Here is a 57,671-nt window from a genome sequence, read left to right on the forward strand (position 1 = left end):
TCCCCCCTTCACCCCCCTCCTCCTTCAAAGACTTTTGCCCTTACCCAGTCCTTTATCCGGAGCGTTCCAGGTGATGGGGAAACGGAATAGGAAGGGGCAGTGCGGCTGCCGGCACATTTAACCGAACACGGGACCTTTGCTCTTGGGGAAAAACAGGGAAACGCAAAATCCCGACGGTTCGGCGTTCGCGTATTCGAGCCGCCCGCCACATGCTTCCATGCAGTATTTGACGATGGACAGGCCGAGCCCCGAGCCGCCGGGATGCGTCAGGGACGCCTTGCCCCGGTAGAAGGGCTCCAGTAGCAGGGGCAAATCCTGTTCGGGCGCGCCCGGCCCCCTGTCGCGGACCGAAATGCGCACTTCCCCATGCTCCTCGCCCACTTCCACGACGATGGGCCCCGCCTCCCCCGCGTAGATGATGGCGTTGCGCAGCACGTTGCACACCGCCCGGCGCAGGTAGTCCTTGTCCGTCCACAGCCACGCGTCCTTGTCCGCGAAGACGTTGACGTCGGCCTCCGGCGCTTCGCTGCGCACGATGGAGGACAGGAACGGGCACAGGTAGATCCGCTCGTTTTTCGGGGTCCCCAGAGACGCCTTGGCCTGGAGATAGGAAAGAACCTCGTCCGTGAGCATGGACAGCCTGTTGATATCCTGCATGATCCGCTGCACGCGCGCCTTGGGGTTGCCTTCCAGCCGTTCCTCAAGGATGGCGAGGCCGATCTGCGTGCGCGCAAGCGGCGAGTTCAGCTCGTGGGCGATGTGCCGGATGAACTGGCTCTGCCCCGAAATGAGCAGCCCCACCCGCCGCGTCATGGTCATGAACGCATGTCCGAGCCGCCCGATCTCGTCCCGCCGTTCGCCGGAGAACGTCCTGGTGTCGCTCAGCGCTTTGTCGAGGCAGACGAAATTGTCCATCTCCACCCGTTCGGCATAGTGAACCATTTTCAACAAGGGCCGGGAAAGGTGGCGCACGAAGGGCCACCACCACAGGCAGGACACCCCGAGCACGGCGAGGATCACCAAGAGGACGCCCCGGAATTCGAAAAACAGCCCGTAGCCGTAAAAGGAATCCGTCTCCAGCGCCAGAAGCACGTAATGGAGCTGATGGTTCTTGTCCGGGATGTACAGCACGCGGCCGTACCAATACCGCGCCGGGGAATGCGTGCGCACGAAGATGGCGGGCGGGATGGGCGGCAGCCCCGCCTCCATGTTCCGCTGCTGGGTGTCGAAGAAGCCGCCGCGCAGGGAGTCCCAAAGCTGCATGTCGGGATCGGGGCACAGGGTAAAGCTGCTTTTGGGGATGGCCATCGCCGCCTGAATGACTTTCTCGGGGATGCAGTCGTCGTACAGCACGCCCGTCTCAAGGCTGCGCAGGTGGAAACGGAGCGCCTCGCCGCGATCGTACTGCTTCAGCAGCTTTTGCCATGTGAAGACGGAACGGTATTGCAGGTTCACGCTGACGAGGCGGAACGAGTTTTCGATGTTCGAGCTGAAAAAATGGGCGGGGACAAGGCCGTTGCCCAGCAGCACGTACCAGCCGATCCCGAAGCCGAGCGCCGCCAGCAGCACCAGATTGAGCACCAGCCAGAGCGCGATCTTGGAATAGAGGCTGTACGTCATGTTTTTCAGGGCCATGCGTCGCTCTGCTTGATAAACATGTACCCGAGCCCGCGGACCGTTTTCAGGTAGGTGGGGCACCGGGAATTGTCCCCGAGCTTCTTGCGCAGGGACGAGATGTGCACGTCCACGCAGCGGTCGAACTTGTTCCATTCCTTTTCGGCGAACAGGTTGAGCAGATCCTCGCGGGAGAAGATCCGGCCCGCCCCCCGCGCCAGATGGTACAGGAGCTGGAATTCCATGCTGGTCAGGTCCAGCGGCTCGTTGTTCAGCGTGACTTTCAGGGTCTGGGGGTTCATGCACAGCCCGTGCATACAGAGCATACCGTCCTGCCTGTCCGAGCCTTCCGGAAGCCCGGCGTTTTCCATGCGCCGCAGGACAACCCGGATGCGGGCGAGCAGTTCCCGCGCGGAGAAGGTTTTCGGCACATAGTCGTCCGCGCCGAGCTCAAGGGTGACGATGCGGTCCGTCTCCTCGTTGTGGGCGGACAGGATGACGACCGGCGCGCGCGTTTCCGTGCGCAGGTGCCGCAGCACCTCAATCCCCGAAATGTCCGGCAGCAGCATGTCCAGCAGGATGACGTCGTATTCCTGACGTCTGGCGGCCTCGATCCCCGCCGTCCCCGTGTGCACGGAGGAAACGGCGAACGAGTGCACGTCGAGGTAATCCGTCATCAGCTCACAAAATTCGCTGTCGTCATCGATGAGCAGCACCTGATGCCCCTTTCCCGCATAACCATCCATGTCCCCGCTCCTTCCGACGCCCAACCGCCGCCCGCTCTTGCCGGGGCCGTCCCCGGATGTCCCCGCGCCGGGAAGCTTGTGCAATCCGGCGCTTCCTCATGTTATAGAGCGTTCCTCCAACGGCTGTCAATTTTTCCGGACGGTTGCCCGCTCAAAAGGGAACCGGGTACGCGCGGGAACACACTCCTTTCCATCCCGCCGGGAACACGCTCTTTCCTGCGGCGGAGGACGCGCCGCCCCGCTCGGGAACGCGGTGCCTCCCGGCACTCAGCGGCGCACGATCCGCCCCACGTAATGCCCCAGCCGCTTTTCCGAAACGTCGCCCACAAGCTCGCGCTCCACGCTCCCGTCCCGGCGGTACAGGATGGTCGTGGGCACGGGCATTCCCGAGCGGGCTTTGATCAGCTCCGCATCCCCGATCCGGGCCGGATACGGCAGCGGGCTCCGGGCAAGGTAGGCCATAGCCGGTCCGGGGTCCCTGTCCAGCGAAACGGCGAGCATACGCAGCTCGCTCTCGGGGTATACGGCCCGGATCTTTTCCAGCTTTTCCCGGAAATGGCGGCAGGGGACGCACCACGACGCCCAATAGACAAGCACAAGCGGCCTGCCGTCGCCTTCATGGACGATGCGGGCAAGCTCGGATTCGGAAACCGCCGCCAGCGGTTCCCCCGCCCCGGCGGATCGGGGAAGGCAAAACAGCACGGCGAACAGCAGGACGGCCGCGCACAAACGGTTCATAAGCTCCTCATCAGGCATGGTTCCGGCAACACGCGCCGCCGTTCTCGGGGATCGGCGGGTGGACTGGGAGGGCAAAGGGTTCCGCAGCGCCGGAGGATTCCCGGACGGTGCGCCCCGCCAGCACGGTTAGTTTCCCGGTTGAACGGCCCCTCAAAGGAAAATCCGTTTCAGGGAACGCCGGGAACAGGGATTCAATCAACACAAACTCCTTTGAAAAGGGAGGAATGGACTCCGCATTGGCGGGTTTGGGGAGGGAAAAGCTTAGTCTCCAGAAGGGTCCCCCTTCCCCGATGCCTCCCTGCCGTTTCAAAAGAAACGGGCCCTATTCCTTTTCCGGTTCCGCCAGCTTGCGGAACCACAGCGGGTTGTGGTGCCTGATGTGCTCCAGCGGCACGTATCCGGTGAACATGGACCGCAGCGCCGGGGCCTCTCCGGGTGCGAAGGCCGCCATGTAGATGTGCACGGGCAGGAAAACAGCCATCAGCCCGGCGCAGCAGAAATGCGCGAGCAGGCAGATCTGCAGGAGCCCCTCCGTCCCCGGCCTGCCAGAGGCGAACACGAGGATCAGCCCGGTCAGGGCGAGCCCAAGGCTGCACAGAACGGCGATGATCGCCACGAGCTTCTGCCCGGCGTTGTAAAAGCCTTGCGGGGGCAGTTCGGGATCGAGCCCGAGGCGGCGCATGAGCCGTTCCCCGAGCACCAGCCACAAGCCTTTCCTCAGGCACCACACCAGATCGGAACCGATGTGCAGATCGGTGATTTCCTTCAGGAACGGCAGGGCCTCCGCCCGCGCCCGGACGAGCAGGTAGGCGGCATACAGGACGATCCACGCCATGCCCACGACGACGTGCAGCCTGAGCAGCCCCAGCGCGCCGAACGCCCCGGTCCACAAGGAGCTCCACCAGTCCCCCACCGGCTGCATGAGCGGATTCGCCAGCAGGGCGAACCCCGTGAACAGCAGAAGCAGCCAGCAGGCCGCGTTGTACCAATGCATGAAAATGGCGGTGGCCGAATGGCGTCTGATCATGGCCGATCTCCTTTGTCGGACGGCTTGCCGGAATCGGAAGGCCAGAACAACTGTTTGACGAACACGCCGATGACCCCGAACAGGGCCAGGCCGCCGAAGGCCTTGACCACGGAGGACAGCGGCCCGATGGCGGCCAGCGCCGGGGGCACATCCTTCCTGCGCGGCCAGTCCGTGGGCGTCGTGCCGTTCAGATAGGCGAGCGTGGGTTTCGCGTCGAAGTCGGGAGGAACCACATACACGTGCCGGTTGCCCGCGAGCGCCCGTGCCACGGGATCGTCCGGGTTGTCCGCATCCCCGAAGACGCGGCAGCGGACGGGGCACACCTGCACACAGGCCGGAACCTGCCCCGGCGTGGCGCGGCGGCAGTAGTCGCACTTGTCCGCCCTTCCGGTCACCGGATGCTTGTAGCGCGCGCCGTAAGGACAGGCTTCGATGCACCCGCCGCAGCCGATGCAGCGTTCGGGATCGATGCCCACGCTTCCGTCGTCGGCCTTGTAGGTCGCGTGGGTCGGGCACGCCTCCACGCACAGGGGATGGTCGCAGTGCATACACGCGCCGGGCTGATAGGCCGTCCCGAGCAGGGAAAGCTTGTCCGGCGTCTCGCGGACCCAGTTGCGGGAGTGGCCGTACGGCGTGCCGTTACGCTGCTGGCAGGCCAGAACGCAGGCCTTGCAGTTGATACATTTGTTGGCGTCTATCGCCATGATATAACGGGACATCGGATTCTCCACGGGATGCGGCGGTCCCCCCGCCGGTTTTCACGCCGTCATGGACGCCCTCACCCCAGCTTGCGCAGCCGGCAGCCTACGCCGTTGTGCTGGCAGGAAATGCGGTCCCAGTAATTGGGGAGTATGCTGCTGATGTGCTCGCTCCGGTTCTCCGGCAGCGGCGTGGTGGCGTTGCAGTTCGACGGCGTGAAGATGGTTCCGGGCAGGACGTTTTCCGTAATGTCCACCCAGCCCTCGATGCCGCCCACGGACGTCTCCAGCATGACCCGATCCCCCTGCGCCAGTCCGAGCCCCTGCGCCGTCTCGGGGTGCAGGCAGATGAAACGCCCGTTCGAGAACTGTGCGACGGCCTTGGAAAAGTTGGTCAGCGTCTGCTGCCAGTGCCACAGCTGCTTGCCCTGCGTGAGGACCAGCGGAAAGTCGTCGGAGCGGTCCTTGCCCAGCGGGCTGCCCTTGGGATAGTCCCACTGGGGGAAGCGCCCGAAGAGGGTATCCACCGCCTTCATCTTGCCGGACGGCGTGAGCAGTTTCCCTTCCGCGAACACGCTGCCCGTCCGTTCCTTGTCCTCCAATGAATAGAGGGGCCACACCAGGCCGTCGGGGGATTCCCGCAGGCGTTCCAGGGTCATCCCCTTCCATGAAGGGACAAGCGCCGAGAAGCGGCGGTACAGATCCTCCGGGTCCTTGAAGTCCGGGTAGCGCCCGGGATCGAGCTTGCGGCCCACATCGCGGTAGAACTGCCATGACGGGGCGCAGGAGCCGGGGGCCTGCACCATCTTCTCGCGCCAGACCACCTGCTGCTCGTTGCCGTAGCCCGACCCCTGGCTTTCCGGGCCGAAGGTGGCGGGCACGAACAGATCCGCCGCTTCGGTCTCCTCGGTCAGGAAGAACCCGCAGTGCACGACGAACGGCACCTTGTCGATGGCCTTGCGCACGCCCTTGCTGTCGGGATAGCGGCGGTAGCTGGAGTTCAGGAACAGGATGTCCAGCGTCCCCTTTTCCATCGCATTGCGCAGGCGGCGGAAATTCATCTTCGGCGTTTTGGTCTCGCCGAAGAAATGATCGACGAACTCGTCGTCCCCTTCGGGCTTGCCGCTCTGGAAGGTGAGAATGCCCTTCCCTTCCCCGATGAGGTTGTCGCACAGCGCCTGCAGCAGGATGATGGCCCGCAGGCCGATGATCCCGTTGGAGTAGCGGGACAGCGAGCCGCCGAGCCAGACCACGGTGCGCGGGCTCTGGGCCAGCGTCCCGTAAAAGGCCGTGATCGCTTCCGGGCTCAGCCCGGTGGCGGAGGCGACCTTCTCCACGGTAAAGCTCTCGGTTTCGACGGCCAGCTCGTCGAATCCCTCGATCTGGAATCTGGCCCGCTCCTCGTCATACGCGCCCGTCTCCAGCATGTACCGGATCGCGCCGATGGCCAGAACGCCGTCCGTGCCCGGCAGGGGGCGCAGCTGCATGTCGGCAAGCAGGCTCGTCCGGGTCCGGCGCGGATCGAGATAGACGATCTTCACACCCTTTTCGCGGGCCATTTCCAGCCAGCGGCTGTACGGGGGATAGAGATCGCAGACGTTGGCCCCCCACAGGACGATGGTTTTCGTGTTGAGCAGCTCGTCCACCTTGGTGGAGCCGCTGTTCACGCCGATCATCATCCCGAGCATGTTGGAGGCGCTGGACACGCACGATTCGCCCGGAGGCATGGCGTGCACGCTGCCCGCGATGCGCAGGGTCATGAGCGCGGCGATCTCGCTCTCGCGGCAGTCCCACAGGGGCATGGTCATGCCGACGCGGTTGGCGGCGGCCTTGCCGTGTTTTTTGATGACCTCGGCCATGCGTTCCGCGACCATGTCCACGGCCTGCGCGTAGGTGACGCGCTCCCACTCGCCGTTTTCCTTGCGCCGCATGGGTTCGGTGATGCGGTAAGGGCTCCCTATCAGCTCGACGATGGACATCCCCTTGGGGCACATGGCCCCGCCGGTCCAGTAATTGCCCTTTTCCCCGGTGAGGCTCAGCACCTTGCCCCCGGACACCCGCGCCCGGTAAGTGCAGCGTACCTGGCAGAACGGACAGTACCCTTTCATCTCGGTCACGGGGCCGACGTCCGGGACTCCGGAGAAGCCCATGCCCCGCGCGTCGGGTGCCGCGGCGATCGCCGCGCCGCCAGCCAGCAGGGCCGCGCTCAATTTCAGGAAATGGCGTCTGGAATAGCTGTCAGGCATGGGATGCCCCTCTCGGATAAAAGTGTTCGCGTCGCGTGGCCGCATGTTTCCTGCCGGCAACATTATGGGCAGGCCTCCGGGAAGCACCCCCGCGCATCGGGCCATGAAGCGGTTCCCGGAAAACGGCTTGGGGAGGCCCGCACCGGGCGGGACCCGGCCAGCGGCGGATAGGCCGTCCGCACCGCTGGAGGCCGTGGCATTTCCATAACGTGGCTTCTTCCAAATATCTGGGTTGGAAAAGGCTGTGAGCAGGGATTCGACGGCACCGAAAGCGTTTGGGAAGGGAGGGGCCCCGCGCAGGCAGGTCCGGGGAAGGGAAAGAGGGGCACTCGCCCCTTTCTTCAGAAAAGTCCCCCTTCCCCAGCCTCCCTCTATGCCGTCTTACAAATCACACGCCCTAGCAGTTGCAGTCGCTGGCGATGCCCTGAATGGTGGTGTTCCAACGCAGCTTGTCCATCTGATCCTTGGGGAGTTCCAGTTCGTTGAGATCGTCGTAGCTCTGGAACGAACCGAGCTGATCGCGCAGTTCGACGATCTTCTTGGCAACCTCAAGGGAAACCGCGCCGGTCCCGGCCAGCTCCTCGGCGGTGGCGCTGTTCAGCTCAAAACGTTTTTCCACTTCCTGCCGGTTAGGATCGGCGCTGAACGCATTGGAAGGCATAACCGCGCAAAACGAAAAGGCGAACAAGGCCGCGCACACAAAGGACATAAGCTTTTTCATGATGAAACTCCGAAGGATTATGAGTCAATGCAAGATGCCTGTTGAAGGGAAGATAGCGTACGAGTGTAAAGCGCGTATGGGTTTTTTGTAAAAAATTGTGAAGAAATTTTTAGGGAGACGCCTTTTGGGGCGACCAGACGCTCTTAATAGCGAACAGCCGGGCACGCGAAAGGGGAAGCCGGGCCTTATCCCCTGCGGAACTCCAGCCAGCCCTTGAGTATTCCCGATGCGGCGCATCAACCACGCCATCTTCCGGACCGCCATCGCCCGCCTGCGGGATGCCTGTCTCCGGCCCGGGACGAACGCGATGCTCAAGCGGCGGCAAAACGGATCGGCAGGAAAACCGTCCCGTGCGGCGTGCCCGGCTGATGTTACCCGCCGGACACGTTGCAAGGGCCAATCATGGCGCACAGGCACCGAGGGCGGAGATTGTCTTCAGTCAGGGGAGGGGCCGAGAAGCTCCTCGCGGCTCAGTTTTGATTTTTTTATCTTTAAATACAGTGTGCTGCGCAAAATTCCGAGGAGGATTGCGGCCTGCCTCAGGTTCCCGTTGGTTTCGCGGATAGCCTTCCGGATGGTTTCGGTTTCCTGCGCCCACAGCCAGCCGTTTTTCCGGCCGGGACTGGAGACGGCCTCATGCTCAAGCATGGCCGAGGGGAAATCGCACGGCATCAGCTCTTGCCCGCCGCAGACGTTCACGGCGCGCTCGATGGCGTTTTCCAGTTCGCGGACGTTGCCGGGCCACGGGTATCGGTAGAGCAGGTCCCGCGCTTCGGCATTGATGGCCTGCACGCGCTTGCCGAGCGCCGCCGAAAACTTGTGCAGGAAATGGTTCGCCAGAAGTTCCACGTCGCCGCGTCATCGAACTCCACAGCACGGAGGCGTTTGTGCGCGTGCGTGATTCCTCGCGCGCCGCCGTGCTCCACGCGCTGGATCTCGGGGCGCGGGGCATCATCATCCCCGATGTGCAATCGGTGGAAGAAGCGCGCAGGCTGGTGGAATACGCGAAATATCACCCTCTGGGAGCGCGCGGATTCGCTTTTTCGCGGAGTGCGAAATACGGGTTCCTGCCCGAGCTGAAGCAGATAGGCGACTATTTCACCGCCACGAACCAGCGCACGATCCTCATGCCGCAGTGCGAAACAGCCGGAGCGCTGGAACATATTGAGGAGATCGCCGCTCTGGACGGCATCGACGGCATTTTTGTCGGGCCGTATGATCTTTCTGTGGCGCTGGGCGCTCCGGCGCGGTTCGCCACCCCGCGGTTCGCCGAGGCTCTCGACCGGGTGATTGCGGCTTGCCGGGCTTCCGGCAAACTGGCGTTCATCTACGCGAACACCATGCCGGAAGCCCGGGCATACTTCGCACAAGGCTATCAGGGCGCGGCCATAGGCACGGATACGGCCTTTCTGGTCAAGGCCATTCAGGGCATGTTGCAGGGCGTAAAGGGACACTCCAAAAAAACGCAAAGGTGAGGCCACCGCGTTCGGGGAATATATCCATAAAAAGTGGGGCGATCCGCATTGGGAGGACGCCCCGGTTTTTTTACGTGCTGTTGAAAAAGATAAACTCAACCCCAGAGAAAAACAGGATCAGTTCTCCGCCGCCCATGCGAAATGGGGGTTCTGCACGCAGAACTTGCCCCCGCTGATTTCCACGGTACATCCCGTCACGTACCCGGCAAGATCCGAGGTCAGCATCACCAGCACCGGAGCCAGATCCTCCGGCGTGCCGAGCCGGTTCAGAGGGATGGAGCTGGTCATCGTTTCCCGGTGGCCTTCAATGCGCCCCCGGGTCAGCTCCGTTTCGATCATGCCCGGCATGTAGGCGAAAACCCGGATGCCGCGTGCCACCAGTTCCGCCGCCAGCACGCGGGTCAGCGCCTCCACGCCCCACTTGGATACGGCATACGCCCCGTTCCCGGCCACGGGCATCCGGGCCGCGAACGACGAGGCGTTTACGATGACCCCACCTTGCTGCATACGCTCGGCGGCCAGCCGTGACCCCGCGAACACGCCGCGCAGGTTGATCCCCATAAGCCCGTCCCATTCTTCAAGGCTGACGTCCATGAGCGGCTTGTAGATGCCCATTCCGGCGTTGTTGTACCATACGTCCAGCCGTCCGAAATGGGACACCGCCGTGTCCGCGAACCTCTCCAGCGCCTCCATGTCCGCCACGTCCGCCTCTACGCACAGCACCTCGTGCCCGGCCTCGCGGCACTGGCGCCGGAACACCTCCAGTTTGGCCCGGTTCCGGCCGCACACCGCCACCCGGCAGCCTTCTTCCAAGTAACGCAGCGCGCAGCTCCGGCCAATGCCGGAGGCGCCGCCTGTAATCGCAACCACCCGTCCTTGCAGTTTGAGATCCATGCTCGTCCTCCTTGATTGTGGACAACCGCCCCTGAAAAGACATGACCCGCCAAACCGATTTTCTGCACGGGGGATGCGTCCACCCCGCCGCGCATCCGGCATCCGTTCCCCGGCAAAGCAGGCATCCCTGCCCGAAGCTAGCCGTTTGCCCCAGATGCGGCGTTCGCCTTCCACGCCAAGTCTCGGAACGCCTGTCCGCACCAGTGCACGCTATCCGAGCTTTCCCGGACAGAACCGGCCATACCATTCCACTCGTGCACCTCATCCGAAACGTTCAGGATCGGAGGCACCCTGTGCCGAACCTGTCCACCGCCTTTCTTCGTGTTGCCATGTGTCCGGCCATTGGGTATAGTCACTTCCGTGTTCCGTTATAAGAAATTTTGTTCCATAATATGGAACCTCGTAGGCGGAGGATGCCATGCCCTTATTGACTTCGCTGCTCACAGGGATCGAACTGCCTTTTCTGCACCGGGTTACCCGCCACATTCCGGACGACGGGCTCTCCGATATTCCCCGTTCCGTCCGTGACGCTCTGAATGCGTCCGGGGTGGCGGAACGCCTCCTGCCCAACGGGGAAGTCGCCATAGGCGTAGGTTCCCGGGGGATAGCCGGTTTGCCACAGATCGTCCGGGCGACAGTGGACTGGTTCAGGGAGCGCGGGGCGCGGCCTTTTCTTGTCCCGTGCATGGGAAGCCACGGCGGGGCCACAGCCGAAGGACAGCTCCGCGTGCTGGAGCATCTGGGCGTGACCGCCGCATCGGCCGGATGCCCGATCCGGGCGGGGATGGATACGATCGTGATCGGTACGCTGGACAACGGACTCCCCGTCCATATGGATGCGCACGCCACCTCCGCCGACGGGGTGTTCGTCATCAACCGGGTCAAGCCGCATACAGCCTTCACCGGGCCGCACGAAAGCGGGCTCGTCAAAATGCTGGTCATCGGCCTCGGCAAGCGCAACGGTGCGGACTGCTGCCACAGCCTCGGGTTCGGGCGGTTCGCGGAGGTCATGCCGCAAATGGCCCGGCTCCTGCTGGAGCGCAAGCCGTCCCTGCTCGGGGGATTGGCCGTGGTCGAGAACGCGCATGATCGGGTTTGCCTCCTTGAAGCCGTCCTCCCGGAACGACTGCTGGAACGTGACCAAGCCCTGCTTGTTGAAGCTCGTGCCCGGATGGGGTCGCTCCCCGTGGACGATCTGGATGTCCTTCTCGTCGACCGCATGGGCAAGGACATTTCCGGTTCGGGCATGGACCCCAATATTACCGGACGTTCACCAAGTCCCTACAAGACAGGCGGGCTCAAGGCCGCACGGCTCGGCGTCCTGCGACTGACCGAAGCGAGCGGAGGCAATGCCACCGGCATGGGCAACGCCGATGTCGTCACCCAGCGTCTGGTCGATAGCGCGGATTTCGAGTCCACCTACGCCAACGCCATCACCAGCACGAGCCTCAAGGCGGCCGCCATCCCTCTTGTCATGCCCTCGGACGAGGCCGCCGTGCGCGGTCTCATCAAAACGTGCGGCGCGGGGCCGCGCCCCGTCCGTCTGGCCTACATTCAAGACACCCTCTCCCTGAACACGTTCTGGGCGAGCGCCGCCCTCGCGGAGGAACTGTCCGCCCGCCCCGACTGCCGCGTCTCTCCCGAATCCGGCGTGTTCCGATTCGATGCGGAAGGCTCGCTCGTCGCTCCGGGGTGGGGCCCTCCGGCAGCCCTGAATCCCACCGTTCCGCGTGAATCCCGCTCATGACATATCCCACGAAGGGCCTTCGCTCAGGCATCCCCCGGATCGGGCCTTCCTCCCTTTCTGTGACACTCTGGACGGAAAACGGGGCGGTCTGGACTTTTGTGGGCTCTTGGTCTATAAAGAAGACTGTTTTTCTTGCTATTACAAGAAGATACGTATAGTATATAACGTTTTGTATTCTATCGCTTTTTAAACGTTCCGCCTCGGGGCGGGCATCTCCGGCGTTTCCGCGAAAAGACGCCTTTCCGGGCGGCGCCCCGGAATCTAGCGCGCTGGGGCGCGCACCACACCCAAACGGCTCCGGGAGTCTGCTCCGCATGTTCGATAAACAGGTCGGCCACGTACAGGTCCTCACCAAAGCATTTACAATACTCAATATTATCGGCGAAAGCAGGGAACCGTTGACCCTGACTCAGATAGTCAACCTTTCCGGCATGTCCAAGACAACGGTTCACCGCCTGCTGAAAAGTCTGGTCGCCCATCAGTACGTATCCATCGACCGCCATTCCGAATATGTGCTCGGCTCTCAGATCGTCTGCCTCGGGGCCAAGGCCCTGCATACGAGCGTGGCCTCCACGGGCTACAGCATTGCCAGAGCCCTGTACGACGCCACAAAGCTGACCGTGTGCATCTGCACCCTGAGCGGCTTTGAAATCGTCTACCTCCAAAAGATAGCCCCCCGCATCACCATCAAGCAGGACGTCGGCAGCACGCGGCCCGCCTACTGCACGGCGCTCGGCAAATGCCAGCTCGCCTACCTGCCCGAGGAGGAGCTTGACCGGCTCATCGAAACCCACGGCCTGCCACCCATGACGCCCAATACCGTCTGTGACGTGGCCCAGTTCAAGGAAAGCCTGAAAGAGGCCCGCAGACTCGGGTACGCCGTCAACCGGCACGAGGCCAACCCGCAGGTGGACGGCGTGGCCGCCCCCATCTTCGATTTTTCCGGCAAGTGCATCGCCGCCATCAGCATCACAATCATCGTGCCCCTGCACGACAGGGACATCCTTGAATACGCGGAACAGGTCGTCGAGGCCGCCGCCCTCATTTCCAGCCGCATGGGTTACAACGCGGCAGACCAGCAATGGACATAAGATGAAGCAAGGGGGGCTGCCCCCCTCGCTTTCTTAGCCGTGTAAGGCCCTCTCAATGGCCTTGAGGTGCTTGGTCAGCACATTGACGTCCGAGGACACCGCCACGAACGTATAGCCCATTTCCTTGAGCGTCGGGATCAGCGTGGCATCCGGCAGCAGGATGCCGCAGGCCTTGCCTTCGGCGCGGGCGTTGTCGGAAACGAGCTGCAAAACATCCATGAACGCCGGGTCCGCGAACCGTTCGGGCAAGTTCAGGCTGGCGCTCAGATCCATCGGCCCCACGAACAGCACGTCCACACCGTCCACCGCCGCGATGGCCCGGCTGTTGTCCACGGCAAGTTGCGTCTCCATCTGGGCCACGGTCAGCAGGCGCTTGTTGGATTCCGCAAAATAGTCCTTGAAGCCGAACCCGAAATCCGAAGCCCGCGTAGCCCCGGCCACGCCCCGCACGCCTTCCGGAGCGTAGCGCATGAACGACACCGCCTCCCGCGCCTGTTCCTCCGTTTCCACATAGGGCACCATGATGCCCGCCGCCCCGATGTCGAGGCTCCACTTGATCGCCACCCTGTCCAGCCACGGGATACGTACGATGGGTGCGGTGGGGAAACGGCTCAGGGCCTGCATCTGCGCCATGAGCCCGGCGGTGGTGGTCGGGGCGTGCTCGGAATCCAGCAAAGCCCAATCGAACCCGCACAGGCCCGTGATCTCGGCGGCGGCGGGCGAGTTCAGGCTGCACCACGTCCCAGCCACAAAATCCCCTCTCAATACGCGTTCACGGATATCAAACATGATTCGCTCCTCAAGCTTGGCTCCGGCACAGCCGCCGGAAGGGACGCGCCCGGTGAAAAAAGCGCGCAGAAACGGATACGGCCCCAATGGGTCGCTTCACAACCAGCACTATTTGCAAGGAAAAAATCAGGCCATGCCGATCTCGCGGCGGTTCATCACCACGCGGGGCTGGAGTTTTCCGTCAAGACAGTCGAGGACGTTCTGCACGGCCTGCGTAGCCATGCGTATGGCGCATTCCTCGGTCAGCGCCGCGTTGTGGGGGCTCAGGAGAACCTTCTCCTGCCGGAACAGGCGGTGCGCCGTATCCGGCGGCTCCTTGGCGAAAACGTCGAGTCCCGCGCCGCCGAGATGCCCGCTCTCCAGCGCATCGCACAGCACGTCCTCGTCAACGATTCCTCCGCGCGCGCAGTTGAGCACGAAGGCTCCCCGTTTGAGCAGAGCCAACTCGCCCGCACCGATCAAGTCCCGCGTTTCCGGCGTGGACGGCAGATGGAGGCACAGGAAATCGGTTTCCGGCAGGATAGCACGGAAATCCTTCACCATTTCCACCCCTTCCACGGGGCTCCGCTCCATGTACGGGTCAAAAGCCGCAACACGCAGCCCCAGCGCCCGGCACAACGCGCCCACGCGCTGCCCGATGCGCCCAAACCCCATGATCAGCGCCGACTTGCCCGCCACGTCCGACGCCGTCCGCCGATCACGCCAGGCGAAATCCCCGGATCGCGTAGCCCGGTCACCCGCCATCGCATCCTTGGCCAGCGCCAGCAGCATCATGAGCGTGTGTTCGGCCACGGACCCCACGTTGGAGTCGATGGCGATGGCCATAGGGATTTTCCGCGAGGACAAATAGGCCACGTCCACATTGTCCGTCCCCACGCCGTGCCGCGACACGATCCGCAGGCGATCGGCGCGCTCCAGCGTTTCCCGCGGAAGCGGGGTTGTGCGGACCACCACGGCGTCCGCCCCGGCCACGCCGCGGGCGACGTTTTCGGGGGACAAATCCGTCAACACTTCGTAGGTCACCAGATCCGGCCGGGATTCCAGCAGTTTGATCCCCTTCCGGTGAAAGGCGCCGACGCATACCACCTTGAACATGTGCAACTCCCTACTTTGTATGGTGTAATTAGCCCTTTCTGAGGAGCGCGCCCTTTCGCAGGGCGACCGCCAGAGAAAGGACCGTCAGGGCCAAAAACACGAGCGCGATGGGGCTGGAAAGAAATTCCGCGAAGCTCCCCCCCGCCTGAATGCAGGCCAGACGGAGTTCCCGTTCGAACATGGGGCCAAGGATGAGTCCTATGATCAGTGGCATGAGCGGATACCGGAATTTTTTCAGCACATAGCCCAGAACGCCGAAAGCCAGAGCCACCCAGACCGCCATCATGGAATATTCCATGTTGTAGCAGCCGATCAGGCTCATCACCATGACGAGCGGCAGGATGTACTTCTTCTGGAGGCGCAGGGCGACGGGGAACACGTAGGTCCCCACGAACTGCATGAACACGTACATGACCACGCAGGAGAGGATGAACGCCACGAATACGCCGTACACCATGTCCATGTGGCGGCTGAACAGGATGGGGCCCGGATCGAGCCCGTGGATCTGCAGGCCGCCGAGCAGCGCGGCCGTCACGGTGTCGCCGGGGATGCCGAGCGCGAGGAAAGGGATCAGCGCGCCGCCGATGGTGGCGTTGTTCGCCGTCTCGGAGGCGATGATGCCCTGAAGCTCGCCCCGCCCGTAGTTTTCGGGATGCTTGGCCGCCCTCTTTTGCTGATCATAGGCCACCACGCTGGCCAGCGTCCCGCCGATGCCCGGCAGAATGCCGATGGCCGTGCCGATGAGCCCGGAACGGATGAAGTTGGGCAGCGACGCACGAAGTTCCGTCAGTGACATGAACCGGTCGGTCAGCCTGCTCGCCGCGATGATGAACCGCTCGGATAGGGTATCCATCTCGGCGAACGCCTGCGCGACCACGAACAGGCCGATCATGGCGGGCATCTGGCTGATGCCGTTGGTCAGGACGGAAAAGCCGAGGGTGTTGCGCTCCATGCTGCTGATGGGGTCCACGCCCACCGTGGAGAAAGCCATGCCGAGCGCGGTCATGCAGATCCCTTTGGTGATGGAGCCGCCGGAAAGGCTGATGACCGCCGTGAACCCGAACAGCAGGACCGCCGTGTTTTCGATGGGCCCGAATTCCAGCGCGAACCGCGCCACCTGCGGGGCCAGCGCGATGAGGAAAAGCCAGCCGATGAAGCTGCCCGCGAGGTTGGCGGTGACGCCCGCGCCAAGGGCCTTGCCCGCCCGTCCCTGCTTGGCTAGCGCGAACCCATCGAGCACGGTCACCATCGAGGATGGCGTGCCCGGCATACCGAGCAGCACGGCGGCCACCACCCCGCCGGAAATGCCGCCGATGTACACGCCGACGAGCATACTAATGCCCTGCGTGGGTTCGAGGCCGTAGCTCAGCGGGATGAGCAGGATGACGGCGAGCGTCGCCGTCAGGCCGGGGATGGCCCCGAAGATGATGCCGAAGATGGTGCCCCCGGTGATGAGGGCGAAGGAAACCGGATCGAAAACTCCCATAAACGCATTGACGAGATCGGTCATAAAGGCTCCTTCGACGTTGCGGGTCGACGCGCGGCGTCAGAACAGCCATGTTGTGGGGAGATAAATCTTGAATACGGAAAACAGGCCATAGAGGACGGCTACGGAGATAAAGGCGAACAAGGCCTTGCTCACGACGTTCCGTTCGTCCGGCGGCTCGATGAGCAGCGAATAGCCGAACAGGAACACGAACGTGGAGACGTAGAACCCCACATAGGCGAACCCCAAGATATAGATGGCCGTCATGACGAGCCCGAGCAGCATACTCAAGGGGACGAAACGCGGCTCGGCGCGCCGCCTGACGGCCATAACCCCCTGATACAGCCCCGAACAGACAAGCATGGCGCCGATGATTTGCGAGTAGAGGGCGGAATCGAGGTATTCCACCACCATAAAATTGATGACTTCAGGCACGGTCGTATCGATGCACAGACAGCCGAAGGCTATCAGCATCAGAGAAAAGGCCAGTTCGGCGGCAATCCCCAGACCGGTGCCCCGAGGAACGGTTTGTTCAGTCATACGCGCAGCTCCGTATGGTTCCTTGTGCACGGCGGGAAACGGTCCGGGGCGGGGTCCGCCCCGGACGCCCCGGCTATTGCTGGGCATTGAGGATGTCGGTCACAAGCCGCGTGTCGCTTTCGTAGATCTTCGCCCATTCCGCGGGCGTCGAGAACTGGGCCGGGGAACCGCGCTCGTCCATGAAGGCCTTAAAACCTTCATCCTCTGTCACGGTCTTGAGGATGGCCGTCCACTTGTCCTTCACGTCCTGCGGGGTTCCCTTGGGGGCGAACAGGCCCATACGGATATGGAGGGAATCGGGAAGGCCCATGTCCTTGAGCGTGGGGACGCCCTTGAAGGCGGGCAGGCTCAAGTGGGTCAAAACGACCAGCGCGCGTACGTCGCCGCCGAGACAGGCCCGCATGGAGTCGGCGGCCGTTGCGCAGCGGATGTCGACCTTCTTGCCGAGCAGAGCCTTCATGGTTTCGGCCCCGCCGCTGAGGGGGAGATACCGGAAGGCATTGACCGGGATGCCGGCCAGCTTCAGGAAGTGCAGCGTGGCGATGTGCGCCGTGCCGCCCGTGCCCGGCAGGGCAATCGTATACTTGCCGGGATGCGCCTTCACGTCGGCGATCATCTCCTGCACGTTCTTCCACGGGGAGTCCTTCATCACGTCGATGGCGATGGGCCCGGCACACAGGCCGCCGAACATTTCAAAATCCGTGTAGCCGATGGGCAACTGTCCGGAAACCTTGGTCGCCACGAGCGCGGTATGGTGCATGAGCAGGGTGTAGCCGTCCGGCGCGGCGTCCAGAACGGTCTGCAGCGCGTTGCGGGTATTGGCCCCGGTGATGGCTACAGCCAGAATATCTTTGGAAAGCAATTGATCCTGTGCGATGACTTCCGCCATCTTGCGGGTGACGACATCGTTGAAGCCGCCGGAAGGATACGGCTGGATGATACGGATTTCCTTCGTGGGATACTCGGCGGCCTGCGCCGGGAATCCCCCTAGAAGTGCTGCCAACGCTCCCAATACGGCAATGTTCCTGAACGCCTTTCCAAGTTTCATTTCGCTCTCCTTGCTGGTTGAAGTGGTGAACAGCCACAGGATGAACCTATTTTGGAATTATGTTCCAAAAAATGAATATGCGTTGGAACGCCCCAGTGCCCGCCATAAAGGGGGCTTGCGATCCCGTCTCCGAAAGGGCCGGGGACGCCGGGCGGAAGGCTTTGAGGAAGGAAGATTCGGCCCCTCAAGTTCCACATCATGGAACTCAATGCCAAAATATGATGATTGGACAGTACTGTCCCGTTATAATCATGTCAAGGGCCTCGGCTCCCGCATGACGAAAAAACGCAGCGATCCGAACCGTAATCTTTATAAAATATCGTATAATTACTCTATCTTAGAAATAGCAATATATTTTCAAGATCCCACGAAGCCCTCCAATGCCCAACGGGGGCATCCAGTGGGGCATGAAGAAAGCGAAAAAGATGATGACGAAGAAATGAAGAGAGAGAGAGAGAGAGAGAGAGAGAGAGAGAGAGAGAGAGAAGCAACCGCGCTGGAGCGCGCCTGAAAACGGCATTACACCGTCAACCCCACCCTGCCCTCTCCGTGCGATCCCGCTGGATTGCCGGGCGGTGGCGCGATCAGCGGAGGCCGTATTGGTATTTGACGTGCAGAATGACGGGGATGGGTTCCGTTCCGATGATGGCGGGGCGGCGCACTTTGCCGCTGGCGGCGAGGACGGCCCGGCGCGCCGAGGCGTCGAGCTGCGGCGAGCCTGAGGATGCGCGGAGCACGGGATCGGTGAACGTCCCGTCGGGCCGGACGGTGAACATATATTCGGCAACGCCGATGAGCCCGGTTTCGCCGCCGTCCAGACGCCGGGCGTGCACGGCCTCGTCGATGTCGTCGAGGTAGCGCAGGAAGGCCTGCCGCTTGCGGTCGGCGGCATCGGCCTTGTCCATGTCGCGCGGGCTGGCGGCGGCTATGCCGATGCCCTTCTCCCGGCTCGTTGCCACTGCCGGGGACGCCATGTCCATCTGGACAACGGTGGTGAAGGACGGCTCGGGCTCGGGCGGCCTCGGGGCGATCAGCAGCGCGAAATGCGCGAACAGGGACACGGCGATCCCGGCGGCGAGGCATTCCTTTTCCGTCATGGGCGGCCCGCCTCGTCGGGCTGGGCCGTGGCGATGAGCAGCTTTTCCCCGCCCTGCATCCGCACCTCGTCCACAATGAAGACCAGCGCCTCCACCGGCGCGTCGGGCGCGGCCTTGAGCACAAGCTGTCCGGGGCGCGCCCGGAAGTCCCGCACGAGGCTTTGCAGCTTCGCGCGGATGTCGGCGCGGGCCACGGGTATGCCCTCGCACAGGAACGAGCCGTCCCTGAGCAGCCGGATTTCCACCACGCGCCCGGAAAGCGCCTGCCCGCTGTGCGCCGGAGGCAGGTCGAGGTCGATGCCCCGCACCGCGAACGACGCGGCGAGGATGAAGAAAATCAAAAGGATGAAGACCATATCGATGAGCGGCGTGAGAGCCGGCTCGTCGTCCCGCGCCGCCTTGGGCCGCAGGTTCAGCATGATCGCCCTCCGTCCGGCAGCCCTTCCCCGGCGTTATCCCGGCATTGCGGGGCTTCCCGGCCCTCCGGAGCGCTGCCGCGAGGTTCCGGCGATTCCGGGCAAGAGGCCCCTTCCGCCGTGCCGCCCCCACGGGGAATGTCTCCGGGCTGAAGCGGTTCCGCCCCGGCCCGAACGGTGATGCCCGGTCCGCCGTCGGCCAGCAGAGCCGCGTTTCCGGCCTTGTTCAGGGCGTCGGCCACGCGGCGCACCTTGCCTTGAAAGCAGGACAGGAAAAACAGCGCGGGAATGGCGATGCACAGCCCCGCCGCCGTGGTCAGCAGGGCCTGCCAGATCCCCCCGGCGAGCAGGGACATGTCCACGCCCGAGCGGGCCTCGGCGATGCGCGAGAAGGTCGTGATCATCCCGAGGATGGTCCCGAGCAGCCCCATGAGCGGGGCCAGCCGCGCCAGCACGGACAGCAGGGAAAGCCGCGCTTCCAGCCGTTCCAGCACCGTCTCCCCGGCGAGGCGCAAGGCGGCTTCACGGTTCGGAAGGGGCGAGCCCAGGAGCGCCGCGAAGTCCCGCAGGGAGGGGACGGCCTCCAGCCGGGCCGCCAGAGGCCGCACGTCGCCCGTGCGCATCGCCTCCAGCACGAGGCCGGGAAAACGGGAGTCCGGGAACGGACATCCCATGAACACCAGCGTCCGCTCGACGACAATCGCCAGCGCCGCCACCGAGACGGCCAACAGCGGCCACATCATCCAGCCGCCCAGTTCGATCAGCCCCACAAGCTCCTCCTTTACGAAGACGGCGCTTCCGGCAGGGAAATATCCGTGCCGATGAACACCAGATAGCGCTCCTCGCCTTCCGGGGCGGGCTCGAAGCCCAGCCGCCCGGCGGCGTACTGCACCGTCGCGGGCACCGTCACGCCGCCGTCCAGCCGCAGATCCACGACGCCCTTGGCCCGGCACAGCCCCGGCCCGGCGCCGTCCAGCAACGCCAGGAGCGCGGCCTCGTCCAGCGGGGCGGACAGGCGGAGCGCAGCCGAGACAAACCCCTCATCGGCGTGGGTCACGGTTTCGCCGAAACGCGGCAGGGCTGGCCGATGCGACGGCAGCGGCGTGCCCCGGCGATCCGCCCAGTCCGCATAGAAGGCGTCCAGTTCCGCGAAGGCGACGGCCCCGTGGCGCGCGGGCAGGATCAGCGCCTGACGGTTCAGCGCCCGCAGCCGTTCCGCCAACGCCTCTAGCGCGGCGGGCTCCACGGTGTCGGCCTTGTTCAGGATGATCACGTCCGCCCGTGCCGCCTGCGCCCGGCGGATGCCCGCAATGTCCCCTTCCGAACGGCACAGATCAAGGGCGTCCGCCACCGTGATCACAAGGCCGGGCTGCACGATGTCGCGCAGCTCGGACAGCGCTTCCATGACGTTGGCGGGGTTCGCCAGCCCCGTAGTTTCCAATATGAACTGCTCGGCGGGCATGTCCCCGATGAGCCGCAGCAGCCCCGGACGCAGGCTGTCCGCCAGCGAACAGCACACGCACCCCTCATCAAGCGCCTCCACCTGGGTTTCGCCGCGCAGAAGCGCCGCGTCAAGCCCGATTTCTCCGAATTCATTTTGGATGACGCCCGTATAGCGCTCACGCCCGTGCAGGAAATCCAGCCATTGCCGCAGGAATGTGGTTTTGCCCGAGCCGAGAAAGCCGGTGAGGATGTGCAGCACGGGCAGGCCGGATTCCTCCTCAAGCGGCTTGTGGCGCAGGGGCAGACGGGCGAGGGGACGCCCTTGGGCTCCGGCGCTGCCGAACGCCGCCGTGAGCCGGAGTTCCCGCCCTGTCCCGCCGGGGATGTGCCGGATGTTCCCGGCGGCGTCGAAACCGGGGATCGGGGCCGCCTCGCCGTCCAGCGATACGCGGGCGGGGTCCCCAAGCAGGCTTTCGGCCGTGGCCGACAAGGCCGCGAACGGGCGCAGGAGCAGCCGGAAGGCGGGCACGTCCGTTTCCCAGCCGCCCGGCTCCACGAGCCAGCGCTGCCCGCCGGAAAAAGCCGCCACGCCGTCCAGCGCCGCCATGCGCAGGCGGGCCGGGGCGGACAGGGTCAGGGACAGCCCGGAGCCGTCGACGGCGGCCCGCAGCGAAACCGTGCCGATCCGGAATGGGGAGAGCGTTTCGGCGTGCTCCGAAAGCGCCCGGATGCGGTCGCCGTAGCCGGGGTCCACGGCAAGGCGCAGGGCTTCCAGCGGAAAAACCTCAAGAAGGGGATCGTCAGGGAGCGGGAAGGCGTAGGCCGCGAACGTGCCGCGCAGTGCGCCTCCGTCCGCGTCCTCGCCCAAGAAGACCAGCCCGAACACGAGCCCGCTCCCGGCCACGCGGCAGGTCCATGCGGGCAGCAGCGAACCGGAGGGGCGCACCCCCCGCCAGCCCAGCGCGCGGGCGCGGCGGCGATCCAGATGGATGGCGGCGATGAGTGCCCCCATGAGCGTGGCGCACTCGGACCCGCCGCAGGGGTCGAGGGGCCGGGGAAGGAGTGTTTCAAGTCGCATCGCGGGCTCCGGGGACGGGACGGATCCCGTCCCGTGGGACACGGCCCCGCCCCGTCATGGGCTAAGCCGTTCCTTTTTGAAACGGCATTCTTTCAAAGGCGATCCACGCCAAAAGCGGCGGATGAAACAGGCAGCAACCAGACACAAACCGAATGGGAAAACGGAACGAGAACACCATTTCAGCAAGTAAAACGCACGCGAACAGGGAGCCGATACACAAAAAAACTTGAGAAATGGAGGGACGGGCTCCGCGCCGGCAGGTTTGGGGAAGGGAGGGAAAAGCGCGGCCCTTTCTTCAGAGGCGTTTTCCCTCCCTTCCCCAATACCTTCTCATCTTAGGCGGGGAACTTGATGACGTCGCCGTTGCCGAGGTAGTTGGTGGTCTTGGAGCGGAACCGGGCCGTGCCCTTCACCACCGGATAGCCCGCGTCCACGAACTTCTGGGCGGTGATGAGGCCCGTGCAGTGGTTGCAGCCGACCTGCTGGAGGTTCCACTTCTTGAGCCCGATGACGAGGTCGTCGTACTTCGGGTCCCAGTCGTCGAAGGGCGAGATATGCAGCCCGCCGTACAGGCCGTAGAACTGATCCTTCTCGTAGGCAAGCTCCTTGTAGGCCGTGTCCGCGAAGAGGATGATCCCCTGATGGCAGCAGCCGGTGATGCTCACCAAGCCCACGTCCTTGACGTTGCAGTACAGCGACATTTCGCCGAACACCTTGAAGATGATCGGGCAGTCGAACTGATAGAGCGCCACGCCGGGCTGGAGCGTGTGCAGGCCCTTCGGCACTTCCGTCCACTTGCCCACATGCCCGCAGGCCTTCAGGTATTCCTTGCCCGCCGGGTAGAAGGTGTTGGGCGTGTAGACGTGGATGTTGGGATTGTACTTGGTGACCACGGGGAAGCCCCAGTAGTGGTCCATGTGCTCATGGGTCTGGATGAAGGCGTCGATCTTGTTGTCGGCAAGCATGACGTCGATGCCCTCGCGCTTGAAGCACGTGTCCATCCAGTCGTAATTCCACCCGGTATCGAACAGGTAACGGGTTGTCTCGCCTTCCATGCTCTCGATCTCGACGAGGCAGGAGTAGCCGCCCGCGTTGTCGGCATGGACGCAGTTTTCCTTGGCGATGGCCCACGCCTCGTCGATCTTGTGCGGCAGGAGGTGCTTGATCCGCTTGAGGCCCTCCTCGAACGTCCCCTTGCCCACGCCCTTGCCGTTGCCGAAGGGCGCCCAGTTGAAGGTGTACTGGTCCACGAGCAGCCCGCCCGCGCCGGTCACGTCGTTCATAAAGATGCCGTTGTCGAACCAGCTCGTCTCGGAGATGTTGGTGACCTTGACCGACTTGCACACCCCGATGTCCGCCGTGCCGCGCTTCACTTCGGGAAGGAAGGCCCTGCGGAGCGGCGAATACGAGTACAGACCCATGGAGCCGAGCACGCCCGCGCCCACGCCGAGCGCGGCGCCCTTCATGAATTCGCGTCTGTCCATATCGTCCCTCCTATTGAACCAGAGTGAAAGTTGCGCTCGCCAGAGGCAGCAGGGCCACGATGGCGAAGTAGGCGATCACGCCCACGACGAGGCCGATGATCACGCCGGGCAGCATGGCGGGGTTCCAAGCGGCGTTGGCGGCCAGATGGCGCTCCTCGGCGGCGAAGTCTTCGGCGGTCTTGAATTCGCGCCGCCAGCCCGGCCAGCCGTCCATGAACCACCAGTTGATCAGCCAGATGTTGATCAGCCAGATCATGGGGATCATGGGGAACTGCTGCGGGTGCGAGAAGCCCTTCTGGGTGCCGAGCACGAAATGGGCGTACTTGTAGTAGAGGCAGTAGATCGCGATGCCGCCGAGCGTCACCAGCAGGGAACGGACGAGCACGTTGATCGGCGTGCTGAAGCGGTTGGGGCAGTTGCCGCAGTAGAACTGGAGGAACAGGGCCGGGACGAGGAAGAAGATAGCCGTCTCGCCCACATGCAGCCAGCGCCAGTCGGGGGCCGCGTCGCGGCGGTGTCCGCGGATGGCGTCGCCCCACACGAGTTCCTGCATGTACCAGAAGAACATGCACAGCGCCCACGAGATGGCGATGATCCCGAAGAACAGGGCCAGACGGCGCAGCCACGGGGTCTTGATCATGGTGAACGGGAAGCGCTCCCAGATGCCTTCCATGAACCACACCACCACGGTGCAGCACATGATCCACGCCACGTGGAAGTTGGCGGACACGGTTTCCGCGAAATGCTCCCAATACGGCGGGCAGATGGCGGTGAAGTACTGCCACGGGTAATACAGGATGCCCATGTGGTTGTGCATGGTCATGAAATAGATGAGCAGGCTGAGGCAGAACGTGCCGAGCCAGATGCTGAACCCGCGCACGGGCTGGGAAAGCCCCGCCCACGGCTGGCCCTCGAGCGCCACGAGCCACGCCGGGCTGATCCACGAGGCGATGACCGCGAACATCATGCAGGCCTGCGCCGCGTATTCCGTCGAGTAGAAGTCGGTGAGGCCGAGCTTCTGGAGCTGCGCCGGGTTGAAATAGGCGAAGGCGAGGTTGCCGAGCACGCCCTCGAAGAAGCCGTGGATCATGGCGATCATGATGCCTACGGACACCAGCGCCAGCACGAGCCCCTTCTGGAGCGGGTGGGCGCTGCGTACCCAGTCGCGCCGGAACGGCCAGAAGTCGAAAATGTAGGCCATCCAGATCAGGATGATCAGCCACCAGCGGCAATAGTTGTAGCCGACATACGGCGTGTAGAAACGCATGATCCCGCGCGGGTCCTGAAACACCCACCACGTCACGGCGAAAATCAGCAGGGTGAACGCCATGTTCGCCAACATGGGCCACGGGCCGCTCCATCGCTTGATGAGCTTGCGCTCCTCAAGATAGGGAATCTGTTGCTGTCCTGACATCGTTATCCTCCTCGGATGCATGACTTGCGCCCCGCCCTTGCGGAGCTCCCTTATCCGGTCCGCCCTGCCCCTTCCGGAGCGCGGGCATACATGGCGCGCATAACCGCCGAGGCAAGTTCCCCGGCTCCTATCCGATCCGGGTCCAGCCCGAGCCGCTCGGCCTCGGCCCGCAGCATCGCCGGGCTGAATTCCGGGGGCAGGGGCGTTTCCGGGGGAACCCCTCCCGGCACGTCCCGCGTCCCGGCATCCTCCTCGGAGAACCGGAACCCGAGAAAGGCACGGCGGCTCATACGGCTCATCGCGCCTCCTGCAAGGCCAGCAGGATGGTGGCATACCCCTCCACGGCCTTGGCTGCGGCCCCGGCGTCGGCGTGGCGCAGGGCGCTCAACAGCCGTGCCAGCTGCGCGAACACGTTCTCGCACTGGGGCAGCGTGCACTCCTGCAGCAGCCGCGCCAGCGCCAGACCGTCAGGCAGGACGCGGCTGGCCGCGTCCTCGAGGCGCGGATTGCCCAATACTCGGATCAATATGGAAAAAAAGCGGATCTGCGCTTGGATAAAGGTCTTCATGTCTCCGTTGCGGAGCGAGGCTCCGGCGGAGGGGAGCAAACGCTCCAGTTCGAGAATCACGGACGGGGACACGGCGGGCAGGGACGCGGCCACCAGAGGCGGCATGAGGATGCGGAACGCGGCGAGATAATCCGCGAACGTCCCGGCGGCATGGCGCGCATCGCCCGGCAGGGCCCGGACCACGGTCCCGCTGCCGCGCCGCGTTTCAAGGATGCCCCGGCCCGCCAGCGCCCGCAGCGCCGCGCGCACCGTGGCCCGGTTCACGCCGAAAGCCTCGGCGAGGCCGCGTTCGGACGGGAGGCGCTCAAACACCCCCCAGCGGCCTTCCAAGAGAGCGCTTTCCAGCTGTCGTTCTATGCATTCCTGCTTGTCCATGCAGTCCTTGCCCGCTGTTGTGGGAACGGCTATGGAATGATTCTCATGCCTTCAGCATACGGGCCCCCGGCAAATCCGATCAACTCTTTTTTCAAAATTGCGCTACATGCATACAACGCATTGTTTTTACATGCCTTCAACGGTAAAAGTGGTTGGACCAGATAGCCGCTGGAAACCAAAAAAGACGGCCATGCGGCCCCTTTTGCCTACCGGAAGGCCTCCTTTTCGGGCTCTAACAGGCCTTTTTGCCGGGTATGCGCCCAATTGGATGAACCAATACTATCCGGCCTCCCACCTCTTCCTTCCCCTCCGGCAGCTCCCCGGGAAGCCCGGCGCCCCGATCCCCCCTCGGCCAGCTCTTGCCTTTCTTTCGAAATCCATCACAATGCCCCAAACACCGGAGCTTCGCATGCAGCAGTTTTCCCCGTGGATCGCCGGATTTCCCGGCCTGATCTGGAGCATCGACATCCCCCATTCCCGCCTCAAGGTCTTCAACTGCTGGAGCATCCCCGGCCTCGACGTGCCGCGCCTGCTCAAGGACGCCCGTTACCGGAAAAAAGCCGTACGGCGCGAGGATCACGCCCTGCTCATGGAATTCTGGGACATGCTCACCGCCCGCCGCCCCGCCGCCGTCACCTTCCGGCTGACGAACGGCAACGGGACGTACATCCTGCAAGGCTGGCCCGGCGAAAACGACACGCTCTATTACGGGTTCCTCAAGGAAGCCTTCCTCCCGGCGGCGTATTCGGCGGACGGGCGGCCCGGGACCTGCCAGATGGACATCGGCGGCATCGGCTATCCCGTCTTCGCGCTCGACATCCCCACGCGCGGGCTGCTGATCATCAACGACGCGGCCCGCAGCCTGTTCGCGGCGGCATCCCGCGATCCCAACACCCTGGGCCTCGCCGATATCGCCCCCGGCGGGCTTGCCGAAAAGCTGCTTGAAGCCGGGAACAAAGCCCTTGCCAACGACGCGTGGGCGGGCACGCTCACGTTCAGCAACGCCCAGCGCGGCCTGTTCAGCGCCAAGGTACGCCTCACCCCCTGCGGCGGCGCGGGGGAAGGGCGGGTCGTGCGCGTGGCGCTCCTGAACATCCCCGAAAACCGGAAAAGCGCGGCCTGTCCGCCTTCCGAGGAAGACGCCCAAACCGCGCCCCGCCCGCTCCGCGAGGGGCTGGAAAGCCTTTTCGCCCCCTACGCCGGAGAGCTGGACGGCCTCCTTTTTTCCGACATCCAGTCCCACAAGGGGCAGGTCGTCGTGTACGGCGCGGGCCCCGCCTTCCGCGAGCTGCGCTGGGGGGCGGAACACGCCTACGAAGGCACCATCGCACAGGACATCGAACGCTTCGGCCTGCGCTCGCTCACCGTGGAGGATACGCTGGACAGCATCAAGTCCATCGACTGGGTGCTGTTCGCCCCACACGGCATCCGCTCCTATTTCGCCAAACCGTTCTATACGGAGCAGGGCCTGCACGCCATCCTCATCCTCGCCAGCCTCCGCCCCGGTTCCTTCGGCGCGGACGCCGAAACCCGCTTCGCCAGCCTCATGGGGCCTTTTGAAAGGCTGATCGGCGCATGGCGCAAAGGCTGATGCCCTTAAAACAGCTTTGGTCGTGGGAGGCGGGCACGAAAAAGAAGGGCTTGGATGGCCTCCCCGCGGGCAGGCATAATGAAGGGGAGCTTTCCTGAAGGAAGCTCCCCTGATGCGTTATCGTGCCTTTCGGATGGCGCCGTTGGCTTCGTGCCTTTACCAGCGGAGCGTGCCGCTGGCCGAGCTCACCGCCGTTCCGCCGAGGCGCACGGCATCGAGCTTCCCGCTATCGGAAGCAAGGATCAGTTCCAGTTCCCCGGTTCCCGGGCGGTCGAGGATATGGCCCTGCTCAAGCCGGATGCGCGTCCCGGAACACAGCCCGTGCGCGTGCATGTAGGAAGCCATGCACCCGGCGGCCGATCCGGTGAAAGGATCTTCCCCGGCGTTGTCCGGATCGATGAGCCGGGCGTGCACATCCGTTTCAGGCTCCACGCCTTCGGGGGCGAACACGTACGCCGCCGACACGCCGAGGGGCGCCAAAACAGCTTTGAGGGCGGGCCTGTCCATGTTGATCCGCCGGAGCGCCGCAAGCTCCCGGACGGGAACCATCAGGAAGCTGACGCCCCCCCGCATGAGCTGGCACGGAAGCCCTTCCCGGAGATCGGAAGCCTGAAGCCCGAGCGCTTGGGCCGTTGTCCCGGCGTCGGCGCACGTGTCCGGGACGGCGGGGGGCTGGGTCATGATCACCCTGTCGGGGCGGATGTCCACGGGCAGCACGCCGATGGCGAACTCGAACCGCGCGGTGCCCGGCTTGAGCACGCCCAGTTCCCGCAAAAGGTGCCCCGTGGCAATGGTGGGATGCCCCGCAAAGGGGATTTCCCCGCGCGGCATGAAATAGCGGACACGCACGTCCGCCTTGTCGGAGGCCAACACGAACGCCGTTTCCGGGGCGTTGGTCTCGCGCGCGATGCGCAGCATGTCGGCGGGCTCGATGCCGTCGGCGTCCGTCACCACGGCGCAGGGGTTGCCGGTAAATGGCACCGCAGTAAACGCATCCACGATGTGAAAGGTGCAATTGGGCATAACATATCCTTCAGAGGCAGCCTGTTACGGCTTTTGATGGAGGAGGGACGCACGCGGCGGCCGGAACGGCGCCGCACGTCAGGTTGGCTTGGATGGGAAGCGCCGCGCGGGGACAGCCTTCATACGGGGCACGGGCGGAAACCCGGCCCACGGAGCATCGCGCCCGGAGGCAGCCTCTGCGGGCAACCTTCCCCTCACAAGGGAGGTGCGGAAAAAGGCCCTCCACAGACGTCGGAAAGAGGCGCATTGGAGATCAGGAGGCCCGCCCGCAGCGGTTCCCAAAAAACCGCTGCGGGCGGGAAGCCGGATGCATTCAGGCGGGGGGAGCTGCCACGAACGGCCGTCATCCGGCAAAACCTTCAAGTTCCACTTCAACCACGGCGGCGGGGTTCGGAAGCGCGGCCACGCCGACGCATGTGCAGGCCGGGGCGCAGGACAGCCCCGCGCCGCCTTCCCCGGTACCGGGACCTTCAGGGGAGCCGGGGGCATCCCCTTCCTCCGGAACGCGGCGGAAAACCCGCTCGAACGCCCGGTCGAACGCATCCTTCTGGCCCATGTCCGTGAGGAAGACGGTCATCTTCGCCACCTGTTCCGGGGCAAACCCGGCTTCGGCAAGGATCCCGCGGATATTCCCGAGCACGGTGAGGGACTGCTCATAGCAGCCGGGGTGGTCGATGCGCCCCGTTTCGGGGTTCTGGGCCACCTGCCCGGACAGGAAGAACCGGCCGTCCTTGAGGGTCATGCGCGAGAACGGGAGCCCTGCGGGGCCGCGCCCGATACGCGTAACCGTGCCCATATCAACCGCCGCCGCTGTAATAGGAGTCGGACGCGACGTACGGCTCGCGCCAGTCCTTGTACCAGCCGAGGATCTTGCAGCCGTTGAAATCCAACAGCACCGTGTCGCGGGAGTACAGGATGGTTCCGCCGGGGCCCTGCACATGCGGGTTCAGCACCAGCACCATGCCTTCCTTGAGCACGGTGGCATCGCCCGGTGCGATCCACGGGGCCTCCTGCGAGGCGACGCCGATGCCGTGCCCCCAGTGGACGCCGGTGACGGGGGTGACGCCCGCCCGCTCCGCCGCGTCCAGCATGGCGGCGTAGAGATCCGCGCAGGTCGCGCCGGGCCGCACGGCGGCGAGGGCGGCCTTGCGCATGGCGACAAGCCCTTCATACGCTTTCGTCTGTTCCGGCAGGGGCCAGCCCATCGTCATGAGCCGCGAGCCGAACGCCCAATAGCCGTTCAGCGACGCCTGAAGGTCAAGGCGGTTCATTTCGTCGCGGGCCGTCTTCTTGCCCTGCCCGATGCCGAACTTGGGCGACTCGGCCCAATAGTCTTTGGCATGGGCTCCGGTGGCGGACTGGGAAATCCCGTTGTAGCCGACGGCCTCAAAGCCCCGTTCAAGGGCGTGCATACGGATGAGCTCCGCCTGCCCCTTTTCCGCACGGGCGTCACAGGCGAGGCTGTGATGGGCGGCTCCCAGGATGGCATGGTCGGCGCGGTAGGCGAGATCCTCAAGGAAAGCCGCCTCCTCCGCGCTCTTGATCTGGCGTATGGCGCTGATCGCGGCGGAAATGTCCGTGAGCGCCCATTCGCCCAGGGCATCGCGCAGGGCCACGCTGGCGCGGTTCATGTCCAGCCCTATGGAGGCCAGCCCCAGCGGGCGGAGGAAAGCCGCCAGTTCCGCAGCGGCGTGCGTGGCATCAAGGCTTCCCGGATAGGCGCGGACATCCGAAATGATGCCCCGTTCCCAGCTTCTGGCCCAGAGGGACGGGCTCAGGACGAGGGGGAGCCTGCCTTTGGCGAACAGGACGAATGCGAGGCCAGGATGCTCGTCCGTGAACGGGAGGTGCACCTGCGCCGCGTAACGCATGTTGTCCCCGCCGGACAAAAGGAACGCATCGCAGCCCGAGCGCTCCAGTTCCGACTGGATCTTTTCAAGTACGGTCGTATTCAAGTTCTTCTCCTTGGCTCTGTCGGCAATGGCTTGCCGTTTCCCGGCATCAAAAGCCGGAAGCCGGCCATTCCCGCCCGGCCGGGCGGTCGTGTAGCGGTGCCTTTCCCTGTTGCGGGGAGGGCGGGGATGGCGGTTCGATCTTCCACGGGCGCGTGCTCCCTTAGTGGGCGCTGCGGAACCCTGTGATCATGTAGGGCATGTCCCAGTTCCGATGCCAGCTCAGGAGGCGCGGCCCATCCTTTTCCACGGCATAGATGTCGATGGAGCGGAGGAGTTCCCCTTCCGGGCCCAGTGTCGCCACATCAAGGGCGATGACCATGTTCTCGCAGAGCACGGTCGGATCGTCGGCGGCGAGGTACGGCCCTTCGATCTCCCCGCGCCCGACGCCGTGGCCTATGCCGGAAGCGCTGGAAAGCGGGATGCCCCGCTTTGCGGCTTCCTTCACCACCGCGCCGTGGATATCCGAACAGGCAACGCCGGGGCGGAGCATGTCGAGCGCCAGCATTTTGAGGCTCAGGTTGTCGGCGCAGGCGCTGCGGACGCGCGGGTCCATGTCCTCGCCTATGTGGATCATGCGCGCGGTGACGCCCCAGTACCCGCCGTGGCAGCAGGCATATTCGATCCGGCAGAGCCCTTCCGAGGGAAGGAAACCGCGCTGCGGCATATAGTTGGCGCCGATGGCTTCCCCAGCCACCGCCGCCATGTTGCCGCTCATGCTTGTGCCGCCCTCATAGGCGTGGATGCGTACCCGCTCGATGAATTCGGGCACGGTGTAAAAGCCCTTGCGGTAGGCGCTGCCCGAATGCGCGCCCTCCATGTGGTTGATCGCGCCGATGATGCCGGTATCCACCTGGCGGCAGGCCATTTCGATCCGGTCGATTTCCTCGGGGAGCTTCACAAGGCGCAGGCCGCGCAGCATGGGGCCCGCATCCTTGAACGAACAGCCGGGGAAGGCCGCGCGCAGGGCGTCGAATACGGAAGCGGCGGTCTGGCTGAAATCAACGCCGACCACGCCGTCCAGATCGGGGCGGCTTTCCTTGAGGCGGCGGATAAGGCAATCCGCGCCCACGGCATCTTCCGCCACGGCCACGCAGACGGCGGAGGGTTCCTTGGCAAGCTGCGCTTCGGCGGGCTGGGCCAGATCGGGATACAGCCAGCAGGTGCAGGCCGCCTCGTCCGTTCCGGGCTCGAACAGGGCGAGGACAGCCCTGTCCGGGGTCTGTTTGACATAGGGGAGCATGGGGCCGGCCACGTACCCGAAATTTTCGGGATCGGCCAGCAGGAGGCTCCGCATACCCTGCTCCCGCATGGCTCCGGCGAGCCGGGATTGAATGGATGCTTGCATGTATACTCCTTGTGTTCACACAGTATTGCCTGTTGCGCGGCGGCTGCCGCCTTTCACGAAATCCCGCTGCCCCCGTCAACAGGCCTGGCGGACGGTGGACATGCGTACCTCAAGGTAGCGGGAGAGCCGGGTCAGCGGCACCAGCAGGAGCAGGTAGCCGATGGTGGCGATGATCAGCGGCGTCGGGTTGGCCGTCCACGACTGCACCACAAGCGCCTCGCGCAGCAGTTCCGGGATGCCGACCACGGAACAGATGACGGTTTCCTTGAGCAGCGCCACGAACTGCCCGGTCAGCGGCGGCATGGCGGTCTTGAAGGCCTGCGGGAAAACGATGAGCCGGAAGGTCTTGAAGGTGCCGAGCCCGAGGGAGCGCGCCGCCTCAAGCTGCCCATGCCCCACGGCGCTGACGCCCGAACGCAGGATTTCGCTGAAAAACGCGCTGTGGTTCAGGGTGAGGGTCAGGATGCCGGATACCATCAGCGGCAGGTAGATGCCGATGAACGGCGCGCCGTAGTGGATAAGGGACACCAGCACGATGGTGGGCAGGGCACGGAACACATCCACGTACACCTTGACGAACCCGGTCATGACCTTGTTCTCGAAGAAGCGCACGAGGGTCAGGAAAACGCCGAGCCAGAAGGCGCACAGCGTGGCGATGATCCCCACCTCAAGCGTGGTCATGAACCCGCCCGCCAGTGCCTTCATCCCGCTTTCGCCGAGGATCTCGAAATTGAAGAACACGTAGGCCAGCCGCGACCAGTCCGCGCCGGAATAACGGACGAAGAGCCAGCCCCAGAGCAGGAGGAGCCCCACGGCGGCGCAGGAGGAAAGCACCCGCCCCAGGTTCCTGTTGGACAGGAAGACGATGCCGCCGACGATGGAAAAGAGGGCATAGCCGAACAGCGAAAGGCTCCCCAGCGTGCTCATGCCGCCGCCCACGGGCGTCGCGCCGGGCAGGAGGAGCCCCCACGCGATCAGGACGGCAAGCCCGGACAGGGCGGCTTTCGGCGAATGGTACCAGGGGCCGGCGACACGTGCGCGGCGGCGCGGACGCGGAACCCCTCCGGCCTCTGCCGGATGCGGATCTCTGGACATGGCAGGCCTCACAGGATCTTGCTGAGAAAACTTCTGCAGCGTTCGTGCCGGGGGTTGGTGAAGACCTCTTGCGGCGATCCTTCCTCGATGATCACGCCGTCGGCCAGCACGAGCACCTTATCCGCCACTTCGCGGATAAAGGACATTTCATGGCTCACCACCACCATCGTCATGCCCTGCTTCGCCAGATCAATCATGACTTCAAGGACTTCCCCGATCATTTCCGGGTCAAGGGCGCTGGTAGGCTCGTCGAAGAGCATGACTTCGGGGCGCATGGCGAGCGCGCGGGCGATGGCCACGCGCTGCTGCTGCCCGCCCGAAAGCATGTCGGGGTAGGAGGCGTGCTTGTCGGCGAGCCCGACTCTGGAGAGCAGCTCCATGCCGTACGCTTCGGCCTCCTTATGGGAGAGGCCGCGCACGTTGACCGGGGCCAGCATGATGTTCTGGATGGCGGTCATGTGCGGGAACAGGTTGAACCCCTGAAACACCATGCCGATGTTCTCGCGCATCTTGTTGAGGTTCAGGTGGGGGTCGGTGATCTCCTGGGCGTTGATGAAAATCTCGCCGGAGCTGGCTTCCTCCAGCCTGTTCAGACATCGCAGGAACGTGCTCTTGCCCGATCCCGAGGGGCCGATGACCGCGCAGACCTCACCCTTGGCGACGGTGGTGCTGATGCCGCGCAGGACATGAACATCCTTATAATGCTTATGCAGGTCGCAGACTTCGATCATGCACGATGCGGTGTTGTCCATCTCGCGAGTCTCCTTTCGAGCAACGTGCTTCCGTACATGAGCGGCAGAAGCAGTATCAGATACATGATGGTGATGGTGACGAGGGGGGTCGGGTTGGCCTTCCATTCCACGATTTCCATGGCCCGCTTGAGCAGTTCGGGCATACCCACCACGGAGACGAAGGCCGTGGCCTTGAGCAGCCCCACCAGGTGCCCCGTGAGCGGCGGCAGCACCACGCGGATCGCAAGCGGCAGGATGACGAAGCGCATGGTCTGGATCACGCCGAGCCCGAGGGAACGGGCCGCCTCCACATGCCCCCGGCTCACGGATTCGATCCCGGCCCGGAAGTATTCGATCATGAAGGCCAGCGCGCTGAGGAAAAGCCCGCACACGCCCGCCGCAAAGGGCGTGCTGTGGATTTCAAGGAACGGCAGCGCATAGTAGATGAAGATGACCAGCACGAGGATGGGCAGCGAGCGGAACACATCCACGAACGCGTCGATGGCACAGTTGAAGATCGGGTTGTTCAGGGTGCGGATGATCGCGATGATCGGCGCGATGGTCACGGACAGCACGGCCGAACAGATGAAGATCAGCAGCGTATTCTCAAGCCCGCCGAGCAGGATGGGCCACGTTTCGACGATGAGTTCCCTGTTGAAGAACATCATGCCGAGCATATCCCACTGTGCCCCGGAATACCGGTAAAACACCAGCCCGAGCAAACCGAGGAAGCCGAGCGCGGCAGCCGTCCCCGCCAGTTGCGGGCGCCTTTTGTCCATTGTGGTCACAATCATGGGGACGGCCGCGAGCAGCATATACAGGCCCATGCCAAGCCAGCCGCCGATGCCGAGCGAGGTTCCCGCCGGTGGGAGAAGGCCCCACGCGGCCGCGATGAGGGCGACCACCAGCCCCCACAGGAATCCGTCACGCTGATACCAGAGCCGTTGCCGCTTCTGCCGCGAGTGTGTGTTCTCTGCCTGCATTGCGTCCTCCGCCGGGAAGGGCGGCGCTGGAACGCCGCCCCAAAAAGGTTATTTCGGCTGCCAGGGGGTCGTGTACACGTGCACAGTGGAAGAATCGGGGCCGGGCTTCGTGCCGAGCCACTTTTCGTACAGGGCGGCGAGCGTCCCGTCCCGCTTCATGCTGTTGAGGATCGTGTTGTATTCGTCGCGCAGGGGATCGCCCTTGCGGAAGGCCACGCCCTGAACGAACACGTCGCCCACGGGGAAGGCCACGCCGAGCATGGGGTAATTCTTGATCTGATAGAGGGCGCGGGTCTGTTCGCGCAGGTAGGCGTCGAGCCGCTTGTTCATGAGATCCATGAGGATGTCGATGGAGCGGTCGTAGGTGCGGATGGTGTACGGGCCGTACTTTTCCTGGTTGGCGTCAAGCCAGCGCTGTTCGGCGGTGCCCGCCTCGGCGCCCACGCTCTTGCCCTTGAGCTGTTCCGGGCTGGTGATGGCGTCGTTCTTCCGGGTCACGAAGGCGAGCTGAGCGTCAACCCACGGATCGGAAAAGTCCATCATGACAAGGCGTTCCTTGTTGATCCACGTATTCCCGGCGGCATCCCACTTCTTGGCCTGGAGCCCCGGGGCGAGCCCGGCGAAAGGAATGTTCGTCATCACAAGCTGTTTGCCCATGCGCTTGGCCACTTCCGCGTGCAGATCCACCTCGAATCCCACCAGTTTCCCGTTTTCCATGAAGGCGAAAGGCGGGGCCGTGGCGTTGACCGCGGCACGCAGTTCCTTGCCGGAATCGGCGGCTTCGGCCTTCACCGTCCCCATCACGAGCCCCGTACAGGCCATTGCAGCCAACAAGACAAGAACATGTAACCGGTTCATACTGTGACTCCTCTGTTGAGGGTTCTCTCGCACCGGGAAACCCCAGGGTTTCCGGCTTGCATCAACCGCATATGGAGGCGCTTTCGCGTTTCCCCGTTCCTTGTGCGGGCCGCTTCCCGAGGCAATGGGAAGGCCCGCTTGCTGGTGTTTGCCGTGGCGTTTTTTAGTTCACTATATGAAATTCATTTTGTAATATAAAACTAAACTGGTTCCTCACGTGATGTCAAGAGGGGCGGCACCGTATCCATCACGAAAATTTCAATGGAAAAACACAACGAAGCATGGCGGACATTTTCCGCCACCTGACCATAGCCAATTTATTGCCATACAAAATTTCATACGGGTTTTCAGAGGGTACCGTACGGCGGCGCGCCCCCCCAACGGGGACGGATGCCATCCGGCATGTATCGCCCTGGCAAGCGGCCTGTTTGCGGCTGGCGGCTGCGGTGTGCCGGTTCCCCAAGCCTTCATGGGCATAGGGAAAACCCAAAAGGGATTGCCTGTACCGCCTCGCCTCCTCCATCGCTTTACTGGAAGCCCGGAAACCTTTTGCGGGGCGCTCCTCAACGCCGCCCATTGATACGCCCACACGGGCGAACGGAAGAAAACCGGCAAAGAAACGATCCCCATACAGCCCTGGCAGGCGGGGAACGCGCGGAACACATTATCAAGTTGGAAATATAAGATCATATCTATTTAATAATATTACAGTTTACAGCTTTTTTCTTCAATCCCCCCGCAAGCGCTTTTCCGTCCCGCCTGCCTCCTGCCGCCCTGCTTCCGGATTGGATGTTTCGAAAGAAGCAAGCCCGGCGGGCACCATGACCAGCCCGGCGGGCCATGCGCCAACGGGCCTCCCCTTGCGCCTATCCCCACGGTGATGCGGGTGAAGGCAACGACGCCCACGACGCCGAACGCAACCTGATCCTATCCATGCGTGGATACGTGACAAAGGACCTTTCCACAGAAACCGGCCCATCCGCGCGTATCCTCATTGCGCCGCGGCGCCTCCCCCGCCTTCCTGCCCGCACCGGCTTTCCCGCCAACGGTGCCTATCCTGCTGGAAGGCCGGGCCGCCTTTCCCCACACGCCAAGCGCGGCGGTAGCAGGCAGCCTGCCCACATCCCGCCTTCCGAGCAAAAAACGCTTTGAACTGCATATGATAAGGAAAAAGCAAAAATCTTTCGGCAAGGCTCCCCTTTTTCGGCCCTGCCGCTTGACTTCTTTTGGCGAACCTCATATTTTCGCATTATGAATTTTAGTTCATATAGTGAACAACAAAAAAACAGCCGGTGTCCCAAACCAGAACGCCGCAAGGCACTCCCCTGACCGCCGGACAAAGGAGTCTCCCGTGAAAAAATCCCCTTGGAAACTGGATCCCTTGTTCACGCCACGCTCCATCGCGGTGATCGGCGCATCCCCCAACGGCGGGGCGGGTTCCATCGTCCTCAGGAACATGCAGCGCCTCGGCTATACGGGTACGGTGTATCCCATCAACCCAAAGTATAAGGAAATCTTTGGGTACCCCTGCTACGCGTCCCTGCGCGATCTCCCCGCCCCGGCGGACTGCGCCGCCGTGCTGCTGGGCAGCCGTTCGCTGCTGCCCATGCTTGAGGAGGCGCACGCCGCAGGCGTCAAGGGGGTCTGGGGTTTTGCCAGCGGATTTGCCGAAACGGGCGGGGAAGGCCGGGCCATGCAGCGGCGCATCCACGATTTCTGCCATGAGTCCGGCCTGCTGTTCTGCGGCCCCAACTGCGTGGGCTATGCCAACATCACCGACAAGACCTGCATGTACAGCGCCCCGCTCCCGCAGGCGTTCCGCCCCGGCGACATCGGCGTCATCGCCCAGAGCGGCGCGGTGCTGCTGGCGCTCGGCAACGCCAACCGCATGGCCGGGTTCTCCCGCCTCATTTCCTCCGGCAACGAAGCGGCCCTCGGGCTCGCCGACTACATGGACTATCTGGTCGACGACGACGCCACGCATGTGATCGCCCTCTTCATCGAAACCATCCGCGACCCGGAAGCCTTCGCCGCCGCGTGCTCCCGCGCCGCGGAAAAGGGCAAGCCCGTCATCGCGCTCAAGGTCGGGCGCTCGGAACTCGCCTGCCGCGTGGCGGCCACCCATACCGGGGCCATCGCGGGAAGCGACCGGATACTCGACGCCTTTTTCCGCCGTGCCAACGTCATGCGGGTCAACACCCTCGACGACCTGCTCGAAACCGCCGTCCTGTTCAGCGGGCTGCGCGGCCTTTCCGCCGGTTCGCCGAAGGTGGGGATGGCCACGGTTTCCGGCGGCGAAATGGGCATGTTGGCGGACGTGTGCGCGGACAGCGGCCTCGTCTTCCCGCCCGTTTCCGAGGCCGGGAAGGAACGGCTCCGCAAGGTGCTCCCGCCCTACGCCCCCATCGCCAACCCCCTCGACGCGTGGGGCAGCGGCGATCTGCGCGAGGCCTACCCCGCCAGCCTCGGCATCCTCGCCGCCGAGGAGGATGTGGAAACGCTCATCGTCTCGCAGGACATCCCCGGCAACATGGCCCCCGAACAGGTGGAGCAGTTCTCGGACGTGGCCCGCGCCGCCGTCGCCGTGCGCGCCGCCTCCGGCAAGCCGGTCATCGTCGTTTCCAATATCTCCGGCGGCATCGATCCGGCCATCGGCGATATCCTCGCACAAGGCAACGTCCCCGTGGTGCAGGGCAGCGGCGCGGGCATCCCCGCCATCCGGCGCTGGATAGACTGGTGCGCCGCGCGCGCGGCGAAAACGGCATCTCCCTACCCCCGGAAGGATTCCCCCACTCCTTCCATACTCCCCCCCGAACTGGCTTCGGAACTCGACGCCAGTTCGGGCGTATTGCCCTACGCGCTTTCCGCCCGCCTGCTGCGCCATTTCGGGATCGCCATAGATCACGAGGAGCTTGCGGTTTCGCTTGAGGAAGGCATGGCGGCAGCCGGGCGCATCGGCTATCCCGTCGCCCTGAAAGCCGCCTCCCCCGACATCGCGCACAAGACCGAGACCGGCCTCGTCAAGCTCAACCTCCGCACCGGCGCGGAATTCGCGGCGGCATGGCGCGAGCTTGAAGGCATCCTTGCCCTGCACCACGCGGACGCGCGGCGCGAGGGGATGCTCGTGCAAGGCATGGTGCGGAGCGCGGGCGGCAAATCCGGCGACGTGGTGGAAACCATTGTCGGCGTGAACCGTGACGGCGGGTTCGGATCGGCGGTCATGGTGGGGCTCGGCGGCGTGTTCGTGGAGCTGCTGCGCGACGTTTCGCTTGAGCTGGCCCCGCTCTCACCCGAAGGCGCCCGCGCCATGATCGGCAGGCTCAAGGCCGCCAAGTTGCTTACCGGCTTCCGAGGGCGCGCCGCGTCCGACGTGGAAGCCCTCTCCGATGTGCTCGTCCGGGTGGCAGCCATGTGCTGCGCGCTGGGCGACAGGCTCGTTTCGCTCGACCTGAACCCGGTCATGGTGCTGCCGGAAGGGGAAGGCGTACGCATTGTGGACATCGTGATGCAGGTGGCTCCGGCACGGCATTGCGGGGAAACCGACTAATCTTGATGGAGAAAAGCCGATGAAGAAACTTCTGTCCGGCAACGAGGCCCTCGCACGGGGCGCGCTGGAAGCGCGCATAGAGATCGCCTGCGGCTATCCGGGGACACCCAGCTCGGAAATCCTTGAAAACGTCAGCAAGTACAAAGAAATATACTCAGAATGGTCGGTAAACGAGAAGGTGGCGATGGACGCCGCCGCGGGCGCGGCCTATTCCGGGCGCCGCGCGCTCGTGACCACCAAGCAGGTGGGCATGAACGTCATGTCCGATTCGCTGTTCTATACCGCCTACACCGGCGCGGAGGCCGCGCTCGTGGTCGTCACCGCCGACGATCCGGGCCTGTTCAGCTCCCAGAACGAGCAGGACAACCGCCACTACGCCAAGCTCGGCAAGTTCCCCATGCTGGAACCCTGCGACAGCCAGGAATGCAAGGATTTCATGATCGAAGCCGTGGACATGAGCGAACGCTTCGACACGCCCGTGGTCATCCGCACGACCATGCGCACCTCACATTCCAAGTCCGTGGTGGAGCTCGGCACCCCCGGCTCCTACGGGCGCGAGGTCGGCCCCTTCCCCCGCAACATCGAGAAGTACAACTCCATGTGCACGTGGGCGCGCAAGCGGCACTACATCCTTGAACAGCGCCTGCTGGACATCGAGGAATGGAGCAACACGTGGCCCGGCAACCGCATCGAATGGGGCGACCGCGAATACGGCTTCATCGCCGGGGGCATCATCTACGAATACGTGAAGCAGGTCTTCCCCGAAGCCTCCATCCTCAAGCTCGGCATGTGCTACCCCCTGCCGAAGAAGCTGATCCGGGAGTTCGCGGACGGCGTGCGCAACGTCATCGTGGTCGAGGAGCTTGACCCCTTCATCGAGGAGCAGGTCAGGGCTATGGGCATCCCCGCGCGCGGCAAGGACATTTTCTCCATCTGCGGCGAACTGCTGCCGGAGGACATCGCCGAAAGCTGCCGCAAGGCGGGCATCCTTAAAGATACGGCCCCCGCGTTCAGCGACACGTCCGAATCCCTCCCCAGCCGCAGCCCGCTGCTGTGCTCCGGCTGCCCGCACCGCTCCACGTTCTACAACCTTTCCCAGATGAAGGTGCCGGTGGCGGGCGACATCGGCTGCTACAACCTCGGCACCCTGCCGCCCTTCAATGCCCAGCACACCATGGGGGCCATGGGCGCGAGCGTGGGCGTGCTGCACGGCATGGGCCTTTCCGGGCTGCCCGAGCCCGCCGTGTGCACCATCGGCGACGGCACCTTCTTCCATGCGGGCGTCGCGCCGCTACTGAACATGGTCCACAACAAGGGCAAGGGCACGGTCATCATCATGGACAACCGCACCACCGCCATGACCGGGCATCAGGACAACCCCGGCATCGAGGCGACCCTGTCCCTCGGCACCGTGGCGCCTGTGGACATCGCCGGGCTGTGCCGCGCCTGCGGCGTGGAAAAGGTGCTCACCGCGGATGCCTTCGATCTCGCCGCCGTCCGGAAGGCGCTTGAAGAGTGCACCGCCTACGACGGGGTTTCCGTGCTCATCACGCGCGGGGACTGCGTGTTCGTCTCCCGCAGCCCCAAGCCCGCCCGCGTGGTGGATGCCGACAAGTGCATCGCCTGCGGCAAGTGCATCCAGAGCGGCTGCCCCTCCGTGGTGCTGTCCGACGAAAAGCACCCCAAGACCGGGAAGCGCAAGGCCCGCATCGAACCCGTGACCTGCGTCGGCTGCGGCATCTGCGCCCAGATCTGTCCCGTCCACGCCATCTCCGGCCCCGAACAAGCCTAAGGAGCGCATCCCCATGAAAAAGACCATCCGTTTCCTCATCACCGGGGTCGGCGGGCAGGGAACCATCCTCGCCAGCGACATCCTCGCCGAAGTAGGGCTCCGGCTCGGCCACGACGCCAAGAAATCCGACATCCTCGGCCTCGCCGTGCGCGGCGGCTCCGTGGTCAGCCACATCATCTGGGGCGAAAACGTCCGCGCGCCCATGATCGACCGGGGCACCGCCGACTATTACCTGAGCTTCGAATGGCTGGAGGGCCTGCGGCGGCTCGTCTATACGAATAAGGATACGGTCGTGCTCGCCAACGACTGGCGCATCGACCCCGTATCGGTAAGCTCCGGGCAGGCCGACTATCCCGACGAGGACGGCATCCGCGCCGCCATCCGCGAACGCTGCGCGGGCCTGCGGGAAATCCCGGCCACGCCGCTCGCCGTGGAGATGGGCAACGCCCGCGTGTTCAACAGCGTCATGATGGGCGGGCTGGCCCAGCTCGTCGGGGGCGACGCCGACGTCTGGCGCTCCGTCATCGCCGACCGGGTCGCGCCCAAAGTGCGGGATCTCAATGTCCGGGCATTCGATGCCGGGCTGAACCACACGTTCTAGGGCCATCCCATCTTGAAACGGCTTTCGCCGCACGCGGGTGCGGCGTGCCGTGAACCGGCGTGGGGTCTGGTGAAGACGGCGCTTCCTACCGGAGCCCGGCTTTGAGGCGTATGCCCTTGCAAAGGCCACCTGCCCTAAAGACGCCGCGGGGATTCCGCGGCATGTGAGGGAACATTCCCATGTTTGATATTCTGTTCCGCAATGCAAAGGTCATCGACGGCACGGGCAACCCGTGGTTCTACGGTGATGTGGGCGTGGAAGGCGGCACCGTCGCCGCCGTGCTGCCCCCCGGCTCCACGGCCCGCGCCCGCCGCGTGGCGGATGTGGACGGCAAGGCGCTCTGCCCCGGCTTCGTGGACGGGCACAGCCATTCGGAATTGCCGCTCCTCGCCGGGGAGGGCATGGACTGCAAGATCATGCAGGGCGTGACCACCGAAAACCTCGGGCTGGACGGCATGTCCCTCGCGCCGATCAAGGACGGCGACAAGGCCGACTGGAAGAAACACCTTTCCGGCCTCGCCGGGACGCTCGACGTGCCGTGGACGTGGAACAGCTTCGCGGAATACCTCGACTGCCTGCAGGCCGCGAAGCCGCCGCTCAACGTCTCCTCGTACGTGGGGCTGGGCACGGTGCGCCTGAGCGTCATGGGCATGGCCGACAGGCCCGCGGAAGACCACGAAATCCGGGCCATGCGGGATCTGGTCGCCCGGTGCATGGACGAGGGCGCGCGCGGCATCTCCGCCGGGCTGATCTACCCTCCGAGCCGCTACCAGAGCCTTGAGGAAACCGTGGCCGTAGCCAAGGCCGCGGCGGCGCACGGCGGCATCTACGACGTGCACATGCGCAACGAGGCCGACGCCATCGCCGAATCCGTGGAGGAGGTGATCGCCATCAGCGAACGCTCCGGCATCCCCGCCATGATCACCCACTTCAAGATCCGCGGGAAAAAGAACTGGGGCCGTTCCGCCGCGCTCATCCGCCGCATCGACGAGGCCCGCGCCGCCGGGATCGACGTCACGATGGCCCAGTACCCCTACACGGCGGGGAGCACGTTCCTGCATGTGGTCATCCCGCCGTGGTACCACAGCCGGGGCGTGGACGGCCTGCTGCGGGCCCTGCGCGAGGAACGCGGCGCCATCAAGCATGACCTCGACACGCGCATGGACTGGGAAAACTTCTCGCAGTCCGTGGGCTGGGAAAAGATCTTCGTCTCTTCGGTGGTCAGCGAAGCCAACCAGCCCTGCGTGGGCAAGAGCATCTCGCAGATCGCCGCCGAACGGGGACATGCCGACCCCGCCGACGCCGCCTTCGACCTGCTGGTGGAAGAGCAGCTCGCCGTGGGCATGATCTCGTTCGGGCTCGACGAGGCGGACATCACCGCGATCATGCGCCACCCGGCCGTGAGCTTCATCACCGACGGGCTCATGAGCGGAAGGCCCCACCCGCGCGCCTACGCCACCTACCCCCGCATCCTCGGCCGCTATGTGCGTGAGCAGGGCGTCCTTTCCCTTGAGGAGGCCGTCCGCAAGATGACCTCGCTCCCCGCCCGCAAGATCAGGCTGCGGAACAAGGGCGTCATCGCCGAGGGCTACGACGCGGATCTGGTGGTCTTTGACCCGGATACCGTCATCGACAAAAACAGCTATGACGATCCCCGCGTGCATCCCGCCGGGATCGCGCACGTACTCGTCAACGGCGTGTTCGTGGTGGAGGACGCCGCGCTCACGGGCGCACGGCCCGGGAGGGTCATCAGGGACTAGCCGCCCCGCAAGGGAAACGGCCCCGTGCCGTGGGAGGCCCGCCTGACGGGAGGGGCCATCCGAAGGGAACCGCGCCGGGGACGCCCCCAGCGCGGAGCACACAAGGAACGGCTGCCCGTGCGGAACGCGGGGCAGCCATAACAGGCTGCGGAAACAATACTCGGATCCCTGCGCCGAAACGGACGGCGGGGGAACGCTTTCAGGTGCCGGAGCGTATTGCCTTTCTCATGACGGGTAGGCATACTTTCACGCCGGAGGACGGAGCTTTCCCCGCCGCCGCATATCCCTTTCCGGAGATTCCCATGCTGACATCATCACAAAAAGTTTTCGACGTTCTGGAATTCCTCTGCGCCAACGGCCCGCACAAGGCCCTTGAGGTAAGCAAGGCCCTGTCTCTGCAAAAGAGCTCGGTGCACCGCTTCCTCAACAGCCTCATCGAGTTCGGCTATGTCCGCAAGGACGACCAGACGGGGCTTTTTTCGGTGACGCTCAAGGTGGTGCAGCTCGGCGCCATGGTGAGCAGCAAGATCGACATGGTGGAAACCGGGAGATCGTACATGCGGGAACTGGTGGCCACGTTCGATCAGGCCACGGTCAGCTTCGCCACGTTCATGGACAAGCAGGTGCTCGTCCTGCGCCGCGAATACCCCCGCAACTGCGTCACGCGCATCGATCTGAGCCAGCAGCTCCCCGCCTATTGCACGGGGCTCGGCAAGGCTCTCCTCTCGACGAAAAGCGAAGAGGAAATCGACGAATACATCGCCACCGTCCCGCGGACGGCCTACACCCTGCATACCCTGACGGACGGGGCGCGCCTCAAGCAAGACCTGCTCGCCGCCAAGGAAAAGGGATACGCCGAGGACATCTCCGAAATCAGCGACTCGCTCCACTGCGTCGCCGTGCCCATCCTCACCCCGCACGGCGGGCTCTGGGCCATCAGCCTTTCGGGGCATTGTTCCGTCATCCGCGAGTACGGTGTGGAAAACATCGTGAAGCATCTGAAAAAGGCCGTCTGGGATATGACCTCAGGCTATTCCGCCGCGCCCGTCGCCTGACCCGCCGGTTCGCCCGCGCCCCCGGCAAAGCGCCCGTTCAGGAAGCGCCCGCCGCGCTGCCGCGAGGCATCCGGGCTCCCGCAATGCCCTTGCCGGAGGCCCCTCCGGGGATGGGATGAAGCGGCAAGGTGAACCGCCCCGACGCGCCCCTCGGCGGAACCCCTCCGGGGGCGGCATGAGGGGCGGCTCCCGCCAACGGGAGGGGGAAGCCATCAGGCCGCCGGACAAGGCAAGGGGTGCTTCACTGGGGACACGCCATGAGTACGACTCTGATCACAAACGGCATCGTCGTTGATGCCGGAACCATGCGCCCGCTGGACATCCTCATTTCCGGGGAACGGGTGGAAAGCCTCCTCCCACGCGGCTCCGAGGTGCGGGCCGACCGGGTCATCGACGCCTCCGGGCGCTACGTGCTGCCCGGCATCATCGACGCGCACAACCACCCCGTCTATGCAGACCGCATCGACCGCCTGTCGCGGGCGGCCCTGTCCGGCGGCGTCACCACCGTCATCCCCTACATCGGGGCCGTCGCCGCATGGGGCAAACAGGGCGGGCTGGTTCAGGCCATCGACGACTTCATCAGGGAAGGGGAAACCGGTTCCTGCATCGACTTCGGGCTGCACTGCACCCTGACCGCCAACGTCATGGAAGAGGCCGACGAAGCCATCCCCGAACTGGTCGCGCGCGGGGTCATTTCCTTCAAGGCGTTCACATCCTACAGGAAGCGGGGCATGAAACTGGAGGACGACCAGATCCTGCATCTCATGGAACTGGTCGCGCGCGAAAAGGCCCTCCTCGCCTTCCATGCGGAAAACGACGCCATCCTTGAATATCTGGAAGCCAAGGCCGTTGCCGAGGGGCGGGAGCACCCCCGCGATTACCCCGCGACGCATCCCAACATTTCCGAGGCCGAGGCCATCTTCCGCGTGCTTTCGCTGGCCTCTGTCGCGGGCTGCAACATCTACCTGCCGCATGTCACCTGCAAGGAATCCCTCGAAGCCATCAGGCTGTTCAGGAAGTGGGGCACGGTGCCCACGCTTTTCGCCGAAACCTGCCCCCATTATCTGACGCTGGACGACAGCCAGCTTGCGCTGCGCGGCAACCTCGCCAAGATGTCCCCTCCCCTGCGCAAGGAGGCAGACCGCGAGGCGCTCTGGGAGGCGATCCGCAACGGCGAAATACAGGTCGTCGCTTCCGACGCGGCGGGGCACGCCACCGCCGCCAACGAGCCGCTCTTTGCCGAAACCTTCCGGGCCCCGCACGGCGCGCCCGGCGTGGATACGCTTTTCTGCGTCACGTGGAACGAAGGGATTGCCAAGGGCCGCGTCGCCATCCCCGACCTTGTGCGGCTCTTGTGCGAAAACCCCGCGAAATGCTTCGGCCTGTATCCAAGAAAGGGAACCCTCCTCCCCGGATCGGATGCGGACGTGGTCATCGTCGATCCCGGAGACGACTGGATCATCCCCGACAGGAACGAGCACATGGCCGTGGACTACAGCCTGTTCGCGGGCATGGGCTGCCTCGGCAGGCATCGCACCGTGCTGCTGCGCGGCGCAGTCGCCTATGAGGACGGGAAGATCCTCGACGACGCCCGGCGCGGCGTTTTCCTGCGCGGCAGCCTGCCCGCCTAACGGCGCACCGACACTGAAGGAAAAGGGCCAAGGCTGGCGGAATTCGCCCAGCCTTGGCCCCTTATCGTCCCCGCCCTGCAGCCCGGAGGCGATGCACAACACTTTCAGCAACGAAAAAAGGAAGCGGCCCGCCCTCACAACGCAAAGGCGGTGCCGCGATGCCTCCCTCCGGCAAATAACGGCTTACACATATGGCGAAGCCTACGCCCTCAGAGCCCGGCGTGCCTTCAGGCGCCGCCCGCATCCAGGTGGCGCATCACCGCCACTTCGTCACAGTCGGGGAAACGGGGGCAGTTCGCACAGACGATCCAGACGCGCTGGGGCAACAGATCCTTGCTCACCACGCCAAAGCCGTTCCGCTCGAAAAAGCGCACCTGATACGTCAGCGCGAATACCCGGTCGATGCCTATCCTGCGGGCATCCTTACAGCACTCGTCCACGAGGATGTTGCCGAACCCGTTCCCCCGCCACGGCTTGGCAATGGCGAGGGAGCGGACTTCCGCCAGGTTTTCCCAGATCACCGCCAGCGCCGCGCAGCCGATGAATTCCCCGCCGCTGGTTTCCAGAATGCGGAAATCCCTGATCTGGCCGTACAGGTTCGACAGCGAACGCGGCAACAGCAGGCCCTCCGCCGAACATTCCATGAGCAAACCGTGGATCTTCTTCGCATCGCACATCCGCGCGGGGCGCAAGACTGGTTGCATGATACAACGCTCCTGTCCAAAAAGCGATTCAACAAAAAAGAGCGGCCTTCATCCCGGAACAAGCTGCGGCGCATGGCCCCTTCCACGGGCCTCTCCCGTAGCGGTTCCGATCTTCAAGGCCGTTGTGCCGCTTCACACTGGCGCTATGCCCGCCGAAACCCCTTCGAACAAGGGCCTCACCTCTCTTTCGATTGAAACTATCCGTGATGATATACCTGTTTTTATCGCCAGACACAACAGTTGGCATCGTCAATCCCCCTTTTTCTTACGGGATGGGGCAACGACACGTCTTGGGGCAACTCCGGGTTGCGGGCGCTGCCATGTGCTTTACTGCGGGAAGGATAGATTCCGTAACGCCACGGCTACGATGCGCCCAGCCACGGCTAGTGGGCCTTCGGTGTCCACGCCCCCGCGCAGGGCCGCCTCCGGTCACGTTCCTGCCGCCGGGCACTGAGGCCGAAGGGATGATCTCTTCCACGGGTTCGTCCATACCGATGGACACGTTACGCATATCCCCCGTTGACATTTGCGGCAGACCCCATATTCTCCGGCAATCTTCCGCCGATGGCCCGCGCCGGCGGCCATCTTTGCTCCTCTTCGGGTACGCCATGCAACTGCGCATCAAGCTTTATGATCTGATTCTGGCCTTCGCCAACGCGCTGGACCAGGTTCATCCGGCCCTGACCGGCCACCACAGGCGAGTGGGTTTCCTTCTCGACAGGCTGGCCGAACGCCTCGGCCTTCCCTCCGAGGAGCGGGAACGGCTCTTCCTCGCCGGGATCATGCACGACGTGGGGGTCATCCCCCTGAAAACCAGTGCGGAAGATCTCGTCTTCGAGCGCGAGCGCTATCTCCATCCGCAAGCGGGCTGCCTGTTCCTGCAAAACTGCCCCACGCTGGCCGAAGAGGCGGAGCGGGTGCGCTTCCACCACATGTACTGGGAAAAGGCATATGACAGGGGGCTCGCCGCCCGCGAAGGCAGCCTCATCAACATCGCGGATCGCGTGGATGTGGATCTGCGCGCCAAGAACGATTTCCGGGAGGCCGTGGAGGGCGCGGATCGCAGGGTATGCGAACGACGCCCCGGCATCTACTCGCCCGACCACATCGAGGCCATGCAAGACATCCTGCACGACGAGGAAACGCTCAATGACCTCGCCGGGGCGCACATACGCCTCCCCGCCTTCGTCCGGCGGCGCTACGGCGATCAGATCCTCACGCCGCAGGAAACCATCCAGTTCAGCACCCTGTTCGGGCACATCATCGACTCATGCAGCCCCTTTACCGCCACCCATTCCACGGGTGTGGCCCACATGGCTGTGGCGCTCGGGCGTCTGACGGGCATGGGGCAGGATGACCTCGACACGCTGTTCGTCGCGGGTATGCTCCACGACATCGGCAAACTCGGCATCCCGCTGGCGCTGCTCGAAAAACCCGGGCAGCTGACCGACGAGGAATTCCCCAAGGTGAAGCGCCACGCCGACCTCAGCCGCCTGTGGCTGGACGCCGTACCCGGCTTCGAGCGCGTGAGCGTCTGGGGCGGCGGGCACCACGAACGGCTGGACGGCAAGGGCTACCCGCTGGGCCTGAAGGGCGAGGAGATCCCTCTCCCCTCACGGATCATGGCGATTGCGGACGTGTTCACGGCATTGACCGAAGACAGGCCCTACCGCAAGGGCATGGCGCCGCCCGAGGCCCTGCGCATCGTGAAGGGCATGGTGAAGCAGGGCCATCTTGACGGCGACCTGTCCAGGCTCCTGTGCGATCATGCCGACGAACTCGACGCCGTCCGAGCCTCCTCGCAGGCGGAGGCTCGGCGAGGCTTTCAGGCCCTGCACGACGCCTGTGCCGAGCCCGACGAACGGCTGCGGGATTAGGGCCTCCGTACGCGGGCAGCGCCGGCGGATCTTCCCGCGTGAGGAGGCTGTGCCGCGTACCGGCGGTTTCCCGCGCGGCTTCCGTTTCCGGATGGCCTTTCCTCGAAGAGGCCTTCCGGCGGGCCCCGTCCCGCCCACCCTTGTTGCTGAAAGGCAACATGTATAATCCCCGTGACCCTCAAACGAACGCGCAGGAGCGTATGCCGTTGCCTCAAATCCGTATCGTCAGCATTTCCCCTTATCCGGAAATGGAAAGGATCGTTCAGGATGTCATCGCGGCCCATCCTCAGCGCGGGCGCATCGACAACCGCATCATCACCGCGACCGTGGACAGGCTCGACCTCTCGGAACTGCACGACTGCGACGCCATCATCGCCCGGGGCTATTCCGCCCGGCGGCTGAAGGCGCAGGGACTGGGCGTCCCCGTCATCGACATCGCCATTTCCGGCTACGACGTCATCCGTTCCATCCAGGAATGCCAACGGCGGTTTCAAACGCGGCGCATCGGTTTCGTCGGCTTTTACAACGCCTTCAACGGGATCGAGCAGTTTTCCGGCATGTTCGGCTGCGACATCCGCGTCTACATCCCCGAATGCGCGGCGGAGATCTGGCACGCGCTGGAACTGGCCAAGCAGGACGGCTGCGACGTCATCGTCGGCGGCTATTCCGTGCAGCAGGACGCGGGCCTTCTGGGGCTGCCCGCCATCCTGCTGCGCACGGGCCGGGAAACCTACGCGCAGTCGCTGGAGGAGGCCATCCGGACGGTCACCCTCGTCCAGCAGGAGCGTATCCGGACGGAAACCTATAAAATCATTACTGAGTCGGTGAAGGACAGCTTGCTCTACGTGGACGCCTCCGGGATCATCCGGCTGGACAATCCCGCCGCCTGCCTCATGCGCGACGCCCCACTCAAGGACGTGCCCCTCGAAACGGCCTTCCCCTGCATGAAGGACAGCTTCAGCCGGGCGATGCGCGACTGCGCGGAAATTCAGGGCGAAGTGCGCAAGGTGCGCGGCGTTTCCATCACCTTCGACTGCACGCCGGTAGCCGTCAACGGGATCGCGGCGGGCGTCGTCATCAGCTTCCAGAACGTGGACAAGGTCCAGCAGCTCGAAGGGCACATCCGCAAAAAGCTGAGCAACAAGGGACTGACGGCCAAGCACCACCTTTCGGACATCGTGCATTGCAGCCGGCTGATCGACGAAACCATCGAGGACGCCTGCCGCTACGCCGCCGCTTCGTCCAACATCCTGATCGTGGGCGAGACGGGGACGGGCAAGGAACTGTTCGCGCAGGGCATCCACAACGCCAGCCAGCGCCGCAACGGGCCGTTCGTGGCCATCAACTGCGCGGCCCTGCCTGAAAACCTGCTTGAAAGCGAGCTGTTCGGCTACGTGGAGGGCGCGTTCACGGGGACGACGCGGGGCGGCAAGATGGGGCTTTTCGAACTGGCCCACAACGGGACGCTGTTCCTCGACGAAATATCCGAAATCCCGCTGAACATGCAGAGCAAACTCCTGCGCGTGCTCCAAGAGCACGAGGTCCGGCGCATCGGCGACGACCGGGTGACCGCCGTGGACGTGCGCATCATCTCGGCGACCAACGTCAACCTCCACAAGCTCGTCGCCGCCAAGCGCTTCCGGCAGGATCTGCTCTACCGCCTCGACGTGTTGAAAATCACGATCCCGCCTCTGCGCCGACGGGGGGAGGACGTCATCGAGCTGTTCCACTTTTTCCTCAAGAAATTCTGCTGGAAGAACCGCGAGGCCCTGCCGGAGGTCGCCCCGGACTCGCTCCACCTGCTCCGGGAATACCCTTTCGCGGGCAACGCGCGGGAACTGCGCAACGTCGTCGAGCGGGCGGCCGTCCTGCGCCGCAACCGGGACGTCCTGACCTCCGCGGATCTCAACAGGGCCCTGCATCCCGAGGACATCGAGGAAGTGCCGCCCCTTCTTGCGGCAACGCCAGCGCCCTTCCCTCCCGAGGCCCCGCAAGCCTCCGGGCCGGACAACGAAAAGGACAGGCTGCTCGCGGCCCTGCGCTCCTGCGGCGGCAACCGGACCCGTGCCGCCCGCGAACTGGGCATGGACCGAACCACACTATGGCGCAAACTCCAGAAATATATACAGAAATAACCAGTACATCCAACAGGTTGCCCTTTTGGGCGCAAGGCCGCCGCCGCAACGGATTGTTGCATATATGTTGCAACGATCCGTTGCATCCGTATTCCGTTGCAACAGCCCGCCGCCCTCCTCCCCGCCGTTTCGCGGGTGCGCCGCGTTCCCGTCCCCCCCGCTCTGTTTGAACAATCAAACGTCTCTCAGAAGGCCGCCGATGTTTGCCAAATCCATCCGGCGGCTCCGGAAGGCGCGCGCCCGGCACACTGCCGTCACCGCTCTGGCACCGAACTTGCTAAATAACGCCCGGAGAGAATGTCTGTTTCTATTATTGCGGAGGAGATAGAAATGTCGAGTGCCTACGTATTGGTAGCCTTTGCCGTATGTATTTTGCTGATGATACTCTTCATCTCAAAATGGAAGATCCACCCCGTCACCAGTATTCTGGTCGCAACCATCATTCTGGCCATATCCATCGGAACCCCGTGGGACAAGATTGAAGGCATCATCAACAAGGGCATGGCGGACACGCTGAAGAGCATCGCCATCGTCATCGTGCTCGGATGCATCCTCGGTAAAGTCCTTGAAGAGACGGGAGCCGCCGTCAGCATCACCAAGGCGACCGTCAAGCTCTTCGGTGAAAAGCGCGTGCTCTGGGCCATCCTGCTGGCCTCCGCCATCCTCGGCATCCCGATCTGGGCCGACACCGTGGTCATCCTGCTCATCCCCATCGTGTCCAATCTGGCCCTCCAGACCAACAAATCCATGATGTCCTACGGCACGGCCTTATACATGGGCGCGCTCGTCACCGCCTCGCTGGTGCCGCCGACCCCCGGCCCCGTGGCCGCCGCCGCGCTGCTCCACCTGCCGCTCAGCGACGCCATCATGTGGGGCGTCCTCATTTCGATCCCCTCCGTCTTCGCCGCCGGGCTGTACTGCCTCACCCTGAAGGAACCCGTGGCCCCGCAGGACGAATACATCAAGTCCGCCGAAGCCTCGAAGGACAAGCCCCTCCCCTCGGTGGGAACCTCGCTTGCCCCCATCATCCTGCCGCTGGTGCTCATCTTCCTGAACACGGGCATCAACGCCATGTTCCCGGACACGACCGTTGCGAAGGTCTTCAAGTTCGTCGGCTCGCCGCTCGCCGCGCTCCTCGCGGGCTGCCTGTTCTCGCTGGTGCTCACCGGCGCCGAATGGCGCTCCAAGAAGGTCATGAACGACTGGGTGGAATCCGCCCTGCGCTCCTCGGCCATGCCCATCATGGTCACCGCCATGGGCGGCGCGCTCGCCGCGTTCATCAAGAACGCGGGCGTCGCCAACGCCGTGGCCGAAACCGTGGTGCAGTTCAGCATCCCCGGCATCATCATCCCGATCCTCATCGCCGCGCTCATCCACGTCATCACCGGCTCCAACGCCCTCGGCGTCATGACCGCAGCGGCCCTCGTCGAGCCCATGCTCGGCGCGCTCGGCATCTCGCCGCTCGCCGCCTTCCTCGCCTGCGGCACGGGCGCGCTCATGTTCAAGCACGCCAACTCGTCCGGCTTCTGGGTGACCGTCACCATGTCCAACATGGACATCCGGCAGGGCATCCGCGCTGTCGGCGGCGGCTCCACGGTGGCCGGGGTCACCGGCGCGGCCATCACGGTCATCCTGCACTTCGCCGGGATCATCTAAACCAACGGGCGGGCCCGGCTGCCTCCCCCCGGCGGCCGGAGCCCCCAATGCGCCATGCAAGGACGCATGGCATGGGAAAGGCGGGAACGCATCAAAACCGTCCCCGCCTCTCCCCGTCATAAAGGAACGGACATGGATACTTTCGTCACCAAGGCCGCCCGCCTCAACGGCCCCCGCGACATCGAACTCATCGAACGCGAACTCGTCTGCGGCGAGGACGACATCATCGTCAAGAACCACCTCATGGGCATCTGCGGTTCCGATAAAAACTTCTACCGCGGCTACCTGCCTCCGAAGACCGCCGAATTCCGGCAGGACCCCAAGTTCCCCTTCCTGCTCGGGCACGAGAGCGGCGGCACGGTCGTTGCCGTGGGCAGCCGGGTGGCCGACTACAAGGTCGGCGACAAGGTCATGGCCTTCGGCTGGAACAACAACTTCGCCGAATACTTCGCCGCCAAATCCTTCCAGCTCCAGCCCGTGCCCTATGGCCTCGACATGGACATCGCCTCGCTGGGAGAACCCATCTCCTGCGCCATGTATTCCGGCCTGAACAGCGGGGTGCAGCTCGGGGACACCGTGGTGGTCATGGGCGGCGGCTTCGCCGGGCAGATCATCGCCCAGTGCGCCAGACGTAAAGGCGCGTACCGCGTCATCGTGGTGGACGTTCTTGAAGGCAAGCTGGCCCTCGCCCGCAGGCTCGGCGCGGACATCACCCTCAACCCCGGACAGGACGACGTCATCGAGGCCGTCAAGGATCTGACCAACGGCCTCGGCGCGGACGTGGTGGTCGAAGCCGCCGGAACCGCCGAATCCTTCAACACCGCCAGCGAGATCATCAAACACAACGGCAAGTTCGTGTTCTACAGCTGGGTCACCACCCCGGTGACGCTGAACATCAGCCGCTGGCACGACGACGGGCTGGAATTCATCAACACCTGCCTCGTGCACCACACCTGGCAGCAGCGTTATGTCTGGTGCCCGGAAGCCCTGCGCCCGGTGGCCCAGGGGCTCGTCGACGTCAAGCCGCTCATCACCGACGAATTCAAGCTGGACGACATCAAGGCCGGGTTCGACCTCGCCGACAAGGACGATGCCGCCATCAAGATCGTATTCAGGCCGTAACCGGGCCGGGCCGCCGATCCCGCCTCCCCCGGAAGTGGAATCGCGCGGCCTTGCCGGAAGGCCCCGGCGTCCCCGCCCGTGGGCGCACGCCGCTGTGCAAGGAAGACCAAGGAAGAAACCATGAGTACCTGCCCTGACTGCGAAACCGGCCGGAACCTGCTTGCCGGAGCCTGCCGCTCCGTCTTCCAGCGCGGCCTAACCGGCGGTTCCGCCGGAAACATGAGCCTGCGGGTCGAGGGGGGCATCCTCGCCACGCCCACGGGCATCCCCTTCGGCGAGCTGACGCCCGGGAACCTTTCCCTGCTGGACGAAACGGGCGCGCTCGTCAGCGGCCCCAAGGCCACCAAGGAAGTGCCGTTCCACCTCGCGTGGTACAAGGCCAACCCCGATCATCTCGCGGTGGTGCACCTGCATTCGCCGTGGGCCGTGGCCGTCTCCTGCCTGGCGGATCTCGACCCCGGCAGCCCCCTGCCGCCGCTGACGCCCTACCAGCTCATGAAGCTTGGGCACCTCGCGGTCGCGCCGTATGCGAAACCCGGCTCGGCGGAGCTGTGCGCGGGCGTCGCCCGCCTCGCCCCCGGACGCACGGCCCTGCTGATGGCCAACCACGGCTCCATCACCGGCGGCGCAAGCCTGACCAAGGCGCTGGACGCGGCGGAGGAGCTGGAAGCCACCTGCCGCCTCTACCTGACGCTGCGGGGCCTGCCCGTGCGCTGCCTGACTCCTGAGCAGGCCGCCGAACTTCTTCCCCCCAAAGGAGCCTGATCCCATGACTGCCGTTCTTGGCTGCATCGCCGACGATTTCACCGGCGGCACCGACCTTGCCGAAACCCTGAGCCGCAACGGGATGCGCACCATCCAGCTTCTGGGTGTGCCGGATACCGCGCTGGCCTCGGAAGCCGCCGCACAGGCCGACGCGCTGGTCGTGGCCCTGAAGATCCGCACCGTCCCCGTCGATGAGGCCGTCAGCCAGGCCCTCGCCGCGCTCGAAGCCCTGCGCGCCGCGGGCTGCCGCCAGTTCTTCTGGAAATACTGCTCCACCTTCGACTCCACCCCCAAGGGCAACATCGGCCCGGTGGCGGAGGCCCTGCTCCAAGCCCTCGGCGGCGACCGCGCGGTCGTCTGCCCCTCCTTTCCCGAAAACAAGCGGACGGTCTATCAGGGCTACCTTTTCGTGGGCGACAGGCTGCTGCACGAAACCTCCATGCGCAGCCACCCGCTGACGCCCATGACCGACGCGAACCTCATCCGGCTCATGGACGCGCAGTCTTCGCGCAAAAGCGGGCTGGTTCCGCTGGAAACCGTCCGGGAAGGCGTCGAAGCCGTCAAAGCCCGTATGGATGAACTTGCGGCGCAAGGCACGCCGTGGCTCGTCTGCGACGCGCTGTCCGACGCGGATCTGCGGGCCATCGGCGCGGCCTGCGCCGGGCACGCGCTGGTCACGGGCGGCAGCGGCGTGGCCCGCGGGCTCGGCGTCAACTTCGGCATCGGCGCGGACGGCCCCGTGCCCCCGGCCCCCGTCAACGCGCCGGGCCTCGCGCTCGTGCTCGCCGGAAGCTGTTCGCAGGCGACGCAGGCGCAGGTGGCGCGGTTCACGCGGCAGCGCCCCGGCTTTGCCCTCGATCCGCTGGCCCTTGCCGAGGATCACGGCGGGTACGTCGCCGAGGCCGTCGCCTTCGCCCGCAGGCATTGCCCGGAAGGGCCGTGCATCGTCTACTCCACGGCCTCCCCGGACAGGGTCGCCGCCACGCAGGCCCGTTTCGGCAGGGAAGCCGCCGGAGCCATGATCGAGCGGGCGCTCGCCGACATCGCCGCCGCGCTGGTGGAAACCGGCGTCAGGCGCATCCTCGTGGCGGGGGGCGAAACCTCCGGCGCGGTCGTGTCCCGCCTTGGCGTGCGCGCGCTGCGCATCGGCGAAACCATCGCGCCCGGCGTGCCGTGGACGGAAACGCTGCTCGACCCGGCCAACCCCGGCGCCCCGCACCTTGCCCTTGCCCTCAAGTCGGGCAATTTCGGCGGCGAAGACTTTTTCATGCAGGCGCTCGGCCTTCTCGCAAACGCCAACTGACCGCGAAGGGATTCCCTCCGCTTGGAGCGCGCCGCGCTCCCGCCGGAGCCTGCTTTTCATCCGCAACCACAGGGAGTCATCATGTTCTACGAATCGCTGTTCAATCCGTCCATCCACCGCCCGGTCAAGGCCTGCCTCACGGGCGCGGGCGAATTCGGTGCGTCCTTCCTCTTCCAGGCGCAGGGAATGCCCCTGCTCGAAGTCCCCGCCGTGTGCACGCGTACCGTGCAGCGCGCGGTGGACGCCTATGAAAACGCGGGCATCCCCGCCTCCAAGGTCCGCGTGTGCGAATCCGCCGAGGACGCAAAGAAGGCTTACGCCGACGGCTTCAACGTCGTCGTGGACAGCTTCGAATGCATCGCGGACCTCCCCCTCGACGTGCTGGTGGAAAGCTCCGGAGCGCCCGAAGCCAGCGCAGCCGCCGCCGAGCTTGCCATCGAGCGCGGTATGCACGTCGTCATGGTCTCCAAGGAAACCGACTCCGTCGTCGGCTCCATCCTAGCGCGCAAGGCGGCCGAACGCGGCCTCGTCTACACCACCGGCGACGGCGACCAGCCCAGCCTGCTCATCGGGCTCATCAGCTGGGGCCGCGTCCTCGGCATGAACATCGTGGGCGCGGGCAAATCCAGCGAATACGATTTCATCTATGATCCCGCGCGCGACATGGTGCTCTGCCCCGGCCAGAAGCAGGAAATCGCCACCCCCGGCATGGGCTCGCTGTGGCAGTTCGGCGACCGCCCGGCGGAAGAGGTCGTCGGCAAGCGCCGCGCCATGCTCACCTCGCTCTCGCACCGTTCCGTGCCCGACCTCTGCGAAATGGCCGTGGTCGCCAACGCCACGGGCATGATGCCGGATCGCCCGCTGTTCCACGCGCCGGTGGCCCGCATCGACGAAATGCCCGATCTCTTCTGCCCCAAGGCCGACGGCGGCCTGTTCGACGCGCCGGGGCGCCTCGACATCTTCAACTGCTTCCGCCGCCCCGACGAGGCGAGCATGGCGGGGGGCGTCTTCATCGTCGTGGAATGCAAGGACAAAAAATCGTGGCAGGTGCTCAAGGCCAAGGGGCACCCGTGCAGCCGCAACGACCGCTACGCCGCGCTGTACCATCCCGCCCACCTGCTCGGCGTGGAAACGGGCACCAGCGTCCTCGCGGCGGCCCTCATGAAGCACGCCACCGGCGGCGGCAACCTGCGCCCGCTGTGTGACCTGTGCGGGCGCGCCGTGCGCGACCTTCCCAAGGGGACCGTCCTTGACATGGGCGGCCACCACCACACCATCGACGGCGTGGAAGGCGTCCTCAACCCCGCCGCCGCCATCGGCCCGGACGCGGCCCTGCCCTTCTACCTGCTCAGCCACCGGACGCTGTGCAGGGACGTCCCAGCCGGGAAACTGATCACCCTCGGCGATCTCGACATGCCCGAAGAATCCACGCTGCTCCGCCTGCGCCGCGAACAGGACAAGGCGTTCGGCCTCGTGAAGTAAGCGGCGGGCAATCCGCCTTCAGGGGGGCAGGCAAGCGTGCCGCCCCCTTTCCCAAAAGACAGACAGGATCACCTCTTGCCGGGGCGATCCTGTCTGTTTTTTGCAAAAGCCCTCACGGGAAAGGCGGCCCGCAATGGCACGGGCACGGGCAGCGCCTCCGGGAAACAAACCGGAATGCGCGGCGTCTTCGCACCGTTCCCGGCTTCCCCCAAAGCGCCGACCGCCGAGCCCATCCCGAGCGGGAACGGCGGCAAAACGCCTTCTTCTTGCAGCACACCCGCTCTCTTCCGCCCTCACCATGAACCGCGGCGGGGGCCTGCGCATGGCCCGCCGCGGTTTCCTGTTTTTGCGGATTGCCCGAGCCCCCTTTCAGTCAAAGGGAAAATGCCCTATACCTTTTCAAATTTAAAGAGACATAACGCTCGGAAACAGTTCCGATGCCCCGCAACACGGTGTGGATTCTGCCGAAAAAGACGCTTTCCGGCGGAACGGGCCTTTGCTCCGGATAGCGCCGTCCGCCCCCGGATCAGCAGAGCCTGCCGCGACGTCCCTTTTCCCTGAGCGGTCCCCCCTGCCCCGCACACGGAAACCAGCCGTTCGGCATGAGAGGAGGCGGTCGCCCCTGCCCCATAGCGGGAACCAGCCTCCGCACAGCACTTGGCAGGGGCACAGGGGCCCCTCCGCCCCGCACACGAGCCCCTCCCGGACAGGCCTCCGGGACCGGCAAAGCTCTGGTCCGCTTCTTGCTGCATAGGAAAACATCGTACACCCTTTTCAGAAACGAGGGAGCCTCATCATGTCGCAACTTCATGGAATCAACGGCGCGCAAC

At 64.6% G+C, this 57,671-nt stretch carries 50 protein-coding genes (1 of these 50 running past the window's edge); 19 read left to right on the top strand and 31 right to left on the bottom strand.

Annotated elements, in window-relative coordinates:
* Positions 1–117 precede the first annotated feature (117 nt).
* From T370_RS0107615 to T370_RS0107660, 8 genes are all read right to left on the bottom strand, one after another.
* Positions 118–1,635, bottom strand: a complete 1,518-nt coding sequence (locus T370_RS0107615) for a HAMP domain-containing sensor histidine kinase (RefSeq protein WP_029435342.1) — start codon at positions 1,633–1,635, stop codon at positions 118–120.
* Positions 1,626–2,360, bottom strand: a complete 735-nt coding sequence (locus T370_RS0107620) for a response regulator transcription factor (RefSeq protein WP_009368995.1) — start codon at positions 2,358–2,360, stop codon at positions 1,626–1,628. The genes T370_RS0107615 and T370_RS0107620 overlap by 10 nt, the downstream gene beginning before the upstream one ends.
* A 267-nt stretch (positions 2,361–2,627) precedes the next feature.
* A complete protein-coding gene (locus tag T370_RS0107630; protein WP_029435343.1) occupies positions 2,628–3,098 on the bottom strand; it encodes a TlpA family protein disulfide reductase in 471 nt (156 codons plus the stop codon).
* Between the two features lie 322 nt (positions 3,099–3,420).
* Positions 3,421–4,125 (bottom strand): formate dehydrogenase subunit gamma, encoded by a 705-nt coding sequence (locus tag T370_RS0107640; protein WP_029435345.1) that lies wholly within the window; start codon positions 4,123–4,125, stop codon positions 3,421–3,423.
* A complete protein-coding gene (locus T370_RS0107645) occupies positions 4,122–4,844 on the bottom strand; it encodes a 4Fe-4S dicluster domain-containing protein (RefSeq protein ID WP_029435346.1) in 723 nt (240 codons plus the stop codon). The genes T370_RS0107640 and T370_RS0107645 overlap by 4 nt, the downstream gene beginning before the upstream one ends.
* Positions 4,845–4,903: 59 nt before the next feature.
* Positions 4,904–7,069, bottom strand: a complete 2,166-nt coding sequence (locus tag T370_RS0107650; protein ID WP_029435347.1) for a molybdopterin-containing oxidoreductase family protein — start codon at positions 7,067–7,069, stop codon at positions 4,904–4,906.
* A 397-nt stretch (positions 7,070–7,466) separates the two neighbouring features.
* On the bottom strand, positions 7,467–7,790 hold the full coding sequence (locus tag T370_RS0107655) for a ComEA family DNA-binding protein (protein ID WP_029435348.1): 324 nt from the start codon (positions 7,788–7,790) through the stop codon (positions 7,467–7,469).
* Between the two features lie 435 nt (positions 7,791–8,225).
* A complete protein-coding gene (locus tag T370_RS0107660) occupies positions 8,226–8,639 on the bottom strand; it encodes an AAA-type ATPase lid domain-containing protein (protein WP_029435349.1) in 414 nt (137 codons plus the stop codon).
* A gap of 11 nt (positions 8,640–8,650) precedes the next feature.
* Between T370_RS0107660 and T370_RS0107665 the strand changes: the two genes are divergently transcribed.
* On the top strand, positions 8,651–9,265 hold the full coding sequence (locus tag T370_RS0107665) for an HpcH/HpaI aldolase family protein (RefSeq protein WP_081847514.1): 615 nt from the start codon (positions 8,651–8,653) through the stop codon (positions 9,263–9,265).
* A 117-nt stretch (positions 9,266–9,382) separates the two neighbouring features.
* Here T370_RS0107665 and T370_RS0107670 read toward each other — a convergent pair whose 3' ends face one another.
* A complete protein-coding gene (locus tag T370_RS0107670; protein ID WP_029435351.1) occupies positions 9,383–10,159 on the bottom strand; it encodes an SDR family NAD(P)-dependent oxidoreductase in 777 nt (258 codons plus the stop codon).
* A 418-nt stretch (positions 10,160–10,577) separates the two neighbouring features.
* Here T370_RS0107670 and T370_RS0107675 point away from each other — a divergent pair, with 418 nt between their 5' ends.
* Together T370_RS0107675 and T370_RS0107680 are read left to right on the top strand one after the other, a co-directional pair.
* Complete coding sequence (locus T370_RS0107675) at positions 10,578–11,906, top strand: nickel pincer cofactor-dependent isomerase, group 22 (RefSeq protein ID WP_051643798.1); 1,329 nt, start codon at positions 10,578–10,580, stop codon at positions 11,904–11,906.
* Positions 11,907–12,220: 314 nt separating this feature from the next.
* Positions 12,221–12,997 carry an IclR family transcriptional regulator gene (locus T370_RS0107680; protein WP_029435353.1) on the top strand — a complete coding sequence of 259 codons (777 nt, stop codon included), beginning with the start codon at positions 12,221–12,223 and terminating at the stop codon, positions 12,995–12,997.
* A 33-nt stretch (positions 12,998–13,030) separates the two neighbouring features.
* Here the strand turns inward: T370_RS0107680 and T370_RS0107685 are convergent, their stop codons facing one another.
* The 5 genes from T370_RS0107685 to T370_RS0107705 form a co-directional block, all read right to left on the bottom strand.
* The gene (locus tag T370_RS0107685) at positions 13,031–13,786 is read right to left on the bottom strand and encodes an HpcH/HpaI aldolase family protein (protein ID WP_029435354.1); all 756 of its coding nucleotides are present in this window, start codon (positions 13,784–13,786) and stop codon (positions 13,031–13,033) included.
* Between the two features lie 126 nt (positions 13,787–13,912).
* Positions 13,913–14,881, bottom strand: coding sequence for a hydroxyacid dehydrogenase (locus T370_RS0107690; protein WP_029435355.1), 969 nt, complete (start codon positions 14,879–14,881; stop codon positions 13,913–13,915).
* 28 nt (positions 14,882–14,909) lie between these two features.
* On the bottom strand, positions 14,910–16,391 hold the full coding sequence (locus T370_RS0107695) for a tripartite tricarboxylate transporter permease (protein ID WP_034506052.1): 1,482 nt from the start codon (positions 16,389–16,391) through the stop codon (positions 14,910–14,912).
* Between the two features lie 36 nt (positions 16,392–16,427).
* The gene (locus T370_RS0107700) at positions 16,428–16,907 is read right to left on the bottom strand and encodes a tripartite tricarboxylate transporter TctB family protein (protein WP_029435357.1); all 480 of its coding nucleotides are present in this window, start codon (positions 16,905–16,907) and stop codon (positions 16,428–16,430) included.
* A 73-nt stretch (positions 16,908–16,980) separates the two neighbouring features.
* The gene (locus tag T370_RS0107705) at positions 16,981–17,955 is read right to left on the bottom strand and encodes a tripartite tricarboxylate transporter substrate binding protein (RefSeq protein ID WP_029435358.1); all 975 of its coding nucleotides are present in this window, start codon (positions 17,953–17,955) and stop codon (positions 16,981–16,983) included.
* Positions 17,956–18,163: 208 nt separating this feature from the next.
* Between T370_RS0107705 and T370_RS0107710 the strand changes: the two genes are divergently transcribed.
* Entirely contained in the window at positions 18,164–18,466 is a 303-nt protein-coding gene (locus T370_RS0107710; RefSeq protein ID WP_029435359.1) for a hypothetical protein, read from the top strand.
* A 73-nt stretch (positions 18,467–18,539) separates the two neighbouring features.
* Here T370_RS0107710 and T370_RS0107715 read toward each other — a convergent pair whose 3' ends face one another.
* The 8 genes from T370_RS0107715 to T370_RS0107750 form a co-directional block, all read right to left on the bottom strand.
* Entirely contained in the window at positions 18,540–19,052 is a 513-nt protein-coding gene (locus T370_RS0107715) for an energy transducer TonB (protein ID WP_009369010.1), read from the bottom strand.
* Positions 19,049–19,471, bottom strand: coding sequence for an ExbD/TolR family protein (locus tag T370_RS0107720; protein WP_029435360.1), 423 nt, complete (start codon positions 19,469–19,471; stop codon positions 19,049–19,051). Before T370_RS0107720 ends, T370_RS0107715 begins: the two co-directional genes overlap by 4 nt.
* On the bottom strand, positions 19,465–20,238 hold the full coding sequence (locus tag T370_RS0107725) for a MotA/TolQ/ExbB proton channel family protein (protein ID WP_029435361.1): 774 nt from the start codon (positions 20,236–20,238) through the stop codon (positions 19,465–19,467). Before T370_RS0107725 ends, T370_RS0107720 begins: the two co-directional genes overlap by 7 nt.
* Positions 20,239–20,249: 11 nt before the next feature.
* On the bottom strand, positions 20,250–21,989 hold the full coding sequence (locus tag T370_RS0107730; protein WP_029435362.1) for a CobW family GTP-binding protein: 1,740 nt from the start codon (positions 21,987–21,989) through the stop codon (positions 20,250–20,252).
* A gap of 335 nt (positions 21,990–22,324) precedes the next feature.
* Entirely contained in the window at positions 22,325–23,473 is a 1,149-nt protein-coding gene (locus T370_RS0107735; RefSeq protein WP_005029938.1) for an MBL fold metallo-hydrolase, read from the bottom strand.
* A gap of 10 nt (positions 23,474–23,483) precedes the next feature.
* Complete coding sequence (locus T370_RS0107740; protein WP_029435363.1) at positions 23,484–24,887, bottom strand: hypothetical protein; 1,404 nt, start codon at positions 24,885–24,887, stop codon at positions 23,484–23,486.
* Positions 24,888–24,937: 50 nt separating this feature from the next.
* The gene (locus tag T370_RS0107745) at positions 24,938–25,186 is read right to left on the bottom strand and encodes a hypothetical protein (protein WP_009369015.1); all 249 of its coding nucleotides are present in this window, start codon (positions 25,184–25,186) and stop codon (positions 24,938–24,940) included.
* The gene (locus T370_RS0107750; RefSeq protein WP_005029945.1) at positions 25,183–25,830 is read right to left on the bottom strand and encodes a FadR/GntR family transcriptional regulator; all 648 of its coding nucleotides are present in this window, start codon (positions 25,828–25,830) and stop codon (positions 25,183–25,185) included. The genes T370_RS0107745 and T370_RS0107750 overlap by 4 nt, the downstream gene beginning before the upstream one ends.
* Positions 25,831–26,239: 409 nt before the next feature.
* Between T370_RS0107750 and T370_RS0107755 the strand changes: the two genes are divergently transcribed.
* Positions 26,240–27,421, top strand: coding sequence for a hypothetical protein (locus T370_RS0107755; RefSeq protein WP_029435364.1), 1,182 nt, complete (start codon positions 26,240–26,242; stop codon positions 27,419–27,421).
* A 156-nt stretch (positions 27,422–27,577) separates the two neighbouring features.
* On the opposite strand, the gene T370_RS0107760 is transcribed toward T370_RS0107755, so the two are convergent.
* The 8 genes from T370_RS0107760 to T370_RS0107795 form a co-directional block, all read right to left on the bottom strand.
* Positions 27,578–28,444, bottom strand: coding sequence for a PhzF family phenazine biosynthesis protein (locus T370_RS0107760; RefSeq protein WP_005029948.1), 867 nt, complete (start codon positions 28,442–28,444; stop codon positions 27,578–27,580).
* A 343-nt stretch (positions 28,445–28,787) separates the two neighbouring features.
* A complete protein-coding gene (locus T370_RS0107765; protein WP_029435365.1) occupies positions 28,788–29,240 on the bottom strand; it encodes a RidA family protein in 453 nt (150 codons plus the stop codon).
* 1 nt (position 29,241) lies between these two features.
* A complete protein-coding gene (locus tag T370_RS0107770; protein ID WP_029435366.1) occupies positions 29,242–30,399 on the bottom strand; it encodes a M24 family metallopeptidase in 1,158 nt (385 codons plus the stop codon).
* A 160-nt stretch (positions 30,400–30,559) separates the two neighbouring features.
* Positions 30,560–31,744, bottom strand: a complete 1,185-nt coding sequence (locus T370_RS0107775) for a M24 family metallopeptidase (RefSeq protein WP_029435367.1) — start codon at positions 31,742–31,744, stop codon at positions 30,560–30,562.
* 75 nt (positions 31,745–31,819) lie between these two features.
* A complete protein-coding gene (locus tag T370_RS0107780) occupies positions 31,820–32,839 on the bottom strand; it encodes an amino acid ABC transporter permease (protein ID WP_029435368.1) in 1,020 nt (339 codons plus the stop codon).
* An 8-nt stretch (positions 32,840–32,847) separates the two neighbouring features.
* On the bottom strand, positions 32,848–33,591 hold the full coding sequence (locus T370_RS0107785; RefSeq protein WP_009369024.1) for an amino acid ABC transporter ATP-binding protein: 744 nt from the start codon (positions 33,589–33,591) through the stop codon (positions 32,848–32,850).
* Positions 33,567–34,553 (bottom strand): amino acid ABC transporter permease, encoded by a 987-nt coding sequence (locus T370_RS0107790; protein ID WP_005029961.1) that lies wholly within the window; start codon positions 34,551–34,553, stop codon positions 33,567–33,569. Before T370_RS0107790 ends, T370_RS0107785 begins: the two co-directional genes overlap by 25 nt.
* Before the next feature lie 48 nt (positions 34,554–34,601).
* Positions 34,602–35,411, bottom strand: a complete 810-nt coding sequence (locus T370_RS0107795) for a substrate-binding periplasmic protein (RefSeq protein WP_029435369.1) — start codon at positions 35,409–35,411, stop codon at positions 34,602–34,604.
* A 1,351-nt stretch (positions 35,412–36,762) separates the two neighbouring features.
* Here T370_RS0107795 and T370_RS0107810 point away from each other — a divergent pair.
* The 6 genes from T370_RS0107810 (at position 36,763) to T370_RS0107835 (ending at position 45,797) form a co-directional block, all read left to right on the top strand.
* A complete protein-coding gene (locus T370_RS0107810) occupies positions 36,763–38,958 on the top strand; it encodes an acetate--CoA ligase family protein (protein WP_016361088.1) in 2,196 nt (731 codons plus the stop codon).
* A 19-nt stretch (positions 38,959–38,977) separates the two neighbouring features.
* Positions 38,978–40,750 carry a thiamine pyrophosphate-dependent enzyme gene (locus T370_RS0107815; RefSeq protein ID WP_029435371.1) on the top strand — a complete coding sequence of 591 codons (1,773 nt, stop codon included), beginning with the start codon at positions 38,978–38,980 and terminating at the stop codon, positions 40,748–40,750.
* A gap of 13 nt (positions 40,751–40,763) precedes the next feature.
* On the top strand, positions 40,764–41,351 hold the full coding sequence (locus tag T370_RS0107820) for an indolepyruvate oxidoreductase subunit beta (protein ID WP_005029970.1): 588 nt from the start codon (positions 40,764–40,766) through the stop codon (positions 41,349–41,351).
* A 179-nt stretch (positions 41,352–41,530) separates the two neighbouring features.
* Positions 41,531–43,111 carry an N-acyl-D-amino-acid deacylase family protein gene (locus T370_RS0107825; RefSeq protein ID WP_005029972.1) on the top strand — a complete coding sequence of 527 codons (1,581 nt, stop codon included), beginning with the start codon at positions 41,531–41,533 and terminating at the stop codon, positions 43,109–43,111.
* A 302-nt stretch (positions 43,112–43,413) separates the two neighbouring features.
* Entirely contained in the window at positions 43,414–44,166 is a 753-nt protein-coding gene (locus T370_RS0107830) for an IclR family transcriptional regulator (RefSeq protein ID WP_016361089.1), read from the top strand.
* Between the two features lie 257 nt (positions 44,167–44,423).
* On the top strand, positions 44,424–45,797 hold the full coding sequence (locus T370_RS0107835; RefSeq protein WP_029435372.1) for a dihydroorotase: 1,374 nt from the start codon (positions 44,424–44,426) through the stop codon (positions 45,795–45,797).
* A gap of 227 nt (positions 45,798–46,024) precedes the next feature.
* Here T370_RS0107835 and T370_RS0107840 read toward each other — a convergent pair whose 3' ends face one another.
* On the bottom strand, positions 46,025–46,501 hold the full coding sequence (locus tag T370_RS0107840; protein ID WP_005029978.1) for an N-acetyltransferase: 477 nt from the start codon (positions 46,499–46,501) through the stop codon (positions 46,025–46,027).
* A 608-nt stretch (positions 46,502–47,109) separates the two neighbouring features.
* Here T370_RS0107840 and T370_RS0107845 point away from each other — a divergent pair.
* The 8 genes from T370_RS0107845 to T370_RS0107885 form a co-directional block, all read left to right on the top strand.
* A complete protein-coding gene (locus tag T370_RS0107845; RefSeq protein ID WP_029435373.1) occupies positions 47,110–48,378 on the top strand; it encodes an HD domain-containing phosphohydrolase in 1,269 nt (422 codons plus the stop codon).
* A gap of 200 nt (positions 48,379–48,578) precedes the next feature.
* Positions 48,579–50,513: a sigma 54-interacting transcriptional regulator gene (locus T370_RS0107850; RefSeq protein ID WP_029435374.1), complete on the top strand. Its 1,935-nt coding sequence runs from the start codon at positions 48,579–48,581 to the stop codon at positions 50,511–50,513.
* Positions 50,514–50,843: 330 nt separating this feature from the next.
* Positions 50,844–52,169, top strand: a complete 1,326-nt coding sequence (locus T370_RS0107855) for a GntP family permease (protein WP_016361093.1) — start codon at positions 50,844–50,846, stop codon at positions 52,167–52,169.
* 132 nt (positions 52,170–52,301) lie between these two features.
* Positions 52,302–53,291, top strand: a complete 990-nt coding sequence (locus T370_RS0107860) for a zinc-dependent alcohol dehydrogenase (protein ID WP_016361094.1) — start codon at positions 52,302–52,304, stop codon at positions 53,289–53,291.
* 120 nt (positions 53,292–53,411) lie between these two features.
* Positions 53,412–54,056 carry a class II aldolase/adducin family protein gene (locus T370_RS0107865; RefSeq protein ID WP_029435375.1) on the top strand — a complete coding sequence of 215 codons (645 nt, stop codon included), beginning with the start codon at positions 53,412–53,414 and terminating at the stop codon, positions 54,054–54,056.
* Between the two features lie 4 nt (positions 54,057–54,060).
* The gene (otnK, locus tag T370_RS0107870) at positions 54,061–55,359 is read left to right on the top strand and encodes a 3-oxo-tetronate kinase (protein WP_029435376.1); all 1,299 of its coding nucleotides are present in this window, start codon (positions 54,061–54,063) and stop codon (positions 55,357–55,359) included.
* Positions 55,360–55,440: 81 nt separating this feature from the next.
* Entirely contained in the window at positions 55,441–56,841 is a 1,401-nt protein-coding gene (locus T370_RS0107875; RefSeq protein WP_029435377.1) for an NAD(P)H-dependent oxidoreductase, read from the top strand.
* A gap of 796 nt (positions 56,842–57,637) precedes the next feature.
* Positions 57,638–57,671, top strand: the start of a protein-coding gene (locus T370_RS0107885) for a DUF3626 domain-containing protein (protein ID WP_029435379.1). The gene runs 3,626 nt beyond the window's last position; 34 of the gene's 3,660 nt are visible here — the first part of the coding sequence; it begins with the start codon at positions 57,638–57,640; its stop codon lies beyond the right edge, outside the window.

The organism is Bilophila wadsworthia ATCC 49260 (assembly GCF_000701705.1).
Taxonomy (GTDB): Bacteria; Desulfobacterota; Desulfovibrionia; order Desulfovibrionales; family Desulfovibrionaceae; genus Bilophila; species Bilophila wadsworthia.

Bases quoted from the DNA above. Each gene is read 5' to 3' on its own strand.
- T370_RS0107615 (WP_029435342.1), bottom strand. From the start codon at position 1,635: ATGGCCCTGAAAAACATGACGTACAGCCTCTATTCCAAGATCGCGCTC.
- T370_RS0107620 (WP_009368995.1), bottom strand. From the start codon at position 2,360: ATGGATGGTTATGCGGGAAAGGGGCATCAGGTGCTGCTCATCGATGAC.
- T370_RS0107630 (WP_029435343.1), bottom strand. From the start codon at position 3,098: ATGAACCGTTTGTGCGCGGCCGTCCTGCTGTTCGCCGTGCTGTTTTGC.
- T370_RS0107640 (WP_029435345.1), bottom strand. From the start codon at position 4,125: ATGATCAGACGCCATTCGGCCACCGCCATTTTCATGCATTGGTACAAC.
- T370_RS0107645 (WP_029435346.1), bottom strand. From the start codon at position 4,844: ATGTCCCGTTATATCATGGCGATAGACGCCAACAAATGTATCAACTGC.
- T370_RS0107650 (WP_029435347.1), bottom strand. From the start codon at position 7,069: ATGCCTGACAGCTATTCCAGACGCCATTTCCTGAAATTGAGCGCGGCC.
- T370_RS0107655 (WP_029435348.1), bottom strand. From the start codon at position 7,790: ATGAAAAAGCTTATGTCCTTTGTGTGCGCGGCCTTGTTCGCCTTTTCG.
- T370_RS0107670 (WP_029435351.1), bottom strand. From the start codon at position 10,159: ATGGATCTCAAACTGCAAGGACGGGTGGTTGCGATTACAGGCGGCGCC.
- T370_RS0107675 (WP_051643798.1), top strand. From the start codon at position 10,578: ATGCCCTTATTGACTTCGCTGCTCACAGGGATCGAACTGCCTTTTCTG.
- T370_RS0107680 (WP_029435353.1), top strand. From the start codon at position 12,221: ATGTTCGATAAACAGGTCGGCCACGTACAGGTCCTCACCAAAGCATTT.
- T370_RS0107685 (WP_029435354.1), bottom strand. From the start codon at position 13,786: ATGTTTGATATCCGTGAACGCGTATTGAGAGGGGATTTTGTGGCTGGG.
- T370_RS0107690 (WP_029435355.1), bottom strand. From the start codon at position 14,881: ATGTTCAAGGTGGTATGCGTCGGCGCCTTTCACCGGAAGGGGATCAAA.
- T370_RS0107695 (WP_034506052.1), bottom strand. From the start codon at position 16,391: ATGACCGATCTCGTCAATGCGTTTATGGGAGTTTTCGATCCGGTTTCC.
- T370_RS0107700 (WP_029435357.1), bottom strand. From the start codon at position 16,907: ATGACTGAACAAACCGTTCCTCGGGGCACCGGTCTGGGGATTGCCGCC.
- T370_RS0107705 (WP_029435358.1), bottom strand. From the start codon at position 17,955: ATGAAACTTGGAAAGGCGTTCAGGAACATTGCCGTATTGGGAGCGTTG.
- T370_RS0107710 (WP_029435359.1), top strand. From the start codon at position 18,164: ATGCCAAAATATGATGATTGGACAGTACTGTCCCGTTATAATCATGTC.
- T370_RS0107715 (WP_009369010.1), bottom strand. From the start codon at position 19,052: ATGACGGAAAAGGAATGCCTCGCCGCCGGGATCGCCGTGTCCCTGTTC.
- T370_RS0107720 (WP_029435360.1), bottom strand. From the start codon at position 19,471: ATGCTGAACCTGCGGCCCAAGGCGGCGCGGGACGACGAGCCGGCTCTC.
- T370_RS0107730 (WP_029435362.1), bottom strand. From the start codon at position 21,989: ATGCGACTTGAAACACTCCTTCCCCGGCCCCTCGACCCCTGCGGCGGG.
- T370_RS0107735 (WP_005029938.1), bottom strand. From the start codon at position 23,473: ATGGACAGACGCGAATTCATGAAGGGCGCCGCGCTCGGCGTGGGCGCG.
- T370_RS0107740 (WP_029435363.1), bottom strand. From the start codon at position 24,887: ATGTCAGGACAGCAACAGATTCCCTATCTTGAGGAGCGCAAGCTCATC.
- T370_RS0107745 (WP_009369015.1), bottom strand. From the start codon at position 25,186: ATGAGCCGTATGAGCCGCCGTGCCTTTCTCGGGTTCCGGTTCTCCGAG.
- T370_RS0107750 (WP_005029945.1), bottom strand. From the start codon at position 25,830: ATGGACAAGCAGGAATGCATAGAACGACAGCTGGAAAGCGCTCTCTTG.
- T370_RS0107755 (WP_029435364.1), top strand. From the start codon at position 26,240: ATGCAGCAGTTTTCCCCGTGGATCGCCGGATTTCCCGGCCTGATCTGG.
- T370_RS0107760 (WP_005029948.1), bottom strand. From the start codon at position 28,444: ATGCCCAATTGCACCTTTCACATCGTGGATGCGTTTACTGCGGTGCCA.
- T370_RS0107765 (WP_029435365.1), bottom strand. From the start codon at position 29,240: ATGGGCACGGTTACGCGTATCGGGCGCGGCCCCGCAGGGCTCCCGTTC.
- T370_RS0107775 (WP_029435367.1), bottom strand. From the start codon at position 31,744: ATGCAAGCATCCATTCAATCCCGGCTCGCCGGAGCCATGCGGGAGCAG.
- T370_RS0107780 (WP_029435368.1), bottom strand. From the start codon at position 32,839: ATGTCCAGAGATCCGCATCCGGCAGAGGCCGGAGGGGTTCCGCGTCCG.
- T370_RS0107785 (WP_009369024.1), bottom strand. From the start codon at position 33,591: ATGGACAACACCGCATCGTGCATGATCGAAGTCTGCGACCTGCATAAG.
- T370_RS0107790 (WP_005029961.1), bottom strand. From the start codon at position 34,553: ATGCAGGCAGAGAACACACACTCGCGGCAGAAGCGGCAACGGCTCTGG.
- T370_RS0107795 (WP_029435369.1), bottom strand. From the start codon at position 35,411: ATGAACCGGTTACATGTTCTTGTCTTGTTGGCTGCAATGGCCTGTACG.
- T370_RS0107815 (WP_029435371.1), top strand. From the start codon at position 38,978: ATGAAGAAACTTCTGTCCGGCAACGAGGCCCTCGCACGGGGCGCGCTG.
- T370_RS0107820 (WP_005029970.1), top strand. From the start codon at position 40,764: ATGAAAAAGACCATCCGTTTCCTCATCACCGGGGTCGGCGGGCAGGGA.
- T370_RS0107825 (WP_005029972.1), top strand. From the start codon at position 41,531: ATGTTTGATATTCTGTTCCGCAATGCAAAGGTCATCGACGGCACGGGC.
- T370_RS0107830 (WP_016361089.1), top strand. From the start codon at position 43,414: ATGCTGACATCATCACAAAAAGTTTTCGACGTTCTGGAATTCCTCTGC.
- T370_RS0107835 (WP_029435372.1), top strand. From the start codon at position 44,424: ATGAGTACGACTCTGATCACAAACGGCATCGTCGTTGATGCCGGAACC.
- T370_RS0107840 (WP_005029978.1), bottom strand. From the start codon at position 46,501: ATGCAACCAGTCTTGCGCCCCGCGCGGATGTGCGATGCGAAGAAGATC.
- T370_RS0107845 (WP_029435373.1), top strand. From the start codon at position 47,110: ATGCAACTGCGCATCAAGCTTTATGATCTGATTCTGGCCTTCGCCAAC.
- T370_RS0107850 (WP_029435374.1), top strand. From the start codon at position 48,579: ATGCCGTTGCCTCAAATCCGTATCGTCAGCATTTCCCCTTATCCGGAA.
- T370_RS0107855 (WP_016361093.1), top strand. From the start codon at position 50,844: ATGTCGAGTGCCTACGTATTGGTAGCCTTTGCCGTATGTATTTTGCTG.
- T370_RS0107860 (WP_016361094.1), top strand. From the start codon at position 52,302: ATGGATACTTTCGTCACCAAGGCCGCCCGCCTCAACGGCCCCCGCGAC.
- T370_RS0107865 (WP_029435375.1), top strand. From the start codon at position 53,412: ATGAGTACCTGCCCTGACTGCGAAACCGGCCGGAACCTGCTTGCCGGA.
- otnK (WP_029435376.1), top strand. From the start codon at position 54,061: ATGACTGCCGTTCTTGGCTGCATCGCCGACGATTTCACCGGCGGCACC.
- T370_RS0107875 (WP_029435377.1), top strand. From the start codon at position 55,441: ATGTTCTACGAATCGCTGTTCAATCCGTCCATCCACCGCCCGGTCAAG.